This is a genomic window from Scandinavium sp., from assembly GCF_051650185.1.
Lineage (GTDB): Bacteria > Pseudomonadota > Gammaproteobacteria > Enterobacterales > Enterobacteriaceae > Scandinavium.
Genome location: NZ_JBOFIN010000146.1, coordinates 115,344 through 171,844, shown reverse-complemented (window position 1 = coordinate 171,844; position 56,501 = coordinate 115,344). Strand labels below are relative to the sequence as shown.

General features: G+C 54.5%; 50 protein-coding genes, 1 tRNA gene and 1 other RNA gene (2 of these 52 cut by a window edge). 29 read left to right on the top strand and 23 right to left on the bottom strand.

The features are described from left to right. Positions 1–343: the 5' portion of a MarR family transcriptional regulator gene (locus ACRCWW_RS20820; RefSeq protein WP_438684100.1), read on the bottom strand. 113 nt of this gene lie to the left of the window's left edge; the window shows 343 of its 456 coding nt (coding positions 1–343); its start codon is at positions 341–343; the stop codon falls past the left edge of the window. Between the two features lie 258 nt (positions 344–601). On the opposite strand from ACRCWW_RS20820, the gene ACRCWW_RS20815 reads away from it, so the two are divergent. Together ACRCWW_RS20815 and ACRCWW_RS20810 are read left to right on the top strand one after the other, a co-directional pair. After that, positions 602–787 carry a type II toxin-antitoxin system HicA family toxin gene (locus ACRCWW_RS20815; protein ID WP_438684099.1) on the top strand — a complete coding sequence of 62 codons (186 nt, stop codon included), beginning with the start codon at positions 602–604 and terminating at the stop codon, positions 785–787. A 17-nt stretch (positions 788–804) separates the two neighbouring features. Next, the gene (locus ACRCWW_RS20810) at positions 805–1,212 is read left to right on the top strand and encodes a type II toxin-antitoxin system HicB family antitoxin (protein WP_438684098.1); all 408 of its coding nucleotides are present in this window, start codon (positions 805–807) and stop codon (positions 1,210–1,212) included. On the opposite strand, the gene ACRCWW_RS20805 is transcribed toward ACRCWW_RS20810, so the two are convergent. After that, positions 1,213–3,168, bottom strand: coding sequence for a glycoside hydrolase family 127 protein (locus ACRCWW_RS20805; protein ID WP_438684097.1), 1,956 nt, complete (start codon positions 3,166–3,168; stop codon positions 1,213–1,215). 10 nt (positions 3,169–3,178) lie between these two features. Further along, positions 3,179–4,579 (bottom strand): MFS transporter, encoded by a 1,401-nt coding sequence (locus ACRCWW_RS20800; RefSeq protein WP_438684096.1) that lies wholly within the window; start codon positions 4,577–4,579, stop codon positions 3,179–3,181. A gap of 249 nt (positions 4,580–4,828) precedes the next feature. Here ACRCWW_RS20800 and ACRCWW_RS20795 point away from each other — a divergent pair, with 249 nt between their 5' ends. Further along, positions 4,829–5,650, top strand: a complete 822-nt coding sequence (locus ACRCWW_RS20795) for a helix-turn-helix domain-containing protein (protein WP_438684095.1) — start codon at positions 4,829–4,831, stop codon at positions 5,648–5,650. A 3-nt stretch (positions 5,651–5,653) separates the two neighbouring features. Here ACRCWW_RS20795 and ACRCWW_RS20790 read toward each other — a convergent pair whose 3' ends face one another. Further along, positions 5,654–6,121, bottom strand: coding sequence for a hypothetical protein (locus ACRCWW_RS20790; protein WP_438684094.1), 468 nt, complete (start codon positions 6,119–6,121; stop codon positions 5,654–5,656). After that, on the bottom strand, positions 6,108–6,884 hold the full coding sequence (locus tag ACRCWW_RS20785) for a winged helix-turn-helix domain-containing protein (protein ID WP_438684093.1): 777 nt from the start codon (positions 6,882–6,884) through the stop codon (positions 6,108–6,110). The genes ACRCWW_RS20790 and ACRCWW_RS20785 overlap by 14 nt, the downstream gene beginning before the upstream one ends. 496 nt (positions 6,885–7,380) lie before the next feature. On the opposite strand from ACRCWW_RS20785, the gene ACRCWW_RS20780 reads away from it, so the two are divergent. Further along, a complete protein-coding gene (locus ACRCWW_RS20780; RefSeq protein ID WP_438684092.1) occupies positions 7,381–7,782 on the top strand; it encodes a winged helix-turn-helix domain-containing protein in 402 nt (133 codons plus the stop codon). A gap of 192 nt (positions 7,783–7,974) precedes the next feature. Then, positions 7,975–9,903 carry a methyl-accepting chemotaxis protein gene (locus tag ACRCWW_RS20775; protein WP_438684091.1) on the top strand — a complete coding sequence of 643 codons (1,929 nt, stop codon included), beginning with the start codon at positions 7,975–7,977 and terminating at the stop codon, positions 9,901–9,903. Positions 9,904–9,933: 30 nt separating this feature from the next. Here ACRCWW_RS20775 and ACRCWW_RS20770 read toward each other — a convergent pair whose 3' ends face one another. From ACRCWW_RS20770 to ACRCWW_RS20755, 4 genes are all read right to left on the bottom strand, one after another. Further along, entirely contained in the window at positions 9,934–11,649 is a 1,716-nt protein-coding gene (locus ACRCWW_RS20770) for a ShlB/FhaC/HecB family hemolysin secretion/activation protein (protein ID WP_438684090.1), read from the bottom strand. An 87-nt stretch (positions 11,650–11,736) separates the two neighbouring features. Further along, the gene (locus ACRCWW_RS20765; protein WP_438684089.1) at positions 11,737–12,969 is read right to left on the bottom strand and encodes a collagen-like triple helix repeat-containing protein; all 1,233 of its coding nucleotides are present in this window, start codon (positions 12,967–12,969) and stop codon (positions 11,737–11,739) included. A gap of 354 nt (positions 12,970–13,323) precedes the next feature. Then, positions 13,324–14,580: a valine--pyruvate transaminase gene (gene avtA, locus ACRCWW_RS20760; protein ID WP_438684088.1), complete on the bottom strand. Its 1,257-nt coding sequence runs from the start codon at positions 14,578–14,580 to the stop codon at positions 13,324–13,326. 157 nt (positions 14,581–14,737) lie between these two features. After that, complete coding sequence (locus ACRCWW_RS20755; RefSeq protein WP_438684087.1) at positions 14,738–16,768, bottom strand: alpha-amylase; 2,031 nt, start codon at positions 16,766–16,768, stop codon at positions 14,738–14,740. Positions 16,769–17,083: 315 nt separating this feature from the next. Here ACRCWW_RS20755 and ACRCWW_RS20750 point away from each other — a divergent pair, with 315 nt between their 5' ends. Beyond that, positions 17,084–17,911 carry a protein bax gene (locus tag ACRCWW_RS20750; RefSeq protein WP_438684086.1) on the top strand — a complete coding sequence of 276 codons (828 nt, stop codon included), beginning with the start codon at positions 17,084–17,086 and terminating at the stop codon, positions 17,909–17,911. 150 nt (positions 17,912–18,061) lie between these two features. On the opposite strand, the gene xylR is transcribed toward ACRCWW_RS20750, so the two are convergent. From xylR to xylF, 4 genes are all read right to left on the bottom strand, one after another. After that, positions 18,062–19,240 (bottom strand): D-xylose utilization transcriptional activator XylR, encoded by a 1,179-nt coding sequence (xylR, locus tag ACRCWW_RS20745; protein ID WP_438684085.1) that lies wholly within the window; start codon positions 19,238–19,240, stop codon positions 18,062–18,064. A 69-nt stretch (positions 19,241–19,309) separates the two neighbouring features. Beyond that, positions 19,310–20,491: a xylose ABC transporter permease XylH gene (gene xylH, locus ACRCWW_RS20740; protein WP_438684084.1), complete on the bottom strand. Its 1,182-nt coding sequence runs from the start codon at positions 20,489–20,491 to the stop codon at positions 19,310–19,312. Then, positions 20,469–22,010 carry a xylose ABC transporter ATP-binding protein gene (locus ACRCWW_RS20735; protein ID WP_438684083.1) on the bottom strand — a complete coding sequence of 514 codons (1,542 nt, stop codon included), beginning with the start codon at positions 22,008–22,010 and terminating at the stop codon, positions 20,469–20,471. The genes xylH and ACRCWW_RS20735 overlap by 23 nt, the downstream gene beginning before the upstream one ends. 61 nt (positions 22,011–22,071) lie before the next feature. Continuing rightward, the gene (gene xylF / locus ACRCWW_RS20730; protein ID WP_438684118.1) at positions 22,072–23,064 is read right to left on the bottom strand and encodes a D-xylose ABC transporter substrate-binding protein; all 993 of its coding nucleotides are present in this window, start codon (positions 23,062–23,064) and stop codon (positions 22,072–22,074) included. A gap of 374 nt (positions 23,065–23,438) precedes the next feature. Between xylF and xylA the strand changes: the two genes are divergently transcribed. Both xylA and xylB read left to right on the top strand, forming a co-directional pair. Beyond that, positions 23,439–24,761, top strand: a complete 1,323-nt coding sequence (gene xylA, locus ACRCWW_RS20725) for a xylose isomerase (RefSeq protein ID WP_438684082.1) — start codon at positions 23,439–23,441, stop codon at positions 24,759–24,761. 101 nt (positions 24,762–24,862) lie between these two features. After that, positions 24,863–26,317 carry a xylulokinase gene (gene xylB / locus ACRCWW_RS20720; protein ID WP_438684081.1) on the top strand — a complete coding sequence of 485 codons (1,455 nt, stop codon included), beginning with the start codon at positions 24,863–24,865 and terminating at the stop codon, positions 26,315–26,317. A gap of 51 nt (positions 26,318–26,368) precedes the next feature. Here the strand turns inward: xylB and ACRCWW_RS20715 are convergent, their stop codons facing one another. Next, positions 26,369–27,364 carry an acyltransferase gene (locus ACRCWW_RS20715; RefSeq protein WP_438684080.1) on the bottom strand — a complete coding sequence of 332 codons (996 nt, stop codon included), beginning with the start codon at positions 27,362–27,364 and terminating at the stop codon, positions 26,369–26,371. Between the two features lie 186 nt (positions 27,365–27,550). Between ACRCWW_RS20715 and ACRCWW_RS20710 the strand changes: the two genes are divergently transcribed. The 6 genes from ACRCWW_RS20710 to ACRCWW_RS20685 all read left to right on the top strand — a co-directional run bounded on the left by ACRCWW_RS20710 (position 27,551) and on the right by ACRCWW_RS20685 (position 33,583). Next, entirely contained in the window at positions 27,551–27,853 is a 303-nt protein-coding gene (locus ACRCWW_RS20710; RefSeq protein WP_438684079.1) for a YsaB family lipoprotein, read from the top strand. Positions 27,854–28,000: 147 nt separating this feature from the next. Then, entirely contained in the window at positions 28,001–28,912 is a 912-nt protein-coding gene (gene glyQ, locus ACRCWW_RS20705) for a glycine--tRNA ligase subunit alpha (protein WP_438684078.1), read from the top strand. 9 nt (positions 28,913–28,921) lie between these two features. Then, a complete protein-coding gene (glyS, locus tag ACRCWW_RS20700; RefSeq protein ID WP_438684077.1) occupies positions 28,922–30,991 on the top strand; it encodes a glycine--tRNA ligase subunit beta in 2,070 nt (689 codons plus the stop codon). 249 nt (positions 30,992–31,240) lie between these two features. After that, positions 31,241–31,489, top strand: a complete 249-nt coding sequence (locus ACRCWW_RS20695) for a type II toxin-antitoxin system Phd/YefM family antitoxin (RefSeq protein WP_438684117.1) — start codon at positions 31,241–31,243, stop codon at positions 31,487–31,489. After that, positions 31,479–31,763, top strand: coding sequence for a type II toxin-antitoxin system RelE family toxin (locus ACRCWW_RS20690; RefSeq protein ID WP_438684076.1), 285 nt, complete (start codon positions 31,479–31,481; stop codon positions 31,761–31,763). Before ACRCWW_RS20695 ends, ACRCWW_RS20690 begins: the two co-directional genes overlap by 11 nt. A 197-nt stretch (positions 31,764–31,960) precedes the next feature. Next, positions 31,961–33,583, top strand: coding sequence for an ABC-F family ATP-binding cassette domain-containing protein (locus ACRCWW_RS20685; RefSeq protein WP_438684075.1), 1,623 nt, complete (start codon positions 31,961–31,963; stop codon positions 33,581–33,583). 45 nt (positions 33,584–33,628) lie between these two features. Here the strand turns inward: ACRCWW_RS20685 and ACRCWW_RS20680 are convergent, their stop codons facing one another. Both ACRCWW_RS20680 and ACRCWW_RS20675 read right to left on the bottom strand, forming a co-directional pair. Beyond that, on the bottom strand, positions 33,629–33,919 hold the full coding sequence (locus ACRCWW_RS20680; protein ID WP_438684074.1) for an HTH-type transcriptional regulator: 291 nt from the start codon (positions 33,917–33,919) through the stop codon (positions 33,629–33,631). A 249-nt stretch (positions 33,920–34,168) separates the two neighbouring features. Beyond that, positions 34,169–35,536, bottom strand: coding sequence for an MFS transporter (locus ACRCWW_RS20675; protein ID WP_438684073.1), 1,368 nt, complete (start codon positions 35,534–35,536; stop codon positions 34,169–34,171). Positions 35,537–35,923: 387 nt separating this feature from the next. Between ACRCWW_RS20675 and ACRCWW_RS20670 the strand changes: the two genes are divergently transcribed. After that, positions 35,924–36,634, top strand: coding sequence for a DUF3053 domain-containing protein (locus tag ACRCWW_RS20670; protein ID WP_330984765.1), 711 nt, complete (start codon positions 35,924–35,926; stop codon positions 36,632–36,634). A gap of 81 nt (positions 36,635–36,715) precedes the next feature. Here ACRCWW_RS20670 and ghrB read toward each other — a convergent pair whose 3' ends face one another. Both ghrB and ACRCWW_RS20660 read right to left on the bottom strand, forming a co-directional pair. Beyond that, entirely contained in the window at positions 36,716–37,687 is a 972-nt protein-coding gene (gene ghrB, locus ACRCWW_RS20665) for a glyoxylate/hydroxypyruvate reductase GhrB (RefSeq protein ID WP_438684072.1), read from the bottom strand. Positions 37,688–37,810: 123 nt separating this feature from the next. Next, positions 37,811–38,473 carry an OmpA family lipoprotein gene (locus ACRCWW_RS20660; protein ID WP_438684071.1) on the bottom strand — a complete coding sequence of 221 codons (663 nt, stop codon included), beginning with the start codon at positions 38,471–38,473 and terminating at the stop codon, positions 37,811–37,813. Between the two features lie 168 nt (positions 38,474–38,641). On the opposite strand from ACRCWW_RS20660, the gene ACRCWW_RS20655 reads away from it, so the two are divergent. Further along, entirely contained in the window at positions 38,642–40,975 is a 2,334-nt protein-coding gene (locus tag ACRCWW_RS20655; protein ID WP_438684070.1) for a molybdopterin guanine dinucleotide-containing S/N-oxide reductase, read from the top strand. On the opposite strand, the gene ACRCWW_RS20650 is transcribed toward ACRCWW_RS20655, so the two are convergent. Together ACRCWW_RS20650 and tag are read right to left on the bottom strand one after the other, a co-directional pair. Continuing rightward, the gene (locus ACRCWW_RS20650) at positions 40,944–41,384 is read right to left on the bottom strand and encodes an N-acetyltransferase (protein ID WP_438684069.1); all 441 of its coding nucleotides are present in this window, start codon (positions 41,382–41,384) and stop codon (positions 40,944–40,946) included. The two genes, ACRCWW_RS20655 and ACRCWW_RS20650, sit on opposite strands and share 32 nt — an antisense overlap. After that, on the bottom strand, positions 41,359–41,943 hold the full coding sequence (gene tag / locus ACRCWW_RS20645; RefSeq protein WP_438684068.1) for a DNA-3-methyladenine glycosylase I: 585 nt from the start codon (positions 41,941–41,943) through the stop codon (positions 41,359–41,361). Before tag ends, ACRCWW_RS20650 begins: the two co-directional genes overlap by 26 nt. A gap of 177 nt (positions 41,944–42,120) precedes the next feature. On the opposite strand from tag, the gene ACRCWW_RS20640 reads away from it, so the two are divergent. The 5 genes from ACRCWW_RS20640 to ACRCWW_RS20620 all read left to right on the top strand — a co-directional run bounded on the left by ACRCWW_RS20640 (position 42,121) and on the right by ACRCWW_RS20620 (position 46,479). After that, on the top strand, positions 42,121–42,798 hold the full coding sequence (locus ACRCWW_RS20640) for an autotransporter domain-containing protein (protein ID WP_438684067.1): 678 nt from the start codon (positions 42,121–42,123) through the stop codon (positions 42,796–42,798). A gap of 231 nt (positions 42,799–43,029) precedes the next feature. Further along, positions 43,030–44,232 carry an L-lactate MFS transporter gene (locus ACRCWW_RS20635; protein ID WP_438684066.1) on the top strand — a complete coding sequence of 401 codons (1,203 nt, stop codon included), beginning with the start codon at positions 43,030–43,032 and terminating at the stop codon, positions 44,230–44,232. 231 nt (positions 44,233–44,463) lie between these two features. Beyond that, positions 44,464–46,146: a kdo(2)-lipid A phosphoethanolamine 7''-transferase gene (eptB, locus tag ACRCWW_RS20630; RefSeq protein ID WP_438684065.1), complete on the top strand. Its 1,683-nt coding sequence runs from the start codon at positions 44,464–44,466 to the stop codon at positions 46,144–46,146. An 89-nt stretch (positions 46,147–46,235) separates the two neighbouring features. After that, positions 46,236–46,312 (top strand) — tRNA-Pro (locus ACRCWW_RS20625). 32 nt (positions 46,313–46,344) lie between these two features. Beyond that, positions 46,345–46,479, top strand: a non-coding RNA gene (locus tag ACRCWW_RS20620) — RtT sRNA. A 6-nt stretch (positions 46,480–46,485) separates the two neighbouring features. On the opposite strand, the gene ACRCWW_RS20615 is transcribed toward ACRCWW_RS20620, so the two are convergent. The 3 genes from ACRCWW_RS20615 to ACRCWW_RS20605 are packed head-to-tail and all read right to left on the bottom strand — an operon-like array spanning position 46,486 to position 48,043. After that, positions 46,486–47,154, bottom strand: a complete 669-nt coding sequence (locus ACRCWW_RS20615) for a hypothetical protein (RefSeq protein ID WP_438684064.1) — start codon at positions 47,152–47,154, stop codon at positions 46,486–46,488. Next, on the bottom strand, positions 47,139–47,660 hold the full coding sequence (locus tag ACRCWW_RS20610) for an RNA polymerase sigma factor (protein ID WP_438684063.1): 522 nt from the start codon (positions 47,658–47,660) through the stop codon (positions 47,139–47,141). The genes ACRCWW_RS20615 and ACRCWW_RS20610 overlap by 16 nt, the downstream gene beginning before the upstream one ends. Positions 47,661–47,668: 8 nt before the next feature. After that, entirely contained in the window at positions 47,669–48,043 is a 375-nt protein-coding gene (locus ACRCWW_RS20605; RefSeq protein ID WP_438684062.1) for a COG4315 family predicted lipoprotein, read from the bottom strand. 641 nt (positions 48,044–48,684) lie between these two features. Here ACRCWW_RS20605 and dppA point away from each other — a divergent pair. From dppA to bcsA, 8 genes are all read left to right on the top strand, one after another. After that, positions 48,685–50,292: a dipeptide ABC transporter periplasmic-binding protein DppA gene (gene dppA / locus ACRCWW_RS20600; RefSeq protein ID WP_438684061.1), complete on the top strand. Its 1,608-nt coding sequence runs from the start codon at positions 48,685–48,687 to the stop codon at positions 50,290–50,292. A 159-nt stretch (positions 50,293–50,451) separates the two neighbouring features. Next, entirely contained in the window at positions 50,452–51,471 is a 1,020-nt protein-coding gene (gene dppB / locus ACRCWW_RS20595; RefSeq protein WP_438684060.1) for a dipeptide ABC transporter permease DppB, read from the top strand. Positions 51,472–51,480: 9 nt separating this feature from the next. Then, on the top strand, positions 51,481–52,380 hold the full coding sequence (gene dppC, locus ACRCWW_RS20590; RefSeq protein WP_438684059.1) for a dipeptide ABC transporter permease DppC: 900 nt from the start codon (positions 51,481–51,483) through the stop codon (positions 52,378–52,380). A 10-nt stretch (positions 52,381–52,390) separates the two neighbouring features. Further along, positions 52,391–53,374: a dipeptide ABC transporter ATP-binding protein gene (gene dppD / locus ACRCWW_RS20585; protein WP_438684058.1), complete on the top strand. Its 984-nt coding sequence runs from the start codon at positions 52,391–52,393 to the stop codon at positions 53,372–53,374. After that, positions 53,371–54,384 (top strand): dipeptide ABC transporter ATP-binding subunit DppF, encoded by a 1,014-nt coding sequence (dppF, locus tag ACRCWW_RS20580; protein ID WP_330984746.1) that lies wholly within the window; start codon positions 53,371–53,373, stop codon positions 54,382–54,384. The genes dppD and dppF overlap by 4 nt, the downstream gene beginning before the upstream one ends. Before the next feature lie 486 nt (positions 54,385–54,870). Then, entirely contained in the window at positions 54,871–55,443 is a 573-nt protein-coding gene (gene bcsO, locus ACRCWW_RS20575; protein ID WP_438684057.1) for a cellulose biosynthesis protein BcsO, read from the top strand. Beyond that, complete coding sequence (gene bcsQ, locus ACRCWW_RS20570; protein WP_438684056.1) at positions 55,434–56,240, top strand: cellulose biosynthesis protein BcsQ; 807 nt, start codon at positions 55,434–55,436, stop codon at positions 56,238–56,240. The genes bcsO and bcsQ overlap by 10 nt, the downstream gene beginning before the upstream one ends. Positions 56,241–56,257: 17 nt before the next feature. Continuing rightward, positions 56,258–56,501, top strand: partial view of a UDP-forming cellulose synthase catalytic subunit gene (gene bcsA, locus ACRCWW_RS20565; protein ID WP_438684055.1) — the start only. Its footprint extends 1,862 nt past the window's final position; the window shows 244 of its 2,106 coding nt (coding positions 1–244); it begins with the start codon at positions 56,258–56,260; its stop codon lies beyond the right edge, outside the window.

Genomic DNA, 56,501 nt, shown 5'->3' with positions numbered 1-56,501 from the left:
GGGCTTCATTCTGAAACGTATTGCACAGCGTCTGCCCTTTGTCCGTCAGGGCCAGGATCACCTGCCGTTTGTCCTGCGGGTTGGGGTGACGTTCAATCAACTCACTTTTCACCATCCGTTCCACCATCCGGCTCATCGCCCCGGTATCCATCTGCAAACTCTTGCAGATTTCAGCCGGGCTGGTGTTGCCTTTGAAGATATTAATCAACACTTTAAATTGCGGCGCGGTGATGCCGCTGCCGGAAAAATAGTGGCCGATAAGCTGGTCTTTAAACTGGTTTGCCAGATGAAAAAGCAAACCCAGATGCAGGTTTTTGTTTTGGGAAGGTGTTGAGGAATTCATGATAGCTGCCTGGTCAGTAATTAACTTTATGATTACTGCCTGGTCATCAATTGTCAAATTCTGTCAGCGTAAAGCACACAGATTGACAAATCAGAGGCGGGTCGCAAAAGGGCGTGCAAGGTTGCAGGCCGTAGACGTTTCTTGCGTGTGGGTTTCAGGAAGGGGAATGTGCCGCTATGCACCGCTAGCCAGATTCGGATAGTGTCATGATTACTGATTTTGTGTGTATGATGTGTATAATCATCTAAGGCAGGGAGCATGACCAGTGCGGATGTCATCGTGGTGCTGAAAAAGCATGGCTGGTTCCAGAAGCGCGTGAAAGGAAGTCATCATCAATTCTGCCATCCTGAGCGTGTTGGGTTGGTGACGGTCCCCCACCCCAGGAAAGATATCAAACCTGGTACATTGGCGCAGATTTGGCGTCAAGCCGGGATTAAACCCTAATCCTCTGAGGAGCGATCATGTTCTATCCGGCTTATATCCATTCTGATACTGACGGCAGCGCCAGCGGTTTTTTCCCGGACGTGCCCGGATGCTACTTCGCCGGGGATTCGCTGGACGAGGCATTTCAGGATGCGAGAAGCGCGTTAACCGCGCATTTCGAAACGCTGTGTGAAATGAATCAAGACATTCCCAATCCTGGGAAAGTGGAAGGCCATCTTGAAACCCATGCTGAGGACTTTGCTGGCGGGCAATGGCTGTTGGTTGATATCAACATGAATCAATTTGACGGACGCGCAGAGCGAATCAATATCACTCTGCCACGCCGTCTGTTAGTCAAAATTGATACCTTTGTGGGCGAGCATCCGCGCTTCAGTAACCGAAGCGCGTTTTTAGCCGAAGCAGCACGGCGTGTGCTGCTGGGCTAATCATCCCTCATTCACCCAAATACGCATTTCCCCTTCGCCGCGGTTGGCCCAACTGAACCACGGGATAAAGGTCAGGGTTTGTGATGTTGCTGAGGATGGCGAGCGGTCGTAATGCCATAACGATTGCTGCTCGGGTTTTTCTGCGCTTTGGCGAATGCCTTCGGCCTGAATCAACACTTTGTGAGCAAACAGGCCTTTGCCTTCGAAGGCGTTGAAGGTGGCGTTTTCTGGCAGCCAGAGGTTGTGCAGCTCTTCGCCATTATCAGCCTGCTCAAGGCAATAAACCAGCGGCCCGCGCTGAACGGCCACTTTTCCGGCGACATGGCGCACCAACGGGTTGCCATAAACGCGCCGTACTGGCATGGGCAGTGTGAGCGTCAGGGTATCGCCTTCGTGCCATTCGCGGTTGAGATGCAGATACCCTTTGCGGATATCTTTCTTCACCTCAACGCCGTTAAGGGTAACGTGCGGCGCGTCGCACCAGTCGGGCAGACGCAGCGCCAGCGTGTGCTGCACTGGTTTTGGTGAGTCGATGGCAATCGTGACTTTCTCCTGCCATGGGAAATTGCCGCTGATGCGCAGCCGCAGCGTGTCGTCACCCACCGCGACTTCCGCACTGTTGCCGACGTACAGGTTAATGTAGAGCGCATCTTCGCGTGGGGTGTAGATGTAATGGCCGAGGGAAGTCAGCACGCGTGCGATATTCGGTGGGCAACAGGCGCAGCCAAACCAGCGCTGGCGAACGGGTTTCACGTGATCGTAGATGTGGTTGAACGCCAGTGTTTTCGGATGAACTTCCAGCGGGTTCACGTAGAAGAAGTGTTTGCCGTCCAGCGCCATGCCGCCCAGCACCGTGTTGTACAACGCGCGTTCCATTACGTCGGCATACTGGCTATCCGCTTCCATCTCCAGCATTCGGCGGGCGAACATCATCAGGCCAATCGAGGCGCAGCTTTCGGCATAGACGCTGTCGTTTGGCAGGTCGTAATCGCTGCTGAACGCTTCGCCGCTGCTCTGTGAGCCAATGCCACCGGTGATATAGAGCTGGCGCTGGGCCATGTTATTCCACAACCGCAGGCAGTCCTGGCGCTTGCTTTCATCCTTGCTAAGCCGCGCCAGATGCGCCACACCGGTCATCAGATAGACAAAGCGCACCGCATGGCCAATCGCGGTTTGTTGCTCGGCAATCGGTTGATGCGCCTGGCTGTAGGGTTTGTCTTTCACCATCCACGCCGGGCCGTAAGTATTCCAGTACGAGGTTTTTCCACGCTTTTCGTACTCGATGTCATAAAAATGGGGCTGCGCGCCGCGTTGTTCGACGAAGTATTTCACCAGCGTCTGGTAGCGGGGTTCTTGTGTGACTTCGTAGAGGCGCATTAACGCCAGCTCGATTTCAGGATGCCCGGGATAGCCGTGCAACTGGCTTTCACCAGGGCCGAAAACGCAGTCGATGTGATCGGCGAGTTTGCACACGACCTCCAGCAGACGGCGCTTGCCGGTAGCCTGGAAGAACGCAACGCCCGCCTCTATCATGTGTCCGGCGCAATAGAGCTCGTGGCATTCGGCCAGATTGGTCCAGCGTTCTTGTGGGGCTTTTACCGTGAAATAAGTGTTGAGATAGCCGTCGTCGCACTGCGCGGCGGCAACCAGTTCAATCACTTCATCGGCGGTTTTTCCCAGCTCAGCGTCTGGCTTCTGGCAAAGCGACCACGCCACGGCCTCCAGCCATTTCGCGACATCGCTGTCCTGAAAGACCATGCCATAGAACTCGCCCTGTTGAAGCCCGGCGGCGATACGGAAGTTTTCAATGGCGTGGCTGGGGTCTGCTTCTGCGATGCGATCGTTAAGCGCATCCCACTGATAAGGGATCACGACATCGCGAACCAGTTGCTGATACTGACCCAGAAACGGATCGCTGATTTTGAGCTTATGCAGATCGACTTCCATCACAGACATAGTGTTCTCCTTAAGACTGAACATGGCGCGCGCGAAGATCGGTACTGATGCGCGACATCATTGGATTATTGAGCTTGCAGGCGCGGATGGTGAAGGCCAGCAGCAGGTGGAAGAGGGCTGGCAGGAGCGTCTCCATCGCCGTCATGCCTTGCAGTGAAGCGGCGGTTTGATTGCCTGCACCCGGTTGATAGGCGACGAAAATAAACACCAGGCTGATTATCCCGGCGCTGGAGGCCCATGCGAGCTTGATACAGAACAGGTTGAAGGCGAAGTTCATGCCAGAGGAGCGCACGCCGGTTTTCCATTCGCCGTAGTCATCGGCAAAGGCCATCAGGCCAAAGTGCAGCGGCAGGGTGAAGCCAAGAATCACACCGTTGCCGAGGATCACCGCCAGCCACAGCGTCTGCCATGCCGGGCCCGTCGGCAGGAACCACATCACGACAGCCAGCGCGGCCAGCACGATATTGGTGTAGTAATAGAGTTTGACGGTATCAATGCGTTTCGACAGCGGGCTGACCAGCACGGAGCCAAGGATCGAGGCGAAAGTCACCATGGTGAAAAACAACGAGGTATACGCGGTGCTGCCTTTCAGCACGTAAGTGATGAAATACATGTACCCGCCGCCGCGAATGTTGAAGACGTTAATCAGCAGGAACGACATCAGCAGCATCAGCAGAAGCTGGTCATTTTTGCGCAGTCCGGCAAGGTGTTCGCGTAGGGTGAACTTGCCCATCGCGTCCAGCGGCACACGCTCGCGCACCCAGAAGAAGCAGCACAGGAACATCACCACCGCCACGCCGCACAGAATGCCGACACCCATTTGATAGCCGTGTGCGGCATCGCCTTTGCCAAGCGTTGAAACCAGCCACGGCAGCCCGACGGAAACCAAAAAGCCCGCCACGCCGCATAACACAAAGCGCCAGGACTGGCAGCCGAGCACTTCTGAATGGCGAGTGGTCATGGTGTTGATCAGCGCACAGTAGGGTACGTTGATGGCGGTGTAGCTAACGGAAAGCAGCAAGTAGGTCGCGAACGCCCAGACGATTTTCATGTTCATGCTGACGTCGGGCACAGTGAAGGTCAGGAAGCCGATAACGCCAATCGGCACGGCAACCCACAGTTGCCAGGGGCGAAAGCGTCCCCAACGGCTTTGGGTTCGGTCGGCAATCACGCCCATAACTGGGTCGGAAATCGCATCAAACACGCGCAGGACGATAAACATCGTGCCGACCAGCGCGGGCGTCAGGCCAAAGACATCGGTATAGAAAAAGGTCAAAAAATTCATGATAAGGCAGGTGATCACCGTGCCACCGGCATCGCCTAACCCGTAACCAATTTTTTCCCGTAGCGACAGCGTTTCACTGGCGGCCTGACGGGCAATATCGGTTTGCGTAATCGGGGTAGAAGTCATCGAAAACTCCTTACGTAGGTCAGAGAGCGTGACCCGCATCGCGGCGGGCTTCTTGTTGGGTTTGCAAGCTACCTGATTCATTCTGCCCGGAATCGCCGGGGCAACAAGGGAAGAGGAAAGTATAAAAAGATAACGATTCCGACCTGGTTGCTAAAATGTGATCGTGATCCAGCGATAATGCATTTTTTGATGAATAATCAATATGAAAGAGCGTTTATGACGAACCATAAAGTGGAAAAGTGAATATCCATGCTCGAATTATCCATAGCGTTTCCGATTCAGGTGCAGAACGGCGGGTTGTTTATTTCCCGTGGGGTGGGGAGCCATCCTGCAAGGACGCTGGCGTCCTGGGAGCTGATTTTTGTCGAACGGGGTCAGTTGCAAATCCGCGAAGAGGGCGAGCTGTTAACCGTCGCGGCAGGGGAAAGCCTGTTGCTGAAACCCGGGCGTCGTCATGTCGGCGAGGGAGAATTTCCCGCAGATCTGAAATTTTACTGGCTCCATTTTGAGTGGCTGGGATCGCGAATCGAGCCTGCGTTACGGCAGACGCTGCTGACCCTGCCCCAACAAGCACGGGTGAGTGACGCGCAGTACGTCATTTCGCTCTTTCGTCAGTTTCTCAGCGAACAGGAGAATATTCACCGCACCATCGCGCTGGAGTGCATCTTGTTGCTGATTTTGCAGCAGATCAGTGCTTCAGGTTTGCAGGAGAGCGCCAGCGACAGCCCGGGTGTTGCGCTGGCATACAAGGCGCAGCAGATTATCCGCACGCAATATCACCTGCCGCTTTCCACCTCACTTCTGGCTCGGGAACTTCACTGTAATGCTGACTATCTGGGCCGCGTGTACCGCCGGGTCTTTCATCTTACGCTGACGGAAGCGCTGCATCGACAGCGGGTGCTGGCGGCGGAGAAAATGCTCATCAGCGATGCCCGTTCGCTGAAGGACGTCGCCGAACAGTGCGGATTCAGCGATCCCGGCTACTTTCGGCAAATTTTCCGCAAGCATACCGGGTTAACCCCTGCGGCGTGGAAGCGGCGTTACTGCAAAGAGCATATTAATTCAGGTTAATTTTTACCGGGTAATCGCACAATATAACGCTGGCGTATTTTCAAACAGGAATATATAGCCGCCCGGGTTTTTCCTGACTATCTGCAGGCGAATGCCCCGCTCTCGGGTACTGAAAAAATCAGGAATATGCCTGAATAATTCCGGCGCGACTTTCGGCAGCTGATTGGATTCCTCCGATATCAGCACCAGTGCATTGTTTTCTCGCCAAAAGGAAAAAATAATCTTATTGCTGGTTGGGATAGTATCGCCCTTTTTGGGCGTATATTTTCCACGGCTTTCAATAAGTCCTGTATTTCCATCAAAGCGAAAGTGAAGGATTACTTCTTCCTGGCCTTCGCTGCCAATCATTGAAAGCTGGCTATCGCAGGAAAAATGTGTTTGCTTCCACTGGGTTATTCCTGCCCATGCCGCGCATATTATCCCTGTGAGAAGAGGGAGCAGGAGAATAATTCCACGTTTAGCGATCTTCATGGTTTTCATCCTGAAACATAATGGACTGGCACTGTGTGCCGCTTTTTTCAATCGGTGCATTGCAGAGAATTAGCGTAGTGCCAGATTGCAGGCGATTCACGTTCAGGTAAATCGAGGTCCTTTTGGCACAGCTGATGGGGTATTTCTGCCTTAATTCATCAAACATCGACTGGCTATATTCGGCGCCAGACCAGGAGGAATAAAGGGTGCAATTTTCGATGGTGCCTGCCGGGAACCATGACACTTTCCTGACGGGCTGCTGGCTGATATTCCAGTAGATCATCCCGGCGACCATCAGCAGGGAGACCAGGACGCTGAACGCCCACAACTTCAGGTGGGTAACGCCGGCTGGTGGTGGTACGGGAAATTCTGCGGTGGGTTCTGGGGAAGGATTTGCTGTGGGCAAGGGCAGAAAATCTGCCAGCTCGCCGGTGCGAACGGAAGCCGTACACTGAAACCCTTGTTTTGGCAGCGTCCGAATAATGTCTTCTTCCAGCCCGACCATCCTGAGGGCTTTGCGGATGGAGGCGATATTTTGGTAAAGCGTGTTGGTGGAGACGACGGCCCCTTTTCTCTCCCAGACCTGCTCAAAAAACATTTTCTGCGGCACGGGTTGCCCGTTATGGGTCATAAGCAGCAGCAAACTTTCGGCGGCGGGGGTGTGCAGAGTGACCCGGCCAGCAGGCCAGCTGTGACGTGGCGTGAGGCTTCCCTCTTGCGGGCTAAACAAAACTATCTCATTGATAAGGTAGATTTCTTTCATGTTTCTGCATGGCCACAAAAAGCCTGATTATCCTGTGATGCCTGATGTAAAAGGTCTGAATCAGAAGAGATCAGCGAACTTCACTCCTCATTTTTATCCTCTGTGCCCTATGCTGTGACAACGGAAAATCAGTAGCCCTGCGCAATGGCTGATTACCCAGAAGTATAGTGCATCTCGACAACAGAACGCTGCGGTGCAGAATATTATTCTGATAACTTTCGTCAATATGTCGTTTTATGTTGAGCTATTGACATAAATTAACTTCGTGGCAGGAGCCCTCAGGGAAACCCTATGGAATGGTTTTATATACTGCTTTATTCATTTTAGCTGGTGCTTTGTTTTGCATCCTGATCCTGATTGTAGTGCGTTATTCACTTTATGACGGAGATTGAAACTCTTGTGAGTTGATTTATATTAGACCGCACAAACAGTAATGAATTAGTTACGACGATGTGCTGGAGCCAGTGGTTGTTAACGTTTTTCCCAGGTTGCCAGAATGGACTATCAGTTACATGGCTTTATTATCGGCCGCGAAATCCACTTTGATATTCATAATCAAAGGCTTTATCGCTTGCCGTCCCGACATGCTGATCAAAGTATTGTCTTTGTAACCATCGGTTTGAATAAAACCATGCTCGAGCTTTTTCTCTATCTGATGAGAAATGCCCGGCAACGCCCGGTCAGTAAAGATGAGCTGATTCGTAAAGTATGGGAAGAAAATAATTTAAGTTGCTCTTCACAGCGTTTATGGCAGGTATTGAATAATTTAAGCAAGAAGCTTGAGTTATTAGGCTTGCCCGAAAACTTTGTTATCTATGTCAAAGGGGAAGGGTATCGAATCACCGACGCTCAGGTACGCCCGGTGTATGTTAAAGAAAGCGACGTGGCAAATAACTAACCAATAAATAGTGAGATTGCGTTGGGAGAGTGATGTCTTCCTGACTCATTTTTCCCTGGGTAGCGTATGCTCAGGGAATTTTTTTATTTGCATTTTGTGTTTGGGTTTTTAACGGTCAAAGGACTGGCAAATCGTAATCCCGTAGCCTGACTTCGGGGTGAAGGTTTCTATAATATTGAATCAGGTGATTCTATGAAAATTTCTTCCTTTTTCTTAAATTTGAAGATCGGGAATAAACTGGCCGTTGGGTTCATTGCCATCATCGCGATAATGATAGCTATCCTGATTACCAGCGTAGTGGGGTTGAAGAATATTCAGGATAAGGTCACTAAAGGTGCCATTAGCGTTCAGGTTATCAATAAACTGTTCGATGCCCGTTTAAATCGAACCTATTATCAATACACCGCGGATGAAAAATACTTGCAGAAGAACGGGGTGGCACTTCAGCAGATGGGCCAATTGCTGACAAATCTCAGGCAATACAGCTGGTCTCCGGAAGGGAGCGCTTTATTGCTGAAAACCGAAAATGCCGTGAACAGTTATGTCGCCGGACGTGGGCCGTTTAACCAGGCCATGAGGGCGAAAATTGAGGCTGCCAGTCAGCTGAATTCTGACGGCATTTGCGATGACTCCAGAGTCATTGCGACGTTAAGCCTGAACGAGACTTTGCCCGTCGAGCAGAAATATCAGGCCGCAGAACTGGCCTTTCTGTTGAACGATATCGACTCGGTCATGACGGATTTCAAAAATAACCCCACCGACAAACAGCTGAGCGCGACGAAAGCGCGGCTTCAGGATGGGATTGCCTACGCGCAGAACATTCAGGGCTGGCTGCCGGAAAAAGAGCTTCAGCTCAACAAAGAAATCCTCCAGTCATTGAACAACTTCATTGGCGCGCTGCAACCCTATCAGTCCGCCTGGCGGCAGCTCAATACCACCTCTGATGAGCTTTATAGCCGGGCAGCAAACCTGACTGATTCCATCAATGCTTTGCATACGCTTCAGGAAAATACGGTTGAGGATATCGTTCACCGCGTCCAGATGACGATGCAACTGGTCACCGTGCTGGGCATTCTTATCGGCGTAATGCTGGCCTGGCTGATCACTCGCGCGATCACTCGCCCATTACAGGAAACGCTCACGCTTGCCGAGTATATTGCCGAAGGCGACCTGACCCACTCCGTCGAAACTCAGCGGCGCGACGAGCTCGGGAAGCTGATGCAGGCGATGGCATTAATGAACAACAATCTGAAGCACATTATTCACGATGTTCGGGACGGTGTGGCGAACGTTAGCCACTCTTCAACGGAAATTGCCCGGGGCAATATCGACCTGTCTTCGCGTACCGAACAGCAGGCCGCCGCAGTGGTTGAAACCGCCGCCAGCATGGAAGAGCTCACCTCGACCGTGGCCCTGAATGCGGAAAATGCGACTCAGGCACACAGGCTTTCGGAGCAGGCAGCGGACAAAGCCAATCAGGGCTGTGAAATTTCCCGCTCGGTGGTGGAAACGATGCGCTCTGTGCAGAGCAGCGCCCACCGAATTTCTGAAATCACCACGGTGATTAACGGCATTGCATTCCAGACCAATATTCTGGCGCTTAACGCCGCGGTGGAGGCGGCGAGAGCGGGCGAACAAGGCAAAGGGTTTGCCGTTGTGGCGGGTGAAGTCCGTAATCTGGCCCAGCGTAGCGCCCAGTCGGCAAAAGAGATTGAGACGTTGATTCAGGAGTCGGTGAGCATTGTTGATACCGGTTTCCGTCTGGTTGAGCAGGCGGGCAGCGCCATGGCGGACATTGAAACGTCCGTAGGACAGGTGCGCGATATCATGAATGAGATTGCGTCGGCGACCGATGAGCAAAGCCGTGGGATCAGCCAGATTTCCCAGGCGATGGCGGAAATGGACACCACCACTCAGCAAAACGCCGCGCTGGTGGTGGAATCCTCCTCGGCGGCGAGCAGCCTTGAAGAGCAGGCGCTGAAGCTGGAAGAAGCGGTGTCCGTTTTCAGTATCTCCAGCGATCCGCTGACTCAGGTACGACGCCGCCCCAGCGCGCAGAGCGAGAAAGCGATAAAGCCCCTTAAAGCGGGCGCCAATGCGGACAACTGGACCACGTTCTAAGCTCACTGCCTCTCCTTTGGGAGAGGCACCTTAGCGCAGATTGTTAAAATTCCACGTCAGCGTCAGGCTGTAGCGCCAGTCGCGGTTGTTGTTGTCTGTTGGCACATCGCCGACCGGTTTTGCGGCTTCGACGCTGACGCTGTAATGGCGGTTATCGCCCACCATCACCCCGGCCGCGACGGAACCGAGGCGCTGATGGCGAAGGCCCGGTTGGTTGTACCAGGTTTGCGCAGTGTCGGTGAGCACGTAGGGTTGAATGGTCGCAAGCCAGGTGCTGTCTTTGCGCATATGCAGATAGCGTAATTCAAGCTGGCCGCCGTAGCCGTAATCGCCGCTGGCTTCGCTGTCCTGATAGCCCCGACCAAAATGCTGTGCGCCGAAGCTCACGCGTTCCGGCTCCGGCAAATCATTGTTCGACCAGTCACCTTCCCATGACGTCGAAAGCTTCCAGTTTTCGGCCATCATCCACGCCGCATCCAGATAGCCTTTCCACAGCGTAAAATTAAGGTCGGTTCCTTGCGAAGGCGCGGCATCAGCGCCGAGCCCATCAATGCCCTGACGAAATGCCAGCCGACTGCTGAGGCTGGCTGTGTCGAAATTGCGCGTGCCGTTAATGCCTAATTCGAATGCCGGGTAGCGCACGTGCTGATGTTGGGCGTCGAGGCCGTAGGTTTGCCCGGCCAGTTTTGCCTGCAAATCGTAATCGTCGCGTCGATCGGTGTAGTCAAAGCCCCCGGTGATGTTGAGCTGTTTTTTGCGGGTCAGGATAAGCGGGTAGCCAAAGCTGACGCCGCCGTTGTACTGGGTCGATTTTTGCCGGGCATCGACGGTGATGTTATTGGGCAGAGCAAGCAGCGGCGTAAAGTCCTGCGGATTTTCGCGGTAGTAGCTGCCTTTTAGCTGCATGGTCAGCCCTTCGTCGTTCAAAAACTGCTGCCAGTTCAGGCCGAGGTAAGTCTTCCGCGTGTCTTTATCGAGCGGGATCAGCGTCGCCACGCCCAGCTGATCGCCATAGCTCGTCAGGTTGCTGAGTGTGCCGTTGACCAGCGCCAGATTCTGGCCTTTACGTGTGTCGAGCGTGGAAGAGATATCCCAGATATGCGGCTGCATGCCGGTCACCTGCATCGCCGCCGCGCCATAAATGTTCTTCGGCAACTGGGCGTTGGCCTCAATCGGCACGCCGGGCGTTTGGGTCATCAGCTGGCTGTATCGATCGAAGGTGTCCTGAGTGAGCGGCTTTTCCGCCATGATTTTTTCAGACAACCTTTTCAGGCGAGCGGCGACATCCGGGTTGTTGCTGTTGATATCGCTGTGCGCGACGTAGCCTTCAACCAGCACGATTTTGATGTTACCGCCCTGAAAGTTGTTATCCGGCAGCCAGGCGTAGGAAAGCGGATAACCGTCGGCTTTGTAGCGCTGGGTGATATCGTTTACCAGCCCCGCCAGCGTCTTTAGCGGAATGGTTTTGTTGGCGTAGGGGCGAAAGGGTTCCAGCAACGACTTTAGCGGGTAAACGGTCCCGCCAATGAACTGAATGTGGTTGATCTGTATCGGCGTATCCGGCGTCAGTCTGGACTCCGGTTTTTGGACTGTCACTTTAGGCGCAGGGGTCGCTGGCGCAGGTGGCGCAATATCCGGCGCGGCTTTAGCCGGATTGCTGGGGTCGATAATGGCTGGCAGAGTATCGGCACGAGCCAGGCTCAGCAAGAGCAGAGCAGGCAGCGCAAAATAAGCGTGCTGTTTCATAGTGCAATCCCTGTTCTTAGTCCCGTCTTTGCGGGTGATCACTGCTGTGAAATGTGCCCCCTTTCCGGGGGCACAGAAAAGAGCAACTTAGTTATGTTTCGGTGTGAGGATGTCGCCGACAAGCGTGTTCAGCCCGTTCAGCGGATTGGTGTTGGCGCTACTCTGTGATGTGGTGCTGGTGCCTGCATTGGCAGTCACGCCTGCCGTCAGCGTATTCACGGTGGTGTTCACGTTCGCGACCAGTCCATTGTTATTGGTGTTCACCGAGGCGTTGGCCGACACATTGCCACCACTGCTGCTGGTGGATGATGTGGTTGGTTTCACCAGCCCGCCGGTATCAGTCACCGTTTGCCCTACGTTTTGAACCACCTGACCGACGCCATTCAGCCCTGAATTGGTGCCGCCGACTTTGGTGCCGACATCGCTAACGGAGGTGCCAACCTGAGTCAGCAGATTATTGACCGGTGCGCCAAGGCCAGTGGTGGTACCGACTTCCTGTGTGACGCCCTGCACGCCGCCGAGCGTTTTATCCACTACGGTGGTGGTGTCGGTGGTCAGTTTGGTCACGCCAGCGCTGTTCACTGTGCTGGTGAGGCCGGTGCCGGTATTGCTGACGAGCTGCCCGGTGCTGTTCACAACATTGCCCACAACGCCTGTTGCTCCACCCAGTGGAGTGCCTGAAGTTGTGCTCGAAAGATCGGTGCCGACCGTGGAAACCGTATTCCCGAGTGAGGTTACGGTGGTGGTCACACCTTTCACCGTGGTGCCGACACCATTAGGATTGGTTGGATTGCCTATCCCGGTCGTGACACCCGTCCCGACGGTAGACACGGCATCACCCACGCCGGTGACGGTGGTAGAGACTGTCGAAGTCACCGGGTTATCGGTTGGCAACTGGCTGCCCAGGCTGTCGACTGTTGTGCCGACGGCCGTCACGGTTTTACCCGTATCGCTCAGGACATTGTTCAGCGCTGCTGTCGAGGTGCCACCACCGGAGCCTGTTCCTCCGCCACCGGTTCCGGTACCTCCACCGCCAGTACCCGTTCCTCCGCCACCGGTGCCTGTACCGCCACCGCCAGTGCCTGTTCCTCCACCACCGGAGCCTGTTCCTCCGCTGCCGGAACCATTACCACCACCGTTATTGGCAGTTGTGCCGCCACCGCTGCCATCATCAGATCCTGATCCGCTGCTGCCAGTCGTTGGGTTTGTTTTTGCAGTTGAATGACTTCCCCCTCCGCTGCCGCTGCAGGCAGAAAGAGAAAAGGCGAGTAGCACCGCCACTGCGATAACGCTTAAGTGGCTAACGTTATTCGAGGCCATAACAATACTCCACTAAATAAAACGCCGGGCGGCGTATTAATGAGTGTATGTGGAAATAGAAACGCTGCACTGGCCTCAGGAAGGAGCAAAGAAGAAAATTCGTGTTTGTTGAGGGTTTATATATTAGGGAAATAACCGCTTCGTTGTGGAGTCATTTTAAAACAATGAGTTGTGATTATTATTTTAGTTAAGCACAGCTAAATAGTGTGCCTTGTCATGGAGTGGTAATTAAATACAGGAGAAATTTAAGAGCAATCCTAATAAAACAATGAGCGTTTTTAATGAGGGATATATCGTTATTTTAAGCTGCCGATCACGGAAAAAAATGGGCCCTGTTATTCAGAGCCCTTTTATTTAACAACCGCTCTCTTGCCAGGCTAATTCTATTTCCTCGGCAAGAATTTTGACCCCCGCTTCGATTTTATCGGGCTCAGGGACATAATTCATCCGCATGCACTGATGCGTATGCGGCCACGGTTTATCGAGCCCCGGGAAGAAGAAATCACCCGGCACCATCAACACGCCACGCTTTTTCAGACGCTGGTAGAGCACTTCTGTGGTGACGGGCAAGTCTTTAAACCACAGCCACAGGAAAATGGCGCCTTCGGGTTTATGGATCAGGCAGCGCTCTTCTGGCAAATAACGGCGGATAATGGCGATAGTTTCCTGAACGCGCTGGTAATAGAAAGGCTTAATGACCGTTTCTGAAAGGCGTAGCAGATCTTTGCGCTTAATCATTTCGCACATCATGGCCGGGCCAATGCCGCCTGGCGACAGGCTGATAATCCCGTTCATGTTGCTGATGGCGCTGATGATTTTCTCGTTGGCGATGATTATCCCGCAGCGGCTGCCCGGCAGGCCGAGTTTGGAAAGGCTCATGCACAACACGATATTAGGGTTCCACAGCGGACGCGCTTCGCTAAAGATAATACCCGGGAACGGCACGCCGTAAGCGTTATCGATAACCAGCGGAATACCGTGCTGATTAGCCAGCACGTCAAGCTTCATCAGCTCTTCATCGGTGATCACGTTGCCCGTGGGGTTGGTCGGGCGCGAGACACAAATCATCCCGGTTTCTTCAGTGACACGCAGATGTTCAAAGTCCACGTGATACTTGAACTGGCCTTCTGGCAGCAGCTCGATGTTCGGGCGCGCAGAGACAAACAAATCGTCCTCAAGGCCGGAATCCGCATAACCGATGTATTCCGGCGTCAGTGGGAACAGCACTTTTCGGGTCGAACCGTCGGCGCGGCGTCCGGCGAAGAGATTGAACAAGTAGAAAAACGCGCTCTGGCTGCCGTTTGTCAGTGCAATATTCTGTGGGCCGATATCCCAGCCCAGTTCGTCACGCAGCATCTCCGCCAGCAGGGCCAGCAGCTCTGATTTCCCCTGTGGGCCATCATAGTTACACAGGGCTTCCGTGGCTTTACCGCTCTCCAGCATGTCCGCCAGCAGCTGATGAAAATAGGTGTTCATCTGCGGGATCTGCGCCGGGTTACCGCCGCCAAGCATGATGGCACCGGGCGTACGCAGGCCATCGTTAAGGTCTTCCATCAGGCGGGTGATACCGGAATGACGGGTGAATTTGTCGCCAAAAGCTGAAAAAGTCATATGCAGGTGTTTTGTTGATCTGGGTTCAGGGGCTAAACATACCCCCTGCGCCAGTGAGGTGCAAACTACCGGGGCGCGCCTGGTTCAGGCATTCGTGCTGAAGTTTAAGAGTGAGGTGGACGATCCCTCTTCAGGCTGAAGAGGGATTTTGTTTTGGTCAGGGTTTTCCGGCCCAGACGACCATGACTTTATCTTCGCCGCGTTCACGGACGAATCCATAGCCTTGTGATAAAGAGAGCGTGGTTTGCGTGCCCATCCCAATCGCCGGATGGCGGGCGCGGAACTGACCCAGTTTCTTCCAGTGAGCAACCGTTGCCGCGTTTTTGCCGCTAACATCCTGCCAGTTCATGTCTGAACGCGTGCCCTGTAACGGATCGGAACCGGTGGGTCCAAACGGACGGGCAGATTCGTCACCATAGAAAATTTGCACGGCACCTGGGGCAAGCATCAACCGTTCAGCCGCTTCACTTCCTCCCTCACGGAAGAGGCGGGTATCGTGTGAGGAAAGATAGCTCAGCACGTTGAAGCCTTGCAGGCTCTCAGCCATCTGCTGCCAGGTCATGTCGATAGTGGCGAAGCAATCGACCGCTTTTGCCGCCTGGTCCTGGTAATCAAAGTTGATCATCGCGTCGAAACCGTGGCGATAGTATTCGCTTTGCATCACGCCGTGGCCCCAGGCTTCACCCGTCATCCAGAACGGTGAGTTATCCAGTGCTTTGTCTGGGTTCGCTTTTTTCCATTCTGCCAGTGCGGCGGTGGCCTGCGTTTTAAGCTGATCCCACGCCGGAAGCTCGACGTGTTTGGCCGTATCCACCCGGAAACCATCAATGCCGTAATCACGAACCCATTGGCTCAACCAATGAGTGAGGTAATCGCGCGGCGTGTAGCCCGCAATCGCTTTTGCGGCGGTATCGGGTTTGTGTTGATAAAAAACAGGCAACCCAGACACGGCTTTCGATTCGGTTTTCAAATCGGGTAAAAAGGCGAGTGACATCGTCAGATCGTCAAAGCCCGGGTTGTCATAATCGCCGATATCGGTGCGGATCCACTGCTTACCCCACCATTTTTCCCATGCGGCTTTATCGCTGAAATTGATGTAATCATTAAAGCTATGCCAGCTTTGCCCTGCGCCGGGTTTCCAGTCAGTCCAGCGTTCGCCCAGCGTTTTCTTCAACTCATCGCCTTGCAGATAGAGCGCGCCAAACTGGTATTGCTGCATATCGGCAAGCGTGGCGTAACCCGTATGGTTCATGACAACGTCAAACAACACGCGAATGCCCCGCTTATGGGCTTCGTCGACCAAATGGCGCAAATCGTCTTCCGTTCCCATATTGGCGTCGAGCTTCGTCCAGTCCTGCGGGTAGTAGCCGTGATAGGCGTAATGCGGGAAATCACCTTTGGTGCCGCCGCCCACCCAACCGTGGATTTGCTCGAGAGGGGAGCTAATCCACAGCGCGTTGGCGCCCAGCTGCTGCAGATAATCCAGTTTCGTTGTGAGCCCTTGCAGATCGCCGCCGTGAAAAGTGCCTATCTCCTGCATGCCGTCTTTGTGGCGACCATAGCTGTTGTCGTTGGCGGGATTACCGTTCACATAACGGTCCGTGAGCACGAAGTAGACCGTCGCGTTGTGCCAGTTAAAAGCGGCGGGCTCGGTTGTTTGTGCGTTTTCCAGCAACAGCAGCCCGTTGCTGCTGGGATCGGGCTGAAGTGTGATTTTGCCGTTGCTGACCACCACGGTTTGTCCGCTGTAAAAATCACGAACTTTGCTGCCTTCAGCAAAGGTTTTGCTGACATCCACCGTGAGCGGTTTTCCATCCCAACGAGGGCATTGGCGAACTTCAACTTTTGTCGTATTTGCGACGGCACTTTCCACCCCTAACATCAGCGTTGGCGTGCCTGAGCGGGTATCGAGCGTTAACGTGTATAAACCGTCGCGGAAAAGCCGCCATTGTGGCGGTGTGCCATGGCAGGGTTCCAGCGAGAGCATCTCGTTCAGTTTGACGGTGCCGGAAGGCTGCCAGCACTGCTGGTCAAAATTTAAAGTTAAAGGACGAGTACCCTTCGCGAGCTTTTGCTGACTGACAAACTTCCCCGTGCCTTCAGGCTTAAAGGCGGGGAAATCCGCAGAAGTCCATGCTGCCAACGCCATGCCGGGCAGCAGAAGAGGAAGCAGAGCGGCAAGTTTCATTCCGTTCACCTGTTGTCAGTTTTTTCTCATTTTGCCAGCGTTACGCCAGCGCTAACTCCTCCTTCCTGAGTAATCCAGGGGAGGACGTGAAAGGGTGAGTGATCGGGCTCAAAAATGCCGTTAATTTTCTGCGATAAGCCGTGGAATTTCAGGAATATGAGGCGAAAGGAAGCAAATCATGCGTGACATCGTTTCGGATTTGGACTATTTCTTTGGGTGCGCCGACGGGGTATTTTTGATATGATTTGTGATTCATTTCTCGAATTTACGAAAAATACAAGGCGTTGGAATGCATTTATCCGACCAGGAGACCTAATGATATCGACTCCCATTCGACGATATGGGGCCGCGATACTCATGTTACTCACCTGTGCATTTTCAGGTGGCGTGCTGGCAAAGACGCACACAGCAACAACGAGTCACAAAGCCCCGATAATAAAGACAAGCAGTAATAGTAAGGTTAGCAGTAAACAAGAGTATTCTCGCAATAGTGCAAAGAGTAGTTCACTTCCTGATTTGCGAAAATACCCTTCCGGGACACCAAGGAAAAAAGCGTTTCTCCGGACCGTAATGCCTTATATTACCAGTCAAAATGCGGCGATTACCGCCGATCGTAACTGGCTTGTGTCCAAGCAGTATGACGGTCGTTGGTCACCGTCCGAGCGTACGCGCCTGAAAGGCATTACCCAGCGTTATAAAATTAGCTGGTCCGGGAATACCCGTAAAATTCCGTGGAACTCGCTGCTTGAACGCGTGGATATCATCCCGGGTAGCATGGTCGCGACGATGGCTGCGGCAGAAAGCGGCTGGGGCACCTCAAAGCTTGCGCGTAGCAATAACAACCTGTTCGGTATGAAGTGTGGGCGCGGTAAGTGTCCGTCAGGAACGGGTAAAGTGAAGGGTTACTCTCACTTTGATTCAGTGAAAGAGTCTGTTGAAGCGTATGTGGTCAATCTGAATACGCATCCGGCTTATGCCTCGTTCCGTAAGTCCCGTGCGCAGCTGCGTAAGACGGACCAGGAAGTGACGGCCAGCAAGATGATCCACAAGCTGAAAGGCTATTCAACGCGTGGTTCAAGCTACAACAACTACCTGTTCAGTATGTATCAGGATAACCAGCGTCTGATTGCTGCGCATATGTAAGACGGACGCTTGCCCGGCGGCACTGCGTTTGCGCGGGCCTACGAAGGGTTTGGTAGGCTGGGTAAGCGAAGCGACACCCGACAGAAATTACCGCCATTAATATGCTGAAACGCCTTCCATCCGGAAGGCGTTTTTGTTTCTGCAATGGGGCTAAACCAGCGCTTCACCAAAGCGTTCACGGTACTCCTTCGGCGTCGTGTCGTACTCTTTCTTAAACACCGAATAGAAATATTGCAGCGACGGATAGCCGCACATCTGCGAAATTTCATTGATTGAGAGGGAAGTGGACACCAGCAGGCTGCGGGCTTTCTCCAGCTTTTCGCTGTGGATCACCGCATGAATGGTTTCCCCTACCTCTTCTTTGAAGCGTTTCTCCAGGTTCGAGCGCGAGATGCCTACCGCATCCAGCACTTGTTCCACCTTAATTCCCTTGCAGGCGTTATTGCGAATGTAGTGCATCGCCTGAATCACCGCCGGATCGTCAAGCGAACGGTAGTCTGTGGAACGCCTCTCCACCACGCGGACAGGGGGCACCAGCAGGCGCTGCAAAGGCAAGTTTTCGTCATCCAGCAAACGGTGCAATAACTTCGCGGCCTGATAGCCCATCTGACGAGTACCCTGGGCGACAGAAGAAAGCGCCACGCGAGACAGGTAGCGTGTCAGCTCCTCGTTATCGATGCCAATCACGCACAGTTTTTCCGGTACCGGAATATGCAGATGTTCACAGGCTTGCAGAACGTGGCGGGCACGAGCATCCGTTACGGCAATAATGCCGGTTTGCGGCGGTAGCGTCTGGAGCCAGTCTGCGAGACGGTTTTGCGCATGCTGCCAGTTCTCCGGGGCGGTTTCTTGCCCCTGATACACCACGCCACGGTATTTCTCTTTGGCGACTAACTGGCAAAACGCGTGTTCACGCTCCACCGCCCAGCGTTTACCGCTGGAAGAGGGCAAGCCATAAAAGGCAAAACGGTGAACGCCTTTTTCTTTCAGATGCAGGAAGGCGGTTTCGACCAGAGCGTAGTTATCCGTTGCGATATAGTGCACGGCCGGATAGTGCTCCGGGCGATGGTAAGAACCGCCGACGCCGATGATGGGAACCTCAACGTCTGCCAGCAGTGCTTCAATTTCGGGGTCGTCATAATCGGCAATGACGCCGTCGCCGAGCCACTCTTTGATATTTTCGATACGGGCGCGAAAATCTTCTTCGATAAAGATGTCCCATTCGGACTGCGAAGCCTGAAGGTATTCACCCACGCCTTCAACGACCTGTCGGTCATAGGCTTTATTGGCATTGAACAGCAAGGTTATCCGGTGGCGCTTTTCAAACATGTTCAGCTTTCCTGGGAGCAAAGAGGGCGAAGCCCGCGGGCCCCGCCATCATATCGGCCTTCGCCGCGATCAGGCTCGTCGTTTGGTGGCGGAATCCATCCATACTGCCAACAGTAAAATGGCGCCCTTAACGATATATTGCCAGAAAGTCGGCACGTCCATCATGCTCATTCCGTTATCCAGCGCAGACATAATAAACGCCCCCATCACCGCCCCTGCCACGCTTCCCACGCCGCCCGCGAGGCTGGTACCGCCAATCACACAGGCGGCGATAGCATCCAGTTCGGCAATGTTCCCGGCAGAGGGTGAGCCTGCTCCCAGACGCGAACTCAGAATCAGCCCTGCAATCGCCACCATCAGACCATTGATGGCGAACACGGCAAGCTTCGTCCGTTCCACGTTGATGCCCGACAAGCGGGCCGCTTCAATGTTGCCGCCGATGGCATAAATGCGACGACCGAATGCCGTACGGGTCGCCATAAACATGCCTGCCAGAAGCAGTAACGCGAGGATCAGTACCGGGGTTGGCACTCCGCGATAATCGTTCAGCATCCAGATAGCACCCAGCGCAATGACCGCCGTCAGCGACTGACGAGCGACCAGGCCTGACGATGCAGATGTTTGCAAGCCCAGTGCCTGACGACGCAGGCGCCCACGCCACTGCCAGGCCACGAAGGCCATCAGGCCAACCACGCCAATCACGAAGCCAATGCCATCCGGTAAATAGCTCTGCCCGATTTGCGACATGGCCGGGCTGGTGGGCGACACCGTCGTCCCATTAGTGATACCAATCAGAATGCCGCGAAATGCCAGCATACCCGCGAGCGTAACGATAAATGATGGCACTTTGCGATAAGCTACCCACCAACCGTTCCATGCGCCAAGCACCAGGCCCAGTACCAGCGTCACCGCGATGGTTAAGGGCAGCGGCCAGCCAAGCCAGACGTCAAAAATAGCCGCCACGCCGCCCAGCAGGCCCATCATCGAGCCCACGGACAAATCGATTTCGGCCGAGACAATCACGAACACCATCCCGACCGCCAGAATGCCGGTGATGGCTGTCTGGCGTAGCAGGTTTGAGACGTTTCGGGCGCTCAGGTAAGAGCCGTCGGTAGTCCAGGTGAAGAACAGCATAATGGCGATGATGGCCGCTATCATCACAAAGACCTGCAGATTGAGGTTCTTCAGCCCCGCAAAGGCGGCGGGCGCCTGCACGTTAAGCTTCAGTTCAGACGGGCTGTTTTTCGACATGGCGTTCGCTCCTGAGGGCCGCTTCCATCACTTTCTCCTGGGTCAACTGATGGTTGACCAGGTCCGCTTTCAGTTTGCCTTCGTGCATCACCAGCACGCGGTCGCTCAGGCCAAGCACTTCCGGCAGTTCGGAAGAGATGACGATCACCGCGATGCCTTGCTGCACCAGTTGGTTAATCAGTTTGTAGATTTCATATTTCGCCCCGATATCGATGCCGCGTGTCGGTTCATCGAGGATCAGGATGCGAGGGTTGAGCAGCAGACAGCGAGCCAGAATGGCTTTCTGCTGATTGCCGCCGCTGAGTCGGCCAATCGCCAGCTCCGGCGAGGAGGTTTTCACTTTCAATCTTTGAAGGGATTGCAGAATGCAGTGTTGTTCCCCGGCATCGTCCAGGCTGCTTAACGGCCCGGAAAACTGACTGAGCGCGGCGAGGGTGATGTTTTTACCCACTGCCATCACCGGCACAATGCCGTCTTTCTTACGGTCTTCCGGCACCATCGCAATACCGTGAGCAATGGCTTGCTGGCAGGAAGTGATCGCCACCGGTTGGCCATCGATAAAAATTTGCCCTTCCCAGCGTCCGCGCCAGACGCCAAACAGGCACTGCACCGCTTCCGTTCTCCCGGCGCCAACCAGCCCCGCGATACCCAGAATTTCCCCTCGCTTAAGCGAGAATGAGATGTCATTAACCCGTTTGATGTGGCGATTCACAGGATGCCAGGCGGTGAGATGCTCCACGCGCAGGATTTCTTCGCCAGGCGTGTGCGGTTCGTTAGGGTAAAGCGCCGTCAGCTCACGACCGACCATCATGGTAATGATGTCATCCTCGCTCATGCCGCTGGCGTCCCGGGTGCCGATGTGCTGCCCGTCGCGGATCACGCAGATGGTGTCTGAAATGGCTTTTACTTCATTGAGTTTGTGCGAGATGTAGATGCAGGCAATATCGTGGTTTTGCAGGTCGCGGATGATATTCAGCAGCACGGCTGTTTCCTGCTCTGTGAGGGAGGCTGTGGGTTCATCGAGGATCAGCAGACGCACCTGTTTGTTCAGCGCCTTTGCGATTTCAACCAGCTGCTGCTGCCCAAGCCCCAGGTCGCCGACGCGGGTATCCGGCGAAATGGCAAGGCTAACTTGCGCCAGCAGCTTCTCGCAGCGCACGGTCATTTGGTCGTAATCAAGCACACCATAGCGGCTTATTTCGGCTCCGAGAAAAATATTTTCCAGCACGGTCAGATGCTTAACCAGGGCCAGCTCCTGGTGAATAATGGCAATACCCCGGCGCTCGGTATCGCGAATATGCGCCGCCTGCAGCGGTTCCCCGGCAAAGATAATCTCGCCGTCAAAGCTGCCATAAGGATAAATGCCGCACAGCACTTTCATCAGCGTTGATTTGCCCGAGCCGTTTTCGCCGCACAGGGAAACCACTTCCCCGGCGTTCAGGTGCAGGCTGACGTTATCAACGGCTTTTACCGACCCGAAAGCTTTGGTAATGCTCTTCATTTCAAGTAAATAAGGCATAACGACTCCACGTAGCGTTCCGCGTAAAAGGAATCAGCCCCTCGTCAGAGGGGCCGCGCGATCACAGCTCGCTTTTCTTGTGGAAACCGTCCTTGATAACCGTCTGGTCAATATTGGTTTTGTTGACTTCAATTGGCGTCAGCAAACGAGCGGGAACATCTTTGAGGCCGTTATTCAGCGTCGCGTCTGATTTTGGCTGCTGGCCATTACCCAGCTCTACCGCAATTTCTGCAGCCGTTGTGGCAAGTTGCGTAATGGGCTTGTAGACCGTCATGGTTTGCGTGCCGGAGATGATGCGTTTCACCCCCGCCAAATCGGCGTCTTGCCCGGAAATCGCCACTTTACCCGCCAGACCTTGTGCGCTCAGTGCCTGAATCGCACCACCCGCCGTGGCATCATTTGAAGCAACCACGGCATCAATTTTGTTATTGTTCGCGGTCAGGGCGTTTTCCATGATTTTCAGGGCATTTTCCGGGAGCCAGCCATCCGCCCACTGATCGCCAACTACTTTAATTTTGCCGCTGTCGATATACGGTTTTAAGACCTTCATCTGCCCGGCGCGGAACAGTTTGGCGTTATTGTCCACCGGTGAACCGCCCATCAGGAAGTAATTGCCGCTCGGGACTTTGTCGACCAGACTCTGGGCCTGCATTTCACCGACTTTTTCGTTATCAAAAGAAATATAAAAATCGATATCCGCATTATTAATCATACGGTCATAAGCCAATACTTTAATCCCTTCTTGTTTGGCTTCTTTAATAACGTTGCTTAACACCTGGCCGTTGTATGGAATAATAACAAGGACATCCACGCCGCGGTTGATCATATTTTCAATCTGCGACATTTGAGTTTCTTCATTACCGTTAGCCGATTGCACAAATACTTTTGCACCTAAGGATTCGGCTTTGTTCACAAATATGTCGCGATCTTTTTGCCAGCGCTCCAGACGCAGGTCATCGATAGCCATACCGATCTTCACTTCTTTTGCGATGCCCGCAAAGCTTGTCAGCAGCAGCGAGGCGCAGAGGGTCAGGCAAAGGTTCTTTATCTTCATCATCGTAGGGCCTTTTTGTAAGAATGTCAGTGTGGTGAGATTGGCGATAAAAGAAACAAATACGACGGGTACGGAGCAAATTTTTAGCACGAGGAGAGATTCTGGCAATTACAGATTTTTATCTTCTGATTATGATATTTGGTTTATTTCCTGATTTATGACCGCGATCGGCTTTTAAATCGTTTCAGCTATTTGTTACATCATTTTTATCGAGCGAGGCCGCAATGTTCGTTTGAGTGGCAATATTTTGCGAGCCAGCGCACGTTTGCGCATTCTCTCAACCTCAGTGTGAAATAACGTAATTGAGCAACCGCGAATCCAGTAACAGTATTACGGCACAACCTGGTATTCGCCGCGTCTAATGGAGTTCAATTATGCAAGCTTATTTCGACCAACTCGATCGTGTTCGTTTTGAAGGCCCGAAATCGCAAAATCCGCTGGCTTTCCGCCACTACAACCCGGATGAGCTGGTGCTCGGCAAACGTATGGAAGACCATCTGCGCTTCGCGGCATGCTACTGGCATACCTTCTGCTGGAACGGGGCCGACATGTTTGGCGTCGGCTCTTTTGATCGCCCATGGCAGCAGCCGGGCGAAGCCATCGCGCTGGCTAAACGCAAAGCGGATGTGGCCTTTGAGTTCTTCCACAAGCTGAACGTGCCGTACTACTGTTTCCACGATGTCGATGTTTCGCCGGAAGGCGCTTCGCTGAAAGAGTACCTGAACAACTTCGCGCAGATGACCGATGTGCTGGCTGAAAAACAGCAGCAGAGTGGCGTGAAGCTGCTGTGGGGCACGGCGAACTGCTTCACCCATCCGCGCTACGGCGCAGGAGCGGCGACCAATCCTGATCCGGAAGTGTTCAGCTGGGCGGCCACTCAGGTCGTCACCGCGATGAATGCGACGCATAAGCTCGGCGGGGAAAACTACGTGCTGTGGGGCGGCCGTGAAGGCTATGAAACCCTGCTGAATACCGATCTGCGCCAGGAGCGTGAGCAAATTGGCCGCTTCATGCAGATGGTGGTTGAGCACAAACACAAAATCGGTTTCCGCGGTACGCTGCTGATCGAACCAAAACCGCAGGAGCCAACCAAGCACCAGTACGATTATGACGCGTCCACCGTGTATGGTTTCCTCAAGCAGTTTGGCCTGGAAAAAGAGATTAAACTCAATATCGAAGCAAACCACGCGACGCTGGCAGGGCACTCTTTCCATCATGAAATTGCCACGGCCATTGCGCTGGGTCTGTTTGGATCGGTCGATGCCAACCGCGGCGACGCGCAGCTTGGCTGGGATACCGACCAGTTCCCGAACAGCGTGGAAGAAAACGCGCTGGTGATGTATGAAATTATCAAAGCGGGTGGTTTCACCACGGGTGGCCTGAACTTTGATGCCAAAGTACGCCGCCAAAGTACCGACAAATACGATCTGTTCTACGGCCATATTGGCGCGATGGACACCATGGCGTTGTCGCTGAAGGTTGCCGCGCGCATGATTGAAGACGGCGAGCTGGATAAGCGTGTTGCGCGCCGTTATGCGGGCTGGAATGGTGAACTGGGCCAGCAAATCCTGAAAGGGCAGATGTCGCTGACCGATATCGCGAAGTACGCTGAGCAGCATAACCTGTCCCCACAGCACCACAGTGGACACCAGGAACTGCTGGAAAACCTGGTGAATCATTATCTGTTTGATAAGTAACATCTGATTGCCCGGTGGCGCTACGCTGACCGGGCCTACAAGGTTTTGTAGGCCGGTGCAAGCGCAGCGCCGCCCGGCAACTGTTAGAAGGATTCTCCACTATGTATATCGGGATTGATCTCGGCACCTCCGGCGTAAAAGCAATTTTGCTTAGCGAGCAGGGCGACGTACTGGCTTCGCAGACCGAAAAATTGACTGTCTCTCGCCCTCATCCGTTGTGGTCTGAACAGGATCCCGAACAATGGTGGCTGGCAACGGATCGCGCGATCAAAGCGTTAAGTACTCAACATTCGTTAGCGGAAGTGAAAGCTCTGGGCATTGCCGGGCAGATGCACGGTGCCACCTTGTTGGACAAACAGCAGCACGCGCTGCGGCCAGCCATTTTATGGAACGACGGGCGCTGCGCGGAAGAGTGCTCGCTACTGGAAGAGGCCGTTCCGCGCTCAAGGGAAATCACCGGCAACCTGATGATGCCGGGCTTTACCGCACCAAAATTGCTGTGGGTTCAGCGACATGAACCGGATGTTTTTAACCAGGTCGATAAGGTGTTGTTGCCGAAAGATTATCTGCGTCTGCGAATGACCGGTGAGTTCGCCAGCGACATGTCTGATGCGGCGGGCACGATGTGGCTGGACGTGGCAAAGCGAGACTGGAGCGACGACATGCTGCAGGCGTGCGGGTTGAGTCGCGACAACATGCCCGCGCTGTTTGAGGGAAGCGAGATTACGGGCACGCTGTTGCCGTCTGTTGCTCAGGCGTGGAATCTTCCCGCAGTGCCTGTTGTGGCTGGCGGGGGGGATAACGCTGCGGGGGCTGTTGGCGTTGGGTTGGCGGATGCCGGACAGGCCATGCTCTCGCTGGGGACGTCCGGGGTCTATTTTGCCGTCAGCGAAGGCTTCCTTAGCAAACCTGAAAGCGCGGTGCACAGTTTCTGTCACGCGCTGCCCGGTCGCTGGCACTTGATGTCGGTGATGCTGAGTGCAGCCTCCTGTCTCGACTGGGCAGCAAAACTAACCGGCCTGAACGATGTGCCTGCCTTCCTTGCTGCCGCGCAGAAAGCCGATAAAAATGCCGATCCGGTGTGGTTCCTGCCTTATCTTTCCGGCGAGCGCACTCCGCACAATAACCCGAATGCCAAAGGCGTCTTTTTCGGGCTGACTCATCAGCATGGGCCAGCAGAGCTGGCGCAAGCCGTGCTCGAAGGCGTTGGGTTTGCGCTGGCTGATGGCATGGATGTCGTTCATGCCTGTGGGATCACGCCGAAAAGTGTGACCCTGATTGGCGGCGGCGCACGCAGCGCGTACTGGCGACAAATGTTGGCCGATATCAGCGGCATTGCGCTGGATTACCGCTCGGGTGGCGATGTTGGCCCGGCTTTGGGCGCGGCGCGTCTTGCTCAACTGGCGATGAATCCGGGCAAACCGTATTCCGATTTATTGCCTCAGTTGCCGCTGGAGCAAACGCATCAGCCTGATACCGCGAAAGTGGCCGCGTATGCACCACGCCGGGAGATGTTCCGTAAGCTTTATCAGCAGCTAAAACCGTTAATGTCCTGACAGAAAAGGCAATGTCGCGATTGTCGTGCGGCATTGTCTTCCCCTCTGCTTCTAGCTAACCAGCCGCCGGGTGTCGATTTTCTGCACCAGCATTGACAGCAGCAGGCTGCCCGCAAGCGTCGCGCTGAAAATCCAGAGGATATCCAGCAGCGGCCAGCTTTTGAACTCCAGGCCGCTGGAACGCAGCGCATGAATAAGCAGGGCGTGGAATCCGTAAATGCCCAGCGAGTGCTGTGAGATAGTGCTTAAACCCGGAAGTTCGCGCCCATTTAGCGTGTTTTTCACCACAATCAGCAGCGTCACTGCGCAGATAAAAACCATCGGCCCCGCGTAAAGATACCAGGTGTCAGCAAAGTTACCGCGCCATTTCAGCTCATGCAGCGTTCCCCGGGAAATCACCCACACTGAAGCCAGGAACAGCCCCACGCAAAGCAACGTGAGTGGCTTTCTGTCGGTATTCATCATCCCCAGCGCCCGGCCCAGCAGGCCATAAAGGACGTAATAAAACGTATCGCCATCGATGTACAGATTCACCGGAAGCCACTCAAACCCGCCGGTTTTGACCGGCACCGTGTTGGGGTTGGCGACTATCCCGAGAACGACCATCAGAGCCAGCAGCATCCAGCCGTTGACGGCTTTAACCTGAATCAGTGGAGAGAGCAGGTAAATCACAAAAATCGCGAAGAAAAACCACAGATGATAGAAAACAGGTTTTTGCAGCAAATTCTTCAGTGAAAGCTCAATGTTGATGTGGGTGAAAAGCAGGATATAGAGCAGCGCAATGGCACTGTAAAACAGCAGACACAACCCGATTCGCAGGAAATGGCGCGGTTGGGCGCTGCGCTCACCGAAGAACAGATAGCCTGAAATCATGAAAAACAGCGGAACGCTGACGCGGGAAGCTGAATTCAGCAGGTTGGCGATATCCCAGTTGAACAGGCTGGTGCTGTGTGAATTGGTCACATACCAGGTGGTGGTGTGGATCATCAGCACCATCAGGCAGGCAATCCCTCGCAGGTTGGTTATCCAGTTAATCTTTCCCGACATCAGTTCCTCAGTATTAGGGTGAGCAGTAAGTCTGACCCGCAAACACAGCCCCTGTCTCGTTAGAAAAATCTGATTTGAGTCAGGTGTTTTATCGTGGGCCGAACGGATTGGCTGAATCCGTGTCAGAATAATTGTTCAAAAATAAATTATGACAATAACAGCCAACGAATAAGGCCGTAACGAAAAATGATGATGAAGTGTTTCCCGCTGTTGCTGGTGGCCGTCGCCCTCGCAGGATGCAGTTCCCCTCAGGCTCCCGAACAAAAAGCACAACGAGCAAAGATGGATCCCTCTCGCTCGCTGGAAATGGAGCAGCTGTGCAAAGGCCAGGCTGCAAAACGCTATAACACCGGCGCGCAGAAGATTGATGTCACCGGCTTTGAGCAATTTCAGGGCAGCTACGAGCTAAAAGGGTATACGCCCCGGAATGAGAGTTTCATCTGCTCATTTGATTCAGAAGGCCAATTTTTACATCTTTCGATGCGCTGATGGCCTGTGGAAAGGCGGTGAAACGCGCTGCTTTTCCCACTATTCCCTCAATTTTCCTGAAACAACTTCCATTCATACTGTATATCTCGCAGCCAGCGGGTATACTGGTCGCTTCCTTAAATCCACACGTATCCAGCACGAAAACATATGCAAAAGTTTGATACCAGGACTTTCCAGGGCCTGATCCTGACCTTACAGGATTACTGGGCTCGTCAGGGCTGCACCATCGTTCAACCTCTGGACATGGAAGTTGGCGCTGGCACCTCCCATCCGATGACCTGTCTGCGCGCGCTCGGCCCGGAGCCGATGGCCACCGCTTATGTGCAGCCATCCCGCCGCCCGACCGATGGTCGCTACGGTGAAAACCCGAACCGTTTACAGCACTACTACCAGTTCCAGGTGGTAATTAAGCCGTCTCCGGACAACATTCAGGAGCTGTATCTCGGCTCCCTGAAAGAGCTGGGCATGGACCCGACCATTCATGACATTCGCTTCGTGGAAGATAACTGGGAAAACCCAACGCTGGGCGCCTGGGGTCTGGGTTGGGAAGTGTGGCTGAACGGCATGGAAGTGACGCAGTTCACTTACTTCCAGCAGGTTGGCGGTCTGGAGTGTAAGCCGGTGACCGGCGAAATCACCTACGGCCTGGAACGTCTGGCGATGTACATTCAGGGCGTAGACAGCGTTTACGACCTGGTCTGGAGCGACGGCCCACTGGGTAAAACCACCTACGGCGACGTGTTCCATCAGAACGAAGTGGAGCAATCCACCTACAACTTCGAATACGCAGACGTCGACTTCCTGTTCGCCTGCTTCGAGCAGTATGAGAAAGAAGCTCAGCAGTTGCTGGCGCTGGAAAACCCGCTGCCGCTGCCGGCTTACGAACGTATTCTGAAGGCCGCCCACAGCTTCAACTTGCTGGATGCGCGTAAAGCCATCTCCGTCACCGAGCGTCAGCGCTATATTCTGCGCATTCGCACCCTGACCAAAGCCGTGGCAGAAGCTTACTATGCTTCCCGTGAAGCCCTCGGCTTCCCGATGTGCAACAAGAATAAATAAGAGGCGGCCATGTCTGAAAAAACTTTCCTGGTGGAAATCGGCACCGAAGAGCTGCCACCAAAAGCCCTTCGCAGCCTGGCGGAATCTTTTGCTGCCAACGTGACTGCGGAACTTGATGCCGCTGGCCTCGCTCACGGTAACGTAGAGTGGTTTGCGGCTCCGCGCCGTCTGGCGCTGAAAGTGGCAAATCTGGCGGAATCTCAGCCGGATCGCGAAGTCGAAAAACGTGGCCCGGCGGTCTCTGCGGCGTTTGACGCAGAAGGCAAACCGAGCAAAGCCGCAGAAGGCTGGGCGCGCGGTTGCGGGATTACCGTCGATCAGGCTGAGCGCATGGTCACCGACAAAGGTGAATGGCTGCTGTATCGCGCACACGTGAAAGGCGAAAGCGCCGAAGCGTTGCTGCCAAACATGATTGCCACCTCGCTGACCAAACTGCCTGTTCCAAAACTGATGCGCTGGGGCGCGTCCGACGTGCAGTTCGTGCGTCCGGTTCACACCGTGACGCTGCTGCTCGGCGATAAAGTTATTCCGGCGACCATTCTGGGTATTCAGTCCGATCGTGTGATTCGCGGCCATCGCTTTATGGGCGAGCCAGAATTCACCATCGACAATGCCGACCAGTATCCGCAAATTCTGGCTGAACGCGGCAAAGTCATTGCCGATTACGGACAGCGTAAAGCCAAAATCAAAGCCGATGCTGAAGAAGCGGCACGCAAAATTGGCGGTAACGCCGATCTGAGTGAAAGCCTGCTGGAAGAAGTGGCCTCCCTGGTGGAATGGCCTGTTGTCCTGACGGCGAAATTCGAAGAGAAATTCCTCGCCGTGCCTGCGGAAGCGCTGGTCTACACCATGAAAGGTGACCAGAAATACTTCCCGGTGTATGGCAACGACGGCAAACTGCTGCCGAACTTTATCTTCGTGACCAACATCGAATCGAAAGATCCGGTGCAGATTATCTCCGGTAACGAGAAAGTGGTTCGTCCACGTCTGGCGGATGCCGAGTTCTTCTTCAACACCGACCGTAAAAAGCGTCTGGAAGACAACCTGCCGCGTCTGCAAACCGTGCTGTTCCAGCAGCAGCTGGGTACGCTGCGTGACAAAACTGACCGCATTCAGGCCCTGGCGGGCTGGATTGCCGGGCAGATTGGCGCGGACGTCAACCACGCGACCCGTGCAGGTCTGCTCTCCAAGTGTGACCTGATGACCAACATGGTGTTCGAATTTACCGACACTCAGGGCATCATGGGCATGCACTATGCGCGTCACGATGGCGAAGCCGAAGATGTCGCGGTAGCCCTGAATGAGCAGTATCAACCGCGTTTTGCGGGTGACGAGCTGCCGTCCAACCCGGTGGCCTGTGCTGTAGCGATTGCCGATAAGATGGACACCCTTGCGGGCATCTTCGGTATCGGTCAGCATCCGAAAGGCGACAAAGACCCGTTTGCACTGCGTCGTGCGGCACTCGGTGTGCTGCGTATCATTGTTGAGAAGAACCTGAACCTCGATCTGCAAACACTGACCGAAGAAGCCGTGCGTCTGTACGGTGACAAGCTGACCAACGCGAAAGTGGTGGATGAAGTTATCGACTTCATGCTGGGCCGCTTCCGTGCCTGGTATCAGGACGAAGGCTTCAGTGTTGACACCATTCAGGCTGTACTGGCGCGTCGTCCGACTCGTCCGGCAGATTTCGATGCGCGCATGAAGGCAGTCTCTCACTTCCGTTCTCTGGAAGAAGCGGCGGCACTGGCAGCAGCCAACAAGCGTGTGTCGAATATTCTGGCGAAATCCGAAGAGACGCTGAACGACGTTGTTCACGCCTCCGTGCTGAAAGAAGCGGCTGAGATCAAGCTGGCGACCCATCTGGTCGTGCTGCGCGACAAACTTCAGCCGTTCTTCGCTGAAGGCCGTTACCAGGAAGCGCTGGTTGAACTGGCGGCCCTGCGTGAGCCAGTGGATGAGTTCTTCGAGAACGTGATGGTGAATGCCGACGACAAAGACGTGCGTATCAACCGTCTGACGCTGCTCAGCAAGCTGCGTGAGCTGTTCCTGCAAGTTGCGGATATTTCCCTTCTTCAGTAATCCGCTGTCCGCATAAAACGAACCCGCCTTCTGGCGGGTTTTTTTATAGGTGTGAGCCGGGGCATTTTACGAGGAGGCTCGCAAAACCTAATACAACATGGGGTTACTTCGGGATTTTGCGTGACAGCCCTAAATCATTTTATTGAAGATAGATATCTCGCGATTCTCTTTTGAGTGCTCATAAAAGCACTTCTTAAAGCGCTTTTAAATGACCTATAATGAGATGACTCATTACTGGAGGAATCGATGATGGTATTTCAGGTTTTAACGAAAACAGCAGCAAGCATCACTGAGCTTAAACGTGATCCTATGGGAACTTTTAATGCGGGAGAAGGTGCTCCTGTCGCGATCCTTAATCGCAACGAGCCGGCTTTTTACTGCGTCCCTCCAGCTTTGTACGCCCACTTAATGGACCTGCTGGAGGATGCAGAATTGGCCCGAATGGTGGACGAGCGTGCTGGTGAGCCAACAGTCAGAGTTAATATTGATGACCTATAACCTTGCGTTCAATGAATCAGCTTTAAAAGAATGGAAAAAGCTAGGGCGCACTGTCCAGGAGCAATTCAAGAAGAAACTCAGGGAGCGCCTTGAGAACCCCAGAGTCCCGGCTTCGCAACTGAATGGACGTAAAGACCAGTACAAAATTAAGCTACGCGGAGCGGGATATCGACTCGTCTATCGGGTGGATGAGGAGATAGTGACTGTTGTCGTCATCGGCGTAGGAAAGCGGGAAAATGATGATGTCTATAATGCAACCCGGCTCCGCAGCTAATGCCAGGAGATGGCCAGGAAAAAATGGTGGTTAAAATTTCGCCTTGAAACCAGCAAGCCACTAAGGCTATCCTTAGCCCCGACTTTTCTTCCTTCCAGGAGCGCATACCGAAAATGAACACTCACGACTGATGAATTCGGCCCTGACATAACGCATCGCGTTGGCGGGGATGGTATTGATTTCATTCAGGAGTGCTTATGGCTCATTTTATTGCGCAATCCCCTTCTTTTATTTTGCATCAGGTCACCTGTCAGTTTGCGACGGGCGACGTCCTGTTTGGTCCGTTGAATGTGTCCCTTGAGCCCGCGCTGTGCGGCCTGGTGGGGCGCAATGGCAGCGGAAAATCCCGGCTATTACAGCTGCTTTCAGGTGTTGAGATGCCTGCACACGGGCATATCGAACGCTTCGGTGACGTGGTGTATGTCGCCCAGCATCATGAGCTTCCCCTTCATCACACGCTTGCTGATTTACTCGGCCTTCGCGATCGCTTCGAGGCATTAGCTCGTGTCACTCAGGGTGAAATGCTGCCTGAGGACGTTGACCTTCTGGACGGTCAGTGGGATTTGGCGGAGCGCCTGAGCGCCAGCTTTGCTGAGCTCTCGTTGCCCGCTTTTGACCCGTGGCTTCCAGCGGCGACGTTAAGCGGCGGTGAGCGAGTCAAAGCTCTGCTGTGCGGCGCATTTCTTTCCGGGGCGGATTATCTGCTGCTGGATGAGCCGACCAACCATCTGGATCGCGCCGGACGAGAGTGGCTCTGGCACCAGCTTTCGCGGTGGCGTGGCGGCGCGCTAATCGCCAGCCATGATCGAGAACTGCTGGAAAAACTGCCGCGTATTCTGGAGCTGGCGGCGGGTGAGTTGCGCAGCTATGGCGGCAACTTTACGGTTTACCAGCAGCAACGCGATGCTGAACAGCAGGCGGCTCGTGCCGCACTGGAGCACGCGGCAACAGAGCGAAAACGAACGCGTGCAAGAATGCAGAAAGAGCACGATGCCAGCCTGCGACGTTCTGCCCAGACGCTTCGAACCGTGGATTCACTGAACATCGCCTCGTTCGAACGGGTGGCTTACAAAGGGGCGGCGAAAGCCCGACCGGGCACCCTCCGTCGGCAGCATAGCGAACAAAATGATGCGCTTAACGCTGCGGTCAATCAGGCGCGTGAAAAGGTGACAGACGAGGCCGCGGTGATGTTCATGCTGGCAGGAAGTCAGATAGCCGCAGGTAAACAGGTGCTTGAGCTGGAGGAGCTGGTGCTCCCACATTCATCCTTACCGCCGCTGAGTGCCCTCATTACGGGGCCGATGCGCGTTGCTCTGCGCGGGCCAAACGGCTGTGGAAAGACCACGCTGCTGAAAACCATACTGGGGCTGGAATCATCTGTCTCTGGTAGCAGCAGGCTCTCAGTGCAGGCTGCCTGGCTCGATCAGCACCTTAGCCAGTTCGATTTGTCGCTGTCGGTGATGGATCTTCTGCGCCTGGGTGATACGCCATTGGAAGAGGGCGTGTTGCGCAGTCGCCTGGCGCAGCTTCAACTCACGGCCAGTAAAGTGATGTTGCCGCTTTCTGCACTAAGCGGAGGCGAACGTCTGAAAGCCGCGCTGGCAAGCGTGCTCTGGCGTCGTGATGCCACCCAGTTACTGCTGTTGGATGAACCGACCAACCATCTGGATTTAGCTTCAACACAGGCCATTGAAACCGCCTTATCGGCGTTTCCCGGCGCGATGCTGGTGGTGTCGCATGATGAGGCTTTTCTGCAAGGGCTGGGTCTGACGCATGTGCTTGAGTGGCGGGAAAACGGCTGGGTATTCGGGGCGATATAAACAAAAACCCCCGCAGAGGCGGGGGCGGATACTGAAAAAATGCTGTCATTCGATAAGCTGTTGGCTGATAACCGGATTCGCCTGCAACAGGCGCATCAGTCTGAGCTCGGTGGGTGACGGTTTCTCTCGTCGCGATTCCCACTCCTGCACCATCGCCACGCTCACCCCCATGGCTCGGGCAAAGTCTTCAACTTTCAGGCCGGAGCCTTTACGCAGTTGCTCAAACTCGGTAAAGGCTGTGGGCTTCTGGGTCAGGGTAAAACTCTTTGAATCATCTTTAAAAACAATTTGTTCCAGACTGCTCAGCAGTTCAAACATCGGATCTTTATATTCCATTGAGAACTCCTCTGGAAGGTCTGAGGGATCGTTATTATGGTGAAGCTCATTAAGAATAGTCAGTAAAACGGGTGAGGGATCGTTACGGGAGTGATTATTCGTGCGATATATTTTTCCTGATGCGTTTCAGCAGCCGCGCAGGCAGGACTAATTATTTGATAAAAGAAAGGGAAACTTGTTCAGCGCTTTTTTTGTAAATCGTTAGTAAAAAAATGAGAAAGGGCGGGCAGGGCACCCGCCGTTCCGCTATCAGGCTTTCTGGGTAGTTTTCGCCAGTTCGTTGGCATTCCCCTGGGCAACCCGGCCTGGTCGGGTGGCAACGTATTTGATCATCAACGCGCAGGCAGAAAGCAGCGCCGGAATGGCCAGCAGGCCGAAGATGGTCTCAAACGACAGCTGGGCCTGCATCAGGAAGGCACCGCTGAACGCGCCCAAAATCCCGCCGAAACGGCCGATGCCGAGCATCCACGCGACGCCTGTGGCTCGTCCTTGTGTTGGGTAGAACCCTGCCGCCAGTGCAGGCATGGAGGACTGTGCGCCATTCATGATGCTGCCCGCGATAAACACCATCACGCCCATCAGCACCAGGCTGCTGGTGGAGAAGCCGACCAGGCAAACAAAGATGCCTGTCAGGAGCCAACCCACTGCAACCACCTTGTTGGGGTTAAATTTATCCATCAGCCAGCCCAGCACCAGCACGCCAATACCGCCGCCTAACGGGAACAACGCCGTCACCACAGAAGCCTGGCTCATGGAGGCGCCTGTTTCACGGATGAGCAGCGGCAGCCAGCTGGTCAGCAGGTAGAAAATCAGCAGGCCCATGAAGTAGGTGAGGCACAGCATCACGGTACCCACGAGGTAACGCGGGGAGAAAATCACGCCCAGCGCGGATTTCTCCTGCACATCGCCTGCTTCATGCAGCACGAAGCGGGTCTCTGCGGGAAGTGGCGCAATGCGTTTCAAGATGGCGGCGACCTGCTGCTGGGATTTGTTTTTCGCCACCAGATACCGCACCGATTCTGGCAGCAGGAAAATCAGCACCACGGACATCGCCAGCGGCATGACACCGCCGAGGATCAGCACGCTTTGCCAGCCGTAATGCGGAATAAGCCACGCCGAGATAAACCCGCCGAGGGAAGAGCCAATCGGGAAGCCGACGAACATCAGGTTCACCATCAGGGCGCGGCGACGCTCGGGGGCATATTCGCTCATCAGCGTTGCGGCATTCGGCATGGCGGCACCGAGGCCAAGGCCGGTGAGGAAGCGCAGCAGGGTCAGCTGATTGAGGCTGGTGGCGGCAGCGGTCAGCAGGCTGAAGCTCCCGAACACGATGATGGAGAGGATCAGCACTTTTTTGCGGCCAATTTTGTCCGCCATCGGGCCTGCGGTCAGCGCGCCAACGGCGAGACCAACCAGCGCGGCGCTCATCACCGGGCCGAGGGCCGATTTCTGTACGCCCCACTCCTGGACGAGGTCTGAAGCAATAAAGCCAATAATGGCGGTGTCGAAGCCGTCCATCGCCACCGTAATAAAGCACAGCACGAGGATCATCCACTGGTACTTTGTGAACGGGTGGTCGTTGATAAAGGCCTGGATATCGGTTGTTGTCTTTGTCATGTCTCGATTCCTGGGAGGTAAAATGTGCGATTATCGAACGGATATCCGTTAATCGTTCATTTAATCAAACCACCAGAGTGCTTTTTCGACAACGTGCTCACGGGCGGAAGCGTGCGATAATCGTACGGCGGGCGAAGGCCTCTGCTGATTCAATGAATTAAAATACGTTAATTCATTAGCTTAGGTTTTCGCTTCCGGAAAAGGGATCGCGCCGTAATTGTGATGCATGCAACAAATACTTAACATGCTGGCGGAGAGGGATCGCTCACGATTTTTCCCGCCCGGAATGCAGGAAAGGCTATCCTGCGAGGCTTGCGTCGACTATCCTTGTAGCCGTCAGGCACGTGTGTGCCCGTTTGCGCTTTTTTTGGTTGAAGGAGTAATAAAATGGCGACAGGAAAGTCCTGCTCTCGCTGGTTTGCGCCTGTTGCGGCGTTATTGATGGTTGTTAGCCTGAGTGGGTGTTTCGATAAAGAAGGCGATCAGCGTAAAGCGTTTATCGACTTTTTGCAGAATACCGTGATGCGTAGTGGCGAACGTCTGCCGACGCTGACCACCGATCAGAAAAAACAATTTGGCCCGTTCGTGTCCGATTACGCCGTCATCTATGGTTATTCACAGCAGGTGAGCCAGGCGATGGATGCAGGTCTGCGTCCCGTGGTTGATAGCGTGAACACCATTCGCGTGCCGCAGGACTACATGACTCAGCGTGAACCGCTGCGTCAGGCAAACGGCTCGCTCGGTGTACTGAGCCAGCAGCTGGAAAACGCCAAAATGCAGGCGGATGCTGCGCACTCAGCGCTGAAGCAGAATGAAGATCTGAAACCGGTGTTTGATCAGGTGTACAACAAAGTGGTGACGCTGCCAGCGAACGCCCTGCAGCCCCTGATCCCCGCCGCGCAGATTTTCACTCAGCAACTGGTTCAGGTGGGGGATTTCGTCGCCCAGCAAGGGACTCAGGTGAGCTTCGTCGCGAACGGCATTCAGTTCCCGACGTCTCAGCAAGCCAGCCAGTACAATCAGCTGATTGGCCCATTGGCTTCTCAGCACCAGGCATTTAATCAGGCCTGGAGCGCAGCGGTTAACGCCACGCGTTGATCCTGATTGCCGGCCTGACCCGGCCTACAAAACGTTGTAGGTCGGGCAAACGAAGTGCCGCCCGACGATATTCCACACATTCTAAAGAACTTGCGGATTCACGCAGTTCTTCTCGACTTTCCCGTCAAGTGCCGCAATCAGGTTATCCACCGCAGTGGCCGCCATATTATAGCGCGTCTCATGCGTCGCGGAGCCAATATGCGGCAGCGCCACCACGTTTGGCATTTTCAGCAGTTTAGAAGAGACCGGCAGCGGTTCCTGCTCAAAGACATCCAGCCCTGCGGCATGAATGTCGCCGTTCTTCAGCGCAGTAATCAGTGCCTGCTCGTCCACCACCGGGCCGCGTCCGGCGTTGATGAAAATGGCGGACTTTTTCATTTTGCTGAATTGCTCTGCGCCAAAAAGATGCCGGGTTTCGTCCGTTAACGGCAGGATGGAACAGACAAAATCGGCTTCCTGTAACAGGGTGTCCAGCGAGCAATGGCGTGCGTTGAAGCGCTCTTCTGCTTCTTTATGCTGGCGACGTGCGTTATAGAGCACCGGCATGCCGAAGCCCAAGTGCGCGCGTTGCGCCAGCGCCAGGCCGATGCGCCCCATCCCAACGATGCCGATGGTTTTATGGTGCACATCCGTGCCAAACCAGTCCGGGCCGATGCCCTGGGTCCATTCGCCTTTTTTCACGCGTTCAGCTACTTCCACAACGCGACGCGCACTGCTCAGAATCAGTGCCATCAGGGTATCGGCGACGGTTTCAGTCAGCGCCGTTGGGGTGTGCATCAGCAGAACTTTACGGGCATTCAGCGCATCCACATCAAAATTGTCGTAGCCCACGGAAATGGTCGAGGTTGCCCGCAGAGCAGGCATTTTTTCCAGCAATTCGGGCCCGACGGTTTCACTGGAGCCAAGCAGGCCTTCAGCCTCAGAAAATGCCTTTGCGTGGGCGAGGACGGTATTGGGATGGAGATCGGAAACCTGGGTGACGGTGAAGTGATTTTGCAGACGTTGCAGTAGATCGTCAGGTAGCGTTTTATAGAGTACAACGGACGGCTTCATTCAACTTATCTCCATTGATTAGCAGGCTTTGTAATCAGTTAGCCACAGGAAGATAAGATGCACCAGCCCTGATTTTGGGCGGGAAGCTACCGGGCGAGTGCTCGCCCGGTGGGGTAAAGCGGCTTAAGACAGTGGAGTCAGCGTGATTTCTACACGACGGTTCTGTGCTTTGCCTTCGGCGGTGCTGTTGCTGGCGATAGGATTCGCCGGGCCCATGCCGGTGGTACGAATACGGTTGGCTGATACGCCCTGAGTGATGAGCGAGCTGGCGACCGATTCAGCACGCTGCTGAGACAGGCGCATGTTCAGGTCCTGGCTGCCGGTGCTGTCGGTGTAGCCGACCACGTTCACGGCGGTTTTCTCATACTCTTTCAGCACCATTGCCACGCCCGTCAGAGTGTTAGCTCCTGCCGGTTTCAGGTTCGCGCTGCTGCTGTCAAAGGTGACGTTATTTGGCATGTTGAGCACGATGCTGTCGCCATTACGCGTAACGCTGACGCCGGTGCCCTGCATTTTTTCACGCAGTTTCGCTTCCTGCACGTCCATGTAATAACCGACGCCACCGCCGACGGCAGCACCTGCTGCTGCGCCAATCAGCGCGCCTTTGCCACGGTCTTTCTTCGACGACGAGAGCATGCCGATACCGGCCCCGGCCAGGGCGCCAATGCCTGCGCCAATGCCGGATTTACCGGCTTCGCGCTCACCGGTATAAGGGTTCGTCGTACAGCCTGACAGAGCCAGCGCGCCGCTTACCATAGCGGCAATCATGATTACGCGTTTTTTCATCTTCTTTCCTTAATCCTTTTTATTCTTTGCCACGGCGTCCGTGGCGGTTGATTATGACGCGGGAAAGTGATGAAAATTCCAAAAGCTTTTTATAAATTTGTAAATAAATCGAACGGCAGTGACAAAAACGCCGTCGCAACACCTGCATCAGTTAACCGGGAGCCTGTTTTGGCCAATTCATCTGCAACAAAAACCATTCTGACCGCGGCCCACTGGGGGCCAATGCTGGTTGAAACCGATGGCGACACGGTGCTTTCTTCCCGTGGCGCTTTGGCGGGCACCTTTGAGAACTCGCTGCAAAGCGTGGTGCGTGACCAGGTTCACAGCAAGACGCGTGTGCGCTATCCCATGGTGCGTAAGGGTTTTCTGGCTTCACCAGCCGATCCACAGGGCGTGCGTGGGCAGGATGAGTTTGTGCGGGTGAGCTGGGATGATGCGCTGAATCTGATTCACTCACAGCATCAGCGTATTCGCGAAACCTACGGGCCTTCTTCGATTTTTGCGGGTTCTTACGGCTGGCGTTCCAACGGCGTGCTGCATAAAGCCGCCACGCTGTTACAGCGCTACATGAGCCTCGCGGGCGGCTATACCGGGCATCTTGGTGACTATTCTACCGGCGCGGCTCAGGCCATCATGCCTTATGTCGTGGGCGGCAACGAGGTATACCAGCAGCAAACCAGCTGGCCGCTGATTCTGGAGCACACCGACGTGGTGGTGCTGTGGAGCGCCAACCCGCTCAATACCTTGAAAATTGCGTGGAATGCCTCTGACGAACAGGGCATTCCTTATTTCGACCAGTTGCGAAAAAGCGGCAAGAAGCTGATCTGTATCGATCCCATGCGATCAGAAACGGTCGAGTTTTTCGGTGAATCAATGGAGTGGATCGCCCCGCATATGGGTACCGACGTGGCATTGATGCTCGGCATCGCCCATACGCTGGTGGAAAACGGCTGGCACGATACTGATTTCCTCGCGCGATGCACGACAGGCTATGAGCATTTTGCCGAATACCTGACGGGGGAACGCGACGGCGTGGCAAAAACGGCCGACTGGGCGGCGGATATTTGCGGCATTAACGCAGAGAAAATTCGCGAGCTGGCGAAAATATTCCACGAAAACACCACCATGCTGATGTCCGGTTGGGGTATGCAGCGCCAGCAGTTTGGCGAGCAAAAACACTGGATGCTGGTGACGCTTGCCGCCATGCTCGGGCAAATCGGGACGCCGGGCGGCGGGTTCGGCCTCTCTTATCACTTTGCCAACGGCGGCAACCCGACGCGTCGTTCCGCAGTGCTGGCCTCGATGCAGGGCAGCGTGGCAGGTGGCACGGATGCGGTGGATAAAATCCCGGTGGCACGCATTGTTGAAGCGCTGGAAAACCCAGGCGCACCTTATCAGCACAACGGGATGGACCGGCACTTCCCTGATATACGCTTTGTCTGGTGGGCGGGCGGAGCAAACTTCACGCATCATCAGGATACCAATCGTCTGATCCGCGCCTGGCAAAAGCCGGAGCTGGTGGTGATTTCTGAGTGCTTCTGGACCGCAGCCGCTCGCCATGCGGATATCGTGCTGCCCGCGACAACGTCGTTTGAGCGCAATGATTTGACCATGACCGGCGATTACAGCAACCAGCATCTGGTGCCGATGAAACGCGTTGTGCCGCCGCGCGACGAAGCGCGTGATGACTGGGAAGTCTTCGCCGAACTGAGCGAACGCTGGGAAGAGGGCGGGCGCGAGCGCTTTACCGAAGGCAAAAGCGACCTCGAATGGCTGGAGACGTTTTATGAGATTGCCGGGCAGCGCGGGGCCAGCCAGCAGGTGACTCTGCCGCCGTTCAGCGAGTTCTGGCAGGCCAACGAGCTTATCGAAATGCCCCAGAGCGAGCAAAACGCGCAGTTCGTTCGCTTTGCCGCATTCCGTGAAGATCCGCAGGCGAATCCGTTAAAAACCGACAGCGGCAAAATCGAAATTTTCTCCCGGCGCATCGCTGGCTTCGGCTATGCAGATTGTCCGGGGCATGCGACGTGGCTGGAGCCAGACGAGTGGCATGGTAATGCTCAGGCGGGGCAGCTTCAGTTGCTGTCAGCGCATCCGGCGCATCGCTTGCACAGTCAGCTTAATTACACCGCTTTGCGCGAGCGTTACGCGGTTGCCGGGCGTGAACCGCTGACGTTGCATCCTCAGGATGCTGCGGAACGTGGCATTGCTGACGGTGATTTGGTGCGGGTATGGAATGGCCGTGGACAAGTGCTGGCGGGAGCCGTGGTGACGGAAGGCATTCGCTCTGGCGTGATTTGTCTGCACGAAGGCGCGTGGCCGGACCTGGATTTGCAGGCCGGGGGCATCTGCAAAAATGGGGCGGTCAACGTACTGACCAAAGATCTCCCCAGCTCGAAGCTGGGGAATGGCTGCGCGGGCAATACGGCGCTGGTGTGGCTGGAGAAGTACAACGGCCCGGCGTTGCCGCTCACAGCATTCGATCCGCCTGCCAACGCATAATCCAGGTCGGCTGCCGGGTTTCATCCTGCCATGCGCTGTCTTCAATACGAAAACCCTGCGCATGGTAGAAGTTCACCGCCCGGCTGTTCTTCTGGTACACCTCAAGGCTTAAATCCGGGTAGCGCTCGCAGACCCACGCGAGCAGTGCCCGGCCGATGCCTTGCCCGATGTTGTCGGGGGCCACAAACAGCGCGCCGACAAAACGCTGATCCATCACGCTGACAAAGCCCTTCACCACCTCATCTTCTTCCCACACCCAGGTTTGCGCCGAGGGTAGATACACATCGCGTACAATCGGTTCGCTTTCGTACCAGTAGCGCTCCTCAATAAAAGGGTGGGCGAAGATAGTGCTTTCAAGCCACAGCTTCAGGAGAGGCCGGGTATCACGACTTTGCCACTTGTGGATCATCTCCACCTCCCGGGTAGCAGAAACAGGTGCTGACGTGATCGTTAACCAGACCGCACGCCTGCATAAAGGAGTAGCAAATGGTGGAGCCGACAAATTTGAAGCCGCGTTTTTTCAGGGCTTTAGAGAGCGCATCAGACGCGGGCGTGCTCACGGGAACGTCTGACAGCGCGGCAACCCGGTTCAGCTGTGGCTTGTTCTCCACAAACGACCAGACGAAATCATTGAAGGATTCGCCTCGGGCTTCCATTTCCAGAAAGGCTTTTGCGTTACCAATAATGGCCTGAATTTTCCCACGGTGGCGGATAATTCCGGCATTTTGCACCAGGTTCTCCACATCTTCTTCGGTCATCGCCGCGACTTTTATCGGATCAAAATGGTGGAAAGCCTCGCGATAATTTTCACGTTTCTTCAGCACCGTGATCCATGACAGTCCGGCCTGCTGGCCTTCAAGGCAGATCATTTCAAACAGCTGCTGGTTATCCCGCTGAGGCACACCCCATTCGCTGTCGTGGTAGGCAATATAAAGCGGGTCCTGACTGACCCAACCGCAACGTTCCATCCTGTTCTCCCACTTTTTTGATGTCGATGAAGAAATGTTCAACCTGCCTTGACGACAGAAATAAAATGACAATATTTAGTAATACGCAGTGCGTAAAAAAATCATAACAACAATGCCGGATTCGGCTCTTTCGGAGTCGCAATAATGAGAGTTAAGAGATGCAATGGCTTCCGGGGTATGGTCTACCCGGTTTCTGTTTTTGTCGGGATGTCTTTCGCGACATCCGCATTTGCCTGGCAACAGGAATATATCGTTACTGACCCACAAAGTAATACGCCGGAACGTTATACCTGGGATAGCGATCACCAACCGCGTTACGATGATATTCTCGCGGAGCGCATCAGCGCGTCGCAACCTCAGCCCGGTGTGGCGATGAATACTCCCTATGAAACACCGACAGAGACGACACGCACGCTTAGCGTGGGCTGGAACATTCCACTCAGCGCGATGTTCTCTACCGGGCCGGTGGCAAGCTGGCATTATGACGGTTCGGCCACCTCAATGTGGAACGAATTTGGCGACAGCGGCACCAGCACCACCGCACTCACTGATCCGATGTGGCACGCCAGCGTGAGCTCGTTGGGATGGCGTTTTGATGCTCAGCCCTTGTGGGGCGTGCATCCCTGGGCGCAAATCAGCTACAACCAGCAGTTCGGCGAGAACCAGTGGAAATCACAGTCTGGTCTGAATCGCACGCCCACTTCTGCGCAGGATGGCAGCTGGACAGATGTCACCGTGGGGGCCGATATGCTGTTGACCCAGCATGTTGCGGCGTATGCCTCGCTGTCACAGGCGGACACTATTAGCGAAGGGACCAACACGCTTTACATCATGGGTGTCAGCGCTCGTTTTTAACATTCTTCCGTTCAGGGAATACATTCGTTTTACGTTAAATTTACAATTAACGCGCCGTTTTCGGCGATAGTAACCGCTAACTTATCTCTCTTTCATTTTCTGGCAATGCTATTCATTCCGTTCTCAGTGCATTTCATTCCGCGCTGGCGGCAGTTCATGCCTTTTTTAACCCGACATGAAATGCACTTCGTTATTTTAAGCAGCAGTTAATCTTCATAAGGCACCTCTGCTATGAACGCTGCAATTCGCCCCTCTACCCGCTGGCTGACTTTGGTTGGCACCATTATTACCCAGTTTGCGCTGGGTTCGGTTTATACCTGGAGCCTGTTTAACGGCGCACTCTCCGACAAGCTCGGTGAGCCCGTCAGCCAGGTCGCTTTTTCCTTCGGCCTGTTAAGCCTTGGTCTGGCGCTTTCTTCTTCCGTGGCCGGTAAGTTGCAGGAGCGATTTGGCGTGAAGCGCGTCACGATGGCCTCCGGTATTTTGCTCGGCGTCGGCTTCTTCCTGACGGCGCATGCGAACAACCTGATGATGCTGTGGCTCAGCGCGGGCCTGCTGGTAGGGCTGGCGGATGGCGCAGGATATTTGTTGACGCTGTCCAACTGCGTGAAGTGGTTCCCGGAACGTAAAGGGCTTATCTCGGCGTTTTCAATCGGCGCTTATGGCCTGGGTAGCCTCGGGTTTAAGTTTATCGACAGCCATTTGCTGGCAAGCGTAGGGCTTGAGAAGACGTTTGTTATCTGGGGCGCGATTGTGCTGGTCATGATTGTCTTTGGCGCGACGCTGATGAAAGATGCCCCGCTGCAGGAAGTGAAAACCGCCAATGGTACCGTGGCGCGTGATTTCACCCTGGCGCAGTCAATGCGCAAACCCCAATACTGGATGCTGGCTGTGATGTTCCTCACCGCCTGTATGAGCGGGCTGTATGTGATTGGCGTGGCGAAAGATATCGCGCAGGGCATGGTTCATCTGGATGTGATGACTGCGGCAAACGCCGTCACGGTGATTTCCATCGCCAACCTGAGCGGACGCCTGGTGCTGGGCATTCTGTCCGACAAAATTGCTCGTATCCGGGTGATCACCCTTGGTCAGGTGATTTCTCTGGTCGGCATGGCTGCTCTGCTGTTTGCGCCGTTAAATGCGACAAGCTTCTTCGCGGCGATTGCCTGCGTGGCCTTCAACTTTGGCGGCACCATCACCGTGTTCCCGTCGCTGGTGAGCGAGTTCTTTGGCCTGAATAATCTGGCGAAAAACTACGGTGTGATTTACCTCGGCTTTGGGATTGGCAGCATCTGTGGTTCTATCATTGCCTCGCTGTTCGGCGGGTTCTACGTCACCTTCTGCGTGATTTTCGCCCTGCTGATCCTCTCTTTAGCGCTGTCTACCACGATTCGCCAGCCAAAACGCGAAGTGCTGCAACAGGCACATGCTTAAGGCGACGCTGTAATTTATTACTCCAGCCAATAAGACTATCCGGGTGATTAATTTTGTAAATATTGCCCGGATCACACTTCCTGCTGACACTTTTCTTCTGCGCTATGGTCTACTTGTCGCGCTTAAAGACGTTTCTGATAACCGTTTCTGACGCAATAACTTAATCTGCTTGTTGTCATTCCGGCAACGAAGTCGGTTTTTTGATTTTCCCTTCTCCAGGGTTTTGTTTGCATGAATTACATAAAATCGCTGACGCAGCAAAGGCTTTGTCTGTTCCTTGCTGCTTATATCGGCCTGTTTCTCAATGGTGCTGTTTTAGTCCGTCGCGTTGAGGTCTACCTTGAACACCTCACGGTAAGAAATGGAATTTTTGCCCTCATTGAGGTGTTCGGCTCCTTCCTCGCCGCCTTCTTCCTGCTTCGCCTGTTGTCGCTTTTCGGCCGTCGAGGCTGGCAAGTGATGGCTTCGCTGGTGGTGATCATTTCCGCCGCGGCCAGTTACTACATGACTTTCATGAACGTGGTCATTGGCTACGGGATTGTGGCGTCCGTCATGACCACCGATGTTGATCTCTCCAAAGAGGTTGTGGGTCAGGGCTTTATGATGTGGACCGTGTTGTCCAGCATTCCGCCGCTGGTTTTCATCTGGAGTAACCGTTGCCGCTACACCTTGCTGCGCCAGCTTCGCACTCGCGGGCAGCGTGTACGTAACATTGCCGTTGTGCTGATGGCGGGCCTTTTGGTTTGGGCTCCGATTCGCTTGATGGAAAAGCAGCAGAAGAGAATCGAAAAAGCCACCGGGGTGGATATGCCGAGTTATGGCGGCGTGGTGGCGAACTCGTACTTGCCTTCAAACTGGCTTTCCGCGTTGGGGCTGTATGCCTGGGCGCAAGTCGATGAATCTTCGGATAACAAATCTCTGATCAATCCGGCCAAGAAATTTACCTATGTGGCGCCGGGTCACGAGCTGGATGATACCTATGTGGTGTTTATCATCGGCGAAACCACGCGCTGGGATCATATGGGGATTCTGGGTTACGACCGCGACACCACGCCGAAGCTGGCCCAGGAGAAAAATCTGGTGGCTTACCGCGGTTATTCGTGTGATACCGCGACCAAACTCTCGTTGCGCTGCATGTTCGTGCGTCAGGGCGGGGCAGATGATAATCCGCAGCGTACGCTGAAAGAACAGAACGTGTTTGCGGTGCTCAAGCAGCTTGGCTTTAGCTCTGACCTGTTCGCGATGCAGAGCGAGATGTGGTTCTACAGCAACACCATGGCGGATAACATCGCCTACCGCGAGCAGATTGGTGCCGAGCCGCGTAACCGTGGCAAAGACGTGGACGACATGCTGTTGCTTAATGAGATGTCTCTCTCGCTGGAAGGCCATCCTAAGGGTAAGCACCTGATTATTCTGCATACCAAAGGGTCGCACTACAGCTACTACCAGCGCTACACCCGTGATTTTGCCAAATGGCAACCGGAGTGCGTGGGGATTAACGGGCAATGCAGCAAACAGGAGCTGATCAACGCCTATGACAACTCTGTGCTGTATGTAGATACCTTTATCAGCAAGGTGCTGGACCAGCTGAGAGATAAGAAAGCCATCGTGTTCTATGCCGCAGACCACGGCGAGTCAATCAATGAGAGAGAGCACCTGCACGGCACCCCGCGCAAACTCGCGCCGCCAGAGCAGTTCCGCGTGCCAATGCTGGTGTGGATGTCGGATAAATATCTGGCCAATCCAGCCAACGAACAAGCTTTCCAGCACCTGAAGCAACAGGCTGAAATGAAGGTGCCGCGTCGTCATGTGGAGCTGTACGACACCATTATGGGCTGTCTGGGGTACACCTCGCCAAACGGCGGGATCAACGAAAACAGCAACTGGTGTCACGTTCCGGCAAAAGCTCAGTAACAGCTGGCGAGTTTCTCGCCGACTGGCATTGCTTTTGGCTAAAAGGGATTGACGGGGTAGCATCACAGCAGTAAGATGCGCTCCGCATTCGGCGAGTAGCGCAGCTTGGTAGCGCAACTGGTTTGGGACCAGTGGGTCGGAGGTTCGAATCCTCTCTCGCCGACCACATTCGAAAGGCCTGCTCTTTGAGCAGGCCTTTTTGCTTTCGAGCCAATGAGGATGAGAAGCTCCGGGGAAGGAGGTTCGAGTCGAGCGAAGCGAGACAACGTTGCTTCAGCAACGGCCCGCAGGGCGAGCCACGCAGTGGCGAGCGCCGACCACATTTGAAAAGCCATCCCGCTACAGCGTAATACACCTGCCGCTAAACAGCGTCTGCCCTTCCTGTTTCACCACCAGCTCATCGCTGTTTTTTAACTGATTCCACTCGCCCGGGGTGAGATAGCGCTGCGTCCCGAGTTGAGCCATCGGGGCCAGATAGATCAGTTCGCCGCTGGTTTTATCTCTCATCCACAGGCTGGCACCTTCCAGCGCGGCAGGGCTTTGTTCGCCATACTGCACCCGAATGCTGGATTTGCCCGGTTTATCACCCTGAAAGGCCATCAGGACGAAGCAGTCGTGACACTCTGCGGAGGACATCATTGCCAGATAGCTGACGGGCTTTATCGACGGGGTGAGTGGCGTCAGGCTCAGGAACATCATCATCGCCCCGAGCGCCAGCCAGCCGCTGTTCCACATCCATCGCCTGATCGCACCAGGCGGATTTTTCCCTTCGCTTATCATCTGCAAATGACGCCATACGCGGGCAGGCGGATGTCTGAACGGCGGAGAAGGGTCGGGAAGCCTCTCCTGCCAGCGCTCTATTTCGAGCCACAGAGAGGGATCGCGCGCCAGCAGTTGTTCAAACCTGCGGCTTACTCGTCGGGAAAGTAGCCCGAGAAGGTAGTGGCCAGCCAGATGATCGCGTACTTCAGGTCGCGCATAGCGCGCCGGGGTTATCTGCCGAGACATTGTTTCAGCTCCTGGAGTCCCCGGCGGATCCATGACTTGATCGTACCCTGCGGGGCGCTGAGGTGGCGGGCGATTTCAGGATGCGGGAAGCCGTAATACCAGGCCAGCACGATAGCGTTACGTTTGCCTGCTTCGAGACGGCGCAGGCAGTTTGCCAGCCGGGGATCGGCTTCTGGCGGCTCCTCGAACGGCGTCTCTCCCCAGCGTTCAGGCAGGACGCTTTCCTGACGGCGGGCGTGGCAGCGCTGGTGGTCGAGCGCAAGGTTGCGCATCAGCTGGCACAGCCAGGCCCAGGGAGCATCAACCGGCCACGGCAGGTCTCCACGCCACAGCTTGGTATAGCCTTCCTGGAGTAAATCGGCAGCGATGGCCTTATCGCCGACGATCTGCACGATACGGGTATAGAGATACCCGCTGGTCTGCCGATAGAGAGTGGCGAAAGCGCTGCGGTCCCGCAGCGCTATCCGCGACAAGAGCAGACGGATCTCTTCCTTGTCGATAGTCACGTGATGCCTTATTTCCCCGCCGGGACGATATGCCACACGCCGTTAACGCCATCTCCGGTGGTTTCTCCCGGCGCTTTGTCCTTATACCAGAGATAGAGCGGCATCTTATTCCAGGTCAACTGGAGCTTACCATCTCGGCGCGGAGCAGAACCAAACGGCGGCATCAGTTTGGTATTGGCATTGATGACGATTGGCGGCCAGCGTTTGGCGCAGTCGTCATAGCAGACGGAGAGGTTCTCCCGGTCTTTATCAAAGGTATAGAGGGTCATGCCCTCGCTGTTGGTGTAGATCTCGCCGAGCGGGGTGCTGCGCGTAGTGACTTCGGCGGCGTGAATGCTGAACGCGCTGAAGGTGAGCAGGGCGGCGAGCGTGATTTTCTTCATGGGGATCTCCTTATGCTGAGGGGCCAACATTGGCCCTTCGCATCAAGAGACGAAGGCGGCGGGAAGATGGATGCAGCGAGCGAAAATTAATTTTATTGCCTTCAGCCCGTCAGAAACGTGTTTTGTTGATATTTGGGAGCTTCTTCATTGTTTTTTTCTATATTTTGAGAACACTTTTTTGGCGAAGTTTGCCCATATCTTCAGGATATTCCGCTGTGCGTTTTAACGTTCACGCTATTAATCGCTCAGATTATCGCCATCTCGCAAGAATTTTTTGTCATTTTGCACAATTGTTAATCACTGGTTATTGCAAAGTGTGAAGATGATTGTGCTGCTGTTATGCGCGTAGCATAAATTTCCCTGCTGAAAACAGGGCGATGAACTTTTTTAAATCTTTGTTTGTTAATTCTCACCCCTGACGTAAATCCTGGTTACCTGTATTGACGTTTGCACATCTTGTTGACAGATTGTAGGGCATGAGGGGCATTTCAGGGAGAATCTGCGCTGCAACTCAGTCGCTCTTCTGAAAGGAATCTCCAACCCTTTTAACGCCTTCGGGCACTACCGACCAGACCGGGTAAAAAACAAATAAAGGCCTGGCGGAAAACACAACAAACAAACATCACATTTGGAGCAGAATAATGAGTATTTCCTTGAAAAAGTCAGGGATGCTGAAGCTTGGTCTTAGCCTGGTGGCACTGACTGTAGCGGCAAGCGTGCAGGCCAAAACCCTGGTTTACTGTTCTGAAGGCTCGCCGGAAGGCTTTAACCCACAGCTCTTCACCTCTGGTACCACTTACGATGCCAGCTCTGTTCCAATTTATAACCGTCTGGTTGAATTCAAAACCGGGACTACGGAAATCATTCCTGGCCTGGCAGAGAAATGGGACGTTAGCGCCGATGGCAAAACCTACACTTTCCACCTTCGTTCAGGTGTGAAGTGGCAGGACAACAAAGATTTCAAACCGACTCGCGATCTGAATGCTGACGACATCGTCTTCTCCTTCGATCGTCAGAAGAATGACAAAAACCCGTACCACAAAGTCTCTGGCGGCAGCTATGAGTACTTCGAAGGCATGGGTCTGCCGGATCTGATCAGTGAAGTGAAGAAAGTGGACGATAACACCGTTCAGTTCGTGCTGACTCGCCCGGAAGCGCCGTTCCTTGCGGATCTGGCGATGGACTTCGCGTCCATTCTCTCCAAAGAATATGCTGACAACATGCTGAAAGCCGGTACGCCGGAGAAAGTTGACCTGAACCCAATCGGTACCGGTCCGTTCCAGCTGCTGCAGTACCAGAAAGACTCCCGCATTCTGTACAAAGCGTTCCCGGGCTACTGGGGCACCAAGCCACAGATTGACCGTCTGGTCTTCTCCATCACTCCAGATGCTTCCGTGCGTTACGCCAAACTGCAGAAAAACGAATGCCAGGTTATGCCATACCCGAACCCGGCTGACATCGCTCGCATGAAGCAGGACAAGAACATCAACCTGCTGTCTCAGGCGGGTCTGAACGTGGGTTACCTCTCCTTCAACACCGAGAAGAAGCCGCTGGATGAAGTGAAAGTTCGCCAGGCGCTGACCTATGCGGTGAACAAAGAGGCGATCATCAAAGCCGTTTATCAGGGCGCAGGCGTTGCCGCGAAAAACCTGATCCCACCAACCATGTGGGGCTATAACGACGATGTGAAGGATTACATCTACGATCCAGAGAAAGCCAAAGCGCTGCTGAAAGAAGCGGGCCACGCAGACGGCTTTACCATCGACCTGTGGGCGATGCCGGTTCAGCGTCCTTACAACCCGAACGCTCGCCGTATGGCTGAGATGATTCAGGCTGACTGGGCGAAAGTCGGTGTGAAAGCCAACATCGTGACCTACGAGTGGGGCGAGTACCTGAAGCGTGCGAAAGCTGGCGAGCATCAGTCTGTAATGATGGGCTGGACTGGCGACAATGGGGATCCGGATAACTTCTTCGCGACCCTGTTCAGCTGCGCGGCGGCGAAAGACGGTTCCAACTACTCTCGCTGGTGCTACAAGCCGTTTGAAGACCTGATTCAACCGGCGCGTGCGACCGACGATCACAACAAGCGTGTTGAACTGTACAAACAGGCTCAGGTAGTGATGCATGACCAGGCTCCGGCGCTGATCATCGCTCACTCCACCGTTTACGAGCCAGTGCGTAAAGAAGTCAAAGGCTATGTGGTGGATCCGTTGGGCAAACACCACTTCGAAAACGTCTCTGTCGAATAATTAAAAATGTAAGGGGCACTCAGGTGCCCTTATGCCCGGCGGCGCTCTGCTTGCGCGGGCCTACACAAGTAGGCCAGGTAAGCGGCAGCGCCACCCGGCAGTTGTGAGCAATACAGACGAGCAGTTCCAGGCTGAGCGTCTTTAGAGAGAGTACGTGTTATGTTGCAGTTCATCCTCCGACGTCTGGGATTAGTCATCCCGACCTTTATCGGTATCACCCTCCTCACTTTTGCCTTCGTCCATATGATCCCCGGCGACCCGGTGCTGATCATGGCAGGTGAGCGTGGTATCTCCCCTGAGCGTCACGCCGAGCTTCTGGCCGCTTTAGGCCTGGATAAGCCGATGTGGCAGCAATATCTCAACTATGTCTGGGGTGTGCTTCATGGCGATTTAGGGATTTCGCTGAAGAGCCGCCTGCCGGTGTGGGACGAGTTCGTGCCTCGCTTTAAAGCGACGCTGGAACTCGGCGTCTGCGCCATGATTTTTGCCGTCGCTGTCGGCATTCCCGTTGGCGTGCTGGCGGCCGTTAAACGCGGTTCCATCTTCGACCATACCGCTGTCGGCTTGGCACTGACCGGTTACTCCATGCCTATCTTCTGGTGGGGCATGATGCTGATTATGCTGGTCTCTGTGCAGCTGAACCTCGCGCCGGTGTCCGGGCGAATCAGCGATTCAGTGTTCCTCGATGACACGCTGCCGTTAACCGGCTTCATGCTGATTGATACCGCCATCTGGGGCGAACCGGGCGACTTTATTGACGCGCTGGCGCACATGGTGCTGCCTGCGGTCGTGCTCGGCACCATCCCGCTGGCGGTGATTGTACGTATGACCCGTTCGGCGATGCTCGAAGTGCTGGGCGAAGACTACATTCGTACGGCGCGCGCCAAAGGGCTGACGCGTATGCGCGTGATCATCGTCCATGCGCTGCGTAACGCGATGCTGCCGGTGGTGACGGTTATCGGTTTGCAGGTCGGCACGCTGCTGGCGGGCGCGATCCTGACTGAAACCATCTTCTCCTGGCCGGGTCTTGGACGCTGGCTGATTGATGCGTTGCAACGCCGTGACTATCCGGTGGTGCAGGGCGGGGTGCTGCTGGTGGCGACGATGATTATCCTCGTCAACCTGCTGGTCGACCTGCTGTACGGCGTGGTGAACCCGCGTATTCGACATAAGAAGTAAGGGGCCATCATGTCACAAGTCACTGAAACTAAAGTTACTGCTCCGGTGCCCATGACCCCGCTGCAGGAGTTCTGGCACTATTTCAAACGTAACAAAGGCGCGGTAGTTGGGCTGGTGTATGTGGTGGTGGTGATGTTCATCGCCATCTTCGCCAACTGGATTGCGCCTTATAACCCGGCGGATCAGTTCCGTGATTCACTTTTAGTCCCGCCGTTCTGGCAGGAAGGCGGCACGCTGTCGCATCTGCTCGGTACCGACGACGTGGGTCGCGATGTGCTTTCGCGTCTGATGTACGGCGCGCGTCTGTCACTGCTGGTTGGCTGCCTGGTTGTTGTGCTGTCGCTGGTGCTGGGGATTGTCCTCGGCCTGGTCGCGGGTTACTTCGGCGGCATCGTTGATAACATCATCATGCGTATCGTCGATATCATGCTGGCGTTGCCAAGTCTGCTGCTGGCTCTGGTGCTGGTGGCTATTTTTGGCCCGTCGATAGGGAACGCCGCGCTGGCGCTGACCTTCGTCGCCCTACCTCACTACGTGCGTCTGACGCGTGCGGCGGTGCTGGTGGAAGTGAACCGCGATTACGTGACGGCTTCCCGCGTGGCGGGTGCCGGTGCGGTGCGCCAGATGTTCATCAATATCTTCCCGAACTGCCTTGCGCCGCTGATTGTTCAGGCGTCGCTCGGTTTCTCGAACGCCATTCTCGATATGGCCGCTCTTGGCTTCCTTGGCATGGGTGCGCAGCCGCCAACACCGGAGTGGGGCACCATGCTCTCCGACGTGTTGCAGTTCGCGCAGAGCGCCTGGTGGGTCGTGACCTTCCCGGGTCTCGCTATCCTGCTGACGGTGCTGGCATTTAACCTGATGGGCGACGGTCTGCGCGACGCGCTGGATCCGAAACTGAAGCAGTAAGAGGCACGAGATGGCGTTATTAAATGTAGATAAATTATCGGTGCACTTCGGTGACGAAGGCACCCCGTTCCGTGCCGTAGACCGCATCAGTTACAGCGTTAAGCAAGGCGAAGTGGTCGGCATCGTGGGCGAATCCGGCTCCGGTAAGTCCGTGAGCTCGCTGGCTATCATGGGGCTGATTGATTACCCCGGCCGCGTGATGGCTGAAAAACTGGAATTTAACGGTCGCGATTTACAACGCATTTCCGAAAAAGAGCGCCGCCAGCTGGTGGGTGCGGAAGTGGCGATGATTTTCCAGGACCCGATGACCAGCCTGAACCCTTGCTACACCGTGGGCTACCAGATTATGGAAGCCATCAAGGTGCATCAGGGGGGAAACAAGAAAACCCGTCGCCAGCGTGCGATTGATTTGCTGAACCTGGTGGGCATTCCCGATCCGGCATCGCGTCTCGACGTCTATCCGCACCAGCTTTCCGGTGGGATGAGCCAGCGCGTGATGATTGCGATGGCGATTGCCTGCCGTCCGAAGCTGCTGATTGCCGATGAGCCGACGACGGCACTGGATGTGACCATTCAGGCGCAGATCATCGAGCTGCTGCTGGAGCTTCAGCAGAAAGAGAACATGGCGCTGGTGCTGATCACTCACGATCTGGCGCTGGTCGCCGAAGCGGCCCATAAAATCATCGTGATGTATGCAGGTCAGGTGGTTGAAACGGGCGCGGCGCAGGATATTTTCCGTGCTCCGCGTCATCCTTATACTCAGGCATTGCTTCGTGCGCTGCCGGAGTTTGCGCAAGATAAAGCGCGTCTGGCCTCGCTGCCGGGCGTGGTGCCGGGGAAATATGACCGTCCGAACGGTTGTCTCCTCAACCCACGCTGCCCGTATGCGACGGACAAATGCCGCAGCGTTGAACCTGAACTGAACCTGGTGGATAACGGACGTCAGTCTAAATGCCACTTCCCCCTCGATGATGCCGGGAGGCCGACACTATGAGTACGCACGAGGCCACCTCGCAGCAGCCGCTGTTGCAGGCAATCGACCTGAAAAAACACTATCCGGTGAAGAAGGGGATTTTCGCCCCGGAACGCCTGGTGAAAGCACTGGACGGCGTTTCCTTCACGCTGGAACGTGGCAAAACGCTGGCCGTCGTCGGTGAATCCGGCTGTGGGAAATCCACACTCGGCCGCCTGCTGACCATGATTGAAGTGCCGACCGGTGGTGAGCTCTATTATCAGGGGCAAGATTTGCTCAAGCCTGATGTCAGCGCGGAAAAACTGCGCCGCCAGAAGATCCAGATCGTGTTCCAGAACCCGTACGGCTCCCTGAACCCGCGTAAGAAAGTCAGCCAGATTCTTGAAGAGCCGCTGCAAATCAACACCACACTGAGCAAGGCAGAGCGCAAGGAAAAAGTGCTGGCGATGATGGCGAAAGTCGGCCTGAAAGCAGAGCATTACGACCGCTATCCGCACATGTTCTCTGGTGGTCAGCGCCAGCGTATCGCTATCGCTCGTGGTCTGATGCTTGACCCGGACGTGGTGATTGCCGATGAACCTGTCTCCGCGCTGGACGTTTCCGTGCGCGCGCAGGTGCTGAACCTGATGATGGATTTGCAGCAGGATATGGGGCTGTCGTACGTGTTCATCTCCCACGACCTGTCGGTGGTAGAGCACATTGCTGATGAAGTGATGGTGATGTACCTCGGCCGCTGTGTGGAGAAAGGTACCAAGGATCAGATCTTCAACAATCCTCGTCACCCGTATACCCAGGCGCTGCTCTCTGCTACGCCACGTCTGAATCCGGATGAGCGCCGTGAGCGTATCAAGCTCACCGGCGAGCTGCCAAGCCCGCTGAATCCGCCTCCGGGATGTGCGTTTAACGCACGTTGCCGTCGTCGTTTCGGGCCTTGCACGCAGTTGCAGCCACAGCTGAAAGAGTACGGTGGGCAGCTGGTGGCGTGTTTTGCGGTGGATCAGGATGAAAATGGTGAGAAGCCGCTGGCTTAGCCCCTGATATATCCTTAAGGACAAACCGGAGACTCTCTCCGGTTTTTTTATAGCTCTGCAATATTACCTGCGGTTAATTGATTAAATGTAACAATAAATTTCAATTAATGTGTAAAAATTGCTGCCGCTGAAAATCCCTCAAAAGGATTAGGCCTACGATTTATCCTAAGGCGTCGTACTGTATTGCAAATTATTAGTTACGCAGAATGTTCTATTGCTTACCAGCGAAATAAAAAGTACAAAACACTAAGCCGAAGCTGGACCTAAAAAAAGATGGCGGTACATCAAATTCCAGGTGAATATTGCGCTCAATAAAGCCTGCTCTTAATTAACATTAAACCCGTACTTAATAGTTGCTTATGGCAATTAATTTGCTCACTGGGTAAGCGTTCGCATTTTAACAAAATACACTATGCTGTAATTGGATGGACTCCGTATAAAACAGCAAGTTACTGTCGTAATATATTTGTGAATCATGGGGTTACTATGAACCATTATGATGATTTGCAGCGGTTTAAGGACAAAACGCGTACGCAAAGTCTCGACTTCAAAGATCTTTCTGCGCAAACCGCTGCCAGCGAGCGCGGTGACTGGGCGATCCTTGATCAGCTCTCACCGTCCACAGAAAAAGAAACCACGTTGGCGATGGGCGGGTCTGTCTCGCAAATTGTCCCGCAGCCCGTTTCTCCCGATGTTTTTGTTCCGCATGATGTTCCGCCTGCGCGCGCCGTTGCACACGTTGATGTGCCGCATGAGACACGTTCAGCTTCGATTATGCAAAGCGTCACGGCGCAAATGACGCCGCAGGCTGAACCTGAAGCCGTTGCGGAAAGCGCACCACAGGCCGTGATTCAACCACAACCGGCACCAGCCATTGCGCCACCGGTTCCTCAGGCCGCGCCTGTCTCAAGACCCTCCGCACCCGCCGCGACGAGTGACGCGGTGAACTACTCTCGGCTCTTCGCGCCTAAAACCGCCGACATTCCGGGTAAAGCTGAAAAAGAAGAGAAAGATCAGCCCTTAAAATCATTGCTGGAAAGGATTGCTTCATGCCGTTAATTTGCGTCTGCTCCCCCAAGGGAGGCGTGGGTAAAACAACTCTCGCGGCTAACCTGACTTATGCGTTAGCGCGTGCAGGCAGTAAAGTATTAGCGATTGATTTCGACGTGCAGAATGCGCTGCGTCTGCATTTTGGTGTGCCGCTCTCCGATGAGCGCGGCTATGTTGGCAAATCATCCGAGTCCTTCGACTGGAGTCAGCATGTGCTGGGCGCGGGCAGCAATATGTTCGTGCTGCCCTATGGCGAAGTCACCGAACAGCAGCGCGTTGAATTCGAAGATAAATTGACGAACGATGAGCATTTTTTAGCTCGCGGCCTGGGCACCTTACTGAACTACCCTGGGCTGATTATCGTTGCCGATTTCCCTCCTGGCCCGTCCGCAGCCCTGAAAGCCATGACGTCGCTGGCTGATATTCATCTGGTGACGCTACTGGCCGACACGGCCTCAATGTCACTCTTACCGCATGTGGAAAACAACCGGCTAACCGGTGAAGCGCTAAACCACAAGCATGGTCATTTTTTTGTTGTTAACCAAAGCGATAGCCGCCGACAAATCAGCCGTGACGTGACCGCCTTTATGGAAGAACGGTTGGGTGAGCAACTGATCGGCATCATTCACCGCGATGAAAGCGTGATTGAAGCTAACGCCTCACAGAAATCGATATTTGAATTCAGCCCGGCGTCTGCCGCGGCGTTTGATATTGAAATTATTGCTAAAAAAGTTGCCGCGAAGCTGGGCATCAAAGTTGGGGATGGCACGGTTCATAACATGCCACGCATGTCAGCCGGGCTTTAATACATTCAGGGTCGCCTATGAAAAAGTTTCTCTTTTGGTTGCTGGTGTTGGCACTGGCGCCGATTGCCATACTTGTGATTGCTACGCCCATGGACAGCCAGAAACAGTTTATTTTCGGCTTGCTGAGCATTGGCATTCTTTTCCTGATGGGATTCAGTAAACGGCGCAGTATCTCGGTGATCATGGTGGTGACGTCGCTGCTGATGTCGACCCGATATATGTATTTTCGCCTGACGCAAACGCTGCATTTTAATTCAGAAA

What these genes read in the sequence shown, in the direction of transcription:
- ACRCWW_RS20735 (WP_438684083.1), bottom strand. Translation starts at nt 22,010, where the DNA reads ATGCCTTATTTACTTGAAATGAAGAGCATTACCAAAGCTTTCGGGTCG.
- dppF (WP_330984746.1), top strand. Translation starts at nt 53,371, where the DNA reads ATGAGTACGCACGAGGCCACCTCGCAGCAGCCGCTGTTGCAGGCAATC.
- ACRCWW_RS20605 (WP_438684062.1), bottom strand. Translation starts at nt 48,043, where the DNA reads ATGAAGAAAATCACGCTCGCCGCCCTGCTCACCTTCAGCGCGTTCAGC.
- avtA (WP_438684088.1), bottom strand. Translation starts at nt 14,580, where the DNA reads ATGACTTTTTCAGCTTTTGGCGACAAATTCACCCGTCATTCCGGTATC.
- ACRCWW_RS20775 (WP_438684091.1), top strand. Translation starts at nt 7,975, where the DNA reads ATGAAAATTTCTTCCTTTTTCTTAAATTTGAAGATCGGGAATAAACTG.
- ACRCWW_RS20680 (WP_438684074.1), bottom strand. Translation starts at nt 33,919, where the DNA reads ATGGAATATAAAGATCCGATGTTTGAACTGCTGAGCAGTCTGGAACAA.
- ACRCWW_RS20750 (WP_438684086.1), top strand. Translation starts at nt 17,084, where the DNA reads ATGATATCGACTCCCATTCGACGATATGGGGCCGCGATACTCATGTTA.
- ACRCWW_RS20685 (WP_438684075.1), top strand. Translation starts at nt 31,961, where the DNA reads ATGGCTCATTTTATTGCGCAATCCCCTTCTTTTATTTTGCATCAGGTC.
- bcsO (WP_438684057.1), top strand. Translation starts at nt 54,871, where the DNA reads ATGAACCATTATGATGATTTGCAGCGGTTTAAGGACAAAACGCGTACG.
- glyS (WP_438684077.1), top strand. Translation starts at nt 28,922, where the DNA reads ATGTCTGAAAAAACTTTCCTGGTGGAAATCGGCACCGAAGAGCTGCCA.
- dppD (WP_438684058.1), top strand. Translation starts at nt 52,391, where the DNA reads ATGGCGTTATTAAATGTAGATAAATTATCGGTGCACTTCGGTGACGAA.
- ACRCWW_RS20790 (WP_438684094.1), bottom strand. Translation starts at nt 6,121, where the DNA reads ATGAAGATCGCTAAACGTGGAATTATTCTCCTGCTCCCTCTTCTCACA.
- ACRCWW_RS20640 (WP_438684067.1), top strand. Translation starts at nt 42,121, where the DNA reads ATGGTCTACCCGGTTTCTGTTTTTGTCGGGATGTCTTTCGCGACATCC.
- ACRCWW_RS20795 (WP_438684095.1), top strand. Translation starts at nt 4,829, where the DNA reads ATGCTCGAATTATCCATAGCGTTTCCGATTCAGGTGCAGAACGGCGGG.
- ACRCWW_RS20810 (WP_438684098.1), top strand. Translation starts at nt 805, where the DNA reads ATGTTCTATCCGGCTTATATCCATTCTGATACTGACGGCAGCGCCAGC.
- ghrB (WP_438684072.1), bottom strand. Translation starts at nt 37,687, where the DNA reads ATGAAGCCGTCCGTTGTACTCTATAAAACGCTACCTGACGATCTACTG.
- ACRCWW_RS20660 (WP_438684071.1), bottom strand. Translation starts at nt 38,473, where the DNA reads ATGAAAAAACGCGTAATCATGATTGCCGCTATGGTAAGCGGCGCGCTG.
- ACRCWW_RS20785 (WP_438684093.1), bottom strand. Translation starts at nt 6,884, where the DNA reads ATGAAAGAAATCTACCTTATCAATGAGATAGTTTTGTTTAGCCCGCAA.
- ACRCWW_RS20780 (WP_438684092.1), top strand. Translation starts at nt 7,381, where the DNA reads ATGGACTATCAGTTACATGGCTTTATTATCGGCCGCGAAATCCACTTT.
- bcsQ (WP_438684056.1), top strand. Translation starts at nt 55,434, where the DNA reads ATGCCGTTAATTTGCGTCTGCTCCCCCAAGGGAGGCGTGGGTAAAACA.
- ACRCWW_RS20800 (WP_438684096.1), bottom strand. Translation starts at nt 4,579, where the DNA reads ATGACTTCTACCCCGATTACGCAAACCGATATTGCCCGTCAGGCCGCC.
- ACRCWW_RS20615 (WP_438684064.1), bottom strand. Translation starts at nt 47,154, where the DNA reads ATGTCTCGGCAGATAACCCCGGCGCGCTATGCGCGACCTGAAGTACGC.
- dppA (WP_438684061.1), top strand. Translation starts at nt 48,685, where the DNA reads ATGAGTATTTCCTTGAAAAAGTCAGGGATGCTGAAGCTTGGTCTTAGC.
- xylR (WP_438684085.1), bottom strand. Translation starts at nt 19,240, where the DNA reads ATGTTTGAAAAGCGCCACCGGATAACCTTGCTGTTCAATGCCAATAAA.
- ACRCWW_RS20770 (WP_438684090.1), bottom strand. Translation starts at nt 11,649, where the DNA reads ATGAAACAGCACGCTTATTTTGCGCTGCCTGCTCTGCTCTTGCTGAGC.
- eptB (WP_438684065.1), top strand. Translation starts at nt 44,464, where the DNA reads ATGAATTACATAAAATCGCTGACGCAGCAAAGGCTTTGTCTGTTCCTT.
- ACRCWW_RS20765 (WP_438684089.1), bottom strand. Translation starts at nt 12,969, where the DNA reads ATGGCCTCGAATAACGTTAGCCACTTAAGCGTTATCGCAGTGGCGGTG.
- ACRCWW_RS20670 (WP_330984765.1), top strand. Translation starts at nt 35,924, where the DNA reads ATGGCGACAGGAAAGTCCTGCTCTCGCTGGTTTGCGCCTGTTGCGGCG.
- xylA (WP_438684082.1), top strand. Translation starts at nt 23,439, where the DNA reads ATGCAAGCTTATTTCGACCAACTCGATCGTGTTCGTTTTGAAGGCCCG.
- ACRCWW_RS20675 (WP_438684073.1), bottom strand. Translation starts at nt 35,536, where the DNA reads ATGACAAAGACAACAACCGATATCCAGGCCTTTATCAACGACCACCCG.
- dppC (WP_438684059.1), top strand. Translation starts at nt 51,481, where the DNA reads ATGTCACAAGTCACTGAAACTAAAGTTACTGCTCCGGTGCCCATGACC.
- ACRCWW_RS20715 (WP_438684080.1), bottom strand. Translation starts at nt 27,364, where the DNA reads ATGTCGGGAAAGATTAACTGGATAACCAACCTGCGAGGGATTGCCTGC.
- glyQ (WP_438684078.1), top strand. Translation starts at nt 28,001, where the DNA reads ATGCAAAAGTTTGATACCAGGACTTTCCAGGGCCTGATCCTGACCTTA.
- ACRCWW_RS20755 (WP_438684087.1), bottom strand. Translation starts at nt 16,768, where the DNA reads ATGAAACTTGCCGCTCTGCTTCCTCTTCTGCTGCCCGGCATGGCGTTG.
- tag (WP_438684068.1), bottom strand. Translation starts at nt 41,943, where the DNA reads ATGGAACGTTGCGGTTGGGTCAGTCAGGACCCGCTTTATATTGCCTAC.
- ACRCWW_RS20650 (WP_438684069.1), bottom strand. Translation starts at nt 41,384, where the DNA reads ATGATCCACAAGTGGCAAAGTCGTGATACCCGGCCTCTCCTGAAGCTG.
- ACRCWW_RS20695 (WP_438684117.1), top strand. Translation starts at nt 31,241, where the DNA reads ATGGTATTTCAGGTTTTAACGAAAACAGCAGCAAGCATCACTGAGCTT.
- ACRCWW_RS20690 (WP_438684076.1), top strand. Translation starts at nt 31,479, where the DNA reads ATGACCTATAACCTTGCGTTCAATGAATCAGCTTTAAAAGAATGGAAA.
- xylF (WP_438684118.1), bottom strand. Translation starts at nt 23,064, where the DNA reads ATGAAGATAAAGAACCTTTGCCTGACCCTCTGCGCCTCGCTGCTGCTG.
- ACRCWW_RS20635 (WP_438684066.1), top strand. Translation starts at nt 43,030, where the DNA reads ATGAACGCTGCAATTCGCCCCTCTACCCGCTGGCTGACTTTGGTTGGC.
- xylH (WP_438684084.1), bottom strand. Translation starts at nt 20,491, where the DNA reads ATGTCGAAAAACAGCCCGTCTGAACTGAAGCTTAACGTGCAGGCGCCC.
- ACRCWW_RS20710 (WP_438684079.1), top strand. Translation starts at nt 27,551, where the DNA reads ATGATGATGAAGTGTTTCCCGCTGTTGCTGGTGGCCGTCGCCCTCGCA.
- ACRCWW_RS20815 (WP_438684099.1), top strand. Translation starts at nt 602, where the DNA reads ATGACCAGTGCGGATGTCATCGTGGTGCTGAAAAAGCATGGCTGGTTC.
- ACRCWW_RS20805 (WP_438684097.1), bottom strand. Translation starts at nt 3,168, where the DNA reads ATGTCTGTGATGGAAGTCGATCTGCATAAGCTCAAAATCAGCGATCCG.
- xylB (WP_438684081.1), top strand. Translation starts at nt 24,863, where the DNA reads ATGTATATCGGGATTGATCTCGGCACCTCCGGCGTAAAAGCAATTTTG.
- dppB (WP_438684060.1), top strand. Translation starts at nt 50,452, where the DNA reads ATGTTGCAGTTCATCCTCCGACGTCTGGGATTAGTCATCCCGACCTTT.